The sequence below is a fragment of the uncultured Metabacillus sp. genome, assembly GCF_947503125.1.
Classification (GTDB): Bacteria; Bacillota; Bacilli; order Bacillales; family Bacillaceae; genus Metabacillus.
In genome coordinates this window covers 1-56896 of record NZ_CANNCR010000026.1, presented here as the reverse complement: position 1 = coordinate 56896, position 56896 = coordinate 1, and the positions used below count along the sequence as shown (strand labels likewise).

Annotated in this window: 70 protein-coding genes and 2 other annotated features; all 70 genes read right to left on the bottom strand. The window is 39.0% G+C overall.

Features of this window, described 5'->3' with window-relative positions; genetic code table 11:
- Nucleotides 1-234: 234 nt before the first annotated feature.
- The 70 genes from Q1B07_RS16480 to Q1B07_RS16135 all read right to left on the bottom strand — a co-directional run bounded on the left by Q1B07_RS16480 (nt 235) and on the right by Q1B07_RS16135 (nt 56473).
- On the bottom strand, nt 235-399 hold the full coding sequence (locus tag Q1B07_RS16480) for a hypothetical protein (protein WP_299092065.1): 165 nt from the start codon (nt 397-399) through the stop codon (nt 235-237).
- Nucleotides 392-1603, bottom strand: a complete 1212-nt coding sequence (locus tag Q1B07_RS16475; protein WP_299092067.1) for a DUF4062 domain-containing protein — start codon at nt 1601-1603, stop codon at nt 392-394. The genes Q1B07_RS16480 and Q1B07_RS16475 overlap by 8 nt, the downstream gene beginning before the upstream one ends.
- A 132-nt stretch (nt 1604-1735) precedes the next feature.
- Complete coding sequence (rpsI, locus tag Q1B07_RS16470; RefSeq protein WP_299092069.1) at nt 1736-2128, bottom strand: 30S ribosomal protein S9; 393 nt, start codon at nt 2126-2128, stop codon at nt 1736-1738.
- A 20-nt stretch (nt 2129-2148) separates the two neighbouring features.
- Nucleotides 2149-2586 (bottom strand): 50S ribosomal protein L13, encoded by a 438-nt coding sequence (gene rplM / locus Q1B07_RS16465; protein ID WP_299092071.1) that lies wholly within the window; start codon nt 2584-2586, stop codon nt 2149-2151.
- Between the two features lie 142 nt (nt 2587-2728).
- Nucleotides 2729-3469, bottom strand: coding sequence for a tRNA pseudouridine(38-40) synthase TruA (gene truA / locus Q1B07_RS16460; protein WP_299092073.1), 741 nt, complete (start codon nt 3467-3469; stop codon nt 2729-2731).
- Between the two features lie 9 nt (nt 3470-3478).
- Nucleotides 3479-4273: an energy-coupling factor transporter transmembrane protein EcfT gene (locus Q1B07_RS16455; RefSeq protein ID WP_299092075.1), complete on the bottom strand. Its 795-nt coding sequence runs from the start codon at nt 4271-4273 to the stop codon at nt 3479-3481.
- Nucleotides 4270-5139 carry an energy-coupling factor ABC transporter ATP-binding protein gene (locus tag Q1B07_RS16450; RefSeq protein ID WP_299092076.1) on the bottom strand — a complete coding sequence of 290 codons (870 nt, stop codon included), beginning with the start codon at nt 5137-5139 and terminating at the stop codon, nt 4270-4272. The genes Q1B07_RS16455 and Q1B07_RS16450 overlap by 4 nt, the downstream gene beginning before the upstream one ends.
- On the bottom strand, nt 5115-5954 hold the full coding sequence (locus Q1B07_RS16445) for an energy-coupling factor ABC transporter ATP-binding protein (RefSeq protein ID WP_299092077.1): 840 nt from the start codon (nt 5952-5954) through the stop codon (nt 5115-5117). Before Q1B07_RS16445 ends, Q1B07_RS16450 begins: the two co-directional genes overlap by 25 nt.
- Nucleotides 5955-6080: 126 nt before the next feature.
- A complete protein-coding gene (gene rplQ / locus Q1B07_RS16440) occupies nt 6081-6476 on the bottom strand; it encodes a 50S ribosomal protein L17 (protein ID WP_299092078.1) in 396 nt (131 codons plus the stop codon).
- Nucleotides 6477-6571: 95 nt separating this feature from the next.
- Nucleotides 6572-7516: a DNA-directed RNA polymerase subunit alpha gene (locus Q1B07_RS16435; RefSeq protein WP_299092079.1), complete on the bottom strand. Its 945-nt coding sequence runs from the start codon at nt 7514-7516 to the stop codon at nt 6572-6574.
- A gap of 180 nt (nt 7517-7696) precedes the next feature.
- Nucleotides 7697-8086 (bottom strand): 30S ribosomal protein S11, encoded by a 390-nt coding sequence (gene rpsK, locus Q1B07_RS16430; RefSeq protein ID WP_046586377.1) that lies wholly within the window; start codon nt 8084-8086, stop codon nt 7697-7699.
- A 22-nt stretch (nt 8087-8108) separates the two neighbouring features.
- Nucleotides 8109-8474 (bottom strand): 30S ribosomal protein S13, encoded by a 366-nt coding sequence (gene rpsM / locus Q1B07_RS16425; protein WP_026561242.1) that lies wholly within the window; start codon nt 8472-8474, stop codon nt 8109-8111.
- A gap of 22 nt (nt 8475-8496) precedes the next feature.
- Nucleotides 8497-8610: a 50S ribosomal protein L36 gene (rpmJ, locus tag Q1B07_RS16420; protein WP_003156543.1), complete on the bottom strand. Its 114-nt coding sequence runs from the start codon at nt 8608-8610 to the stop codon at nt 8497-8499.
- 35 nt (nt 8611-8645) lie between these two features.
- Nucleotides 8646-8864, bottom strand: coding sequence for a translation initiation factor IF-1 (gene infA / locus Q1B07_RS16415; protein WP_003348578.1), 219 nt, complete (start codon nt 8862-8864; stop codon nt 8646-8648).
- A 293-nt stretch (nt 8865-9157) separates the two neighbouring features.
- On the bottom strand, nt 9158-9904 hold the full coding sequence (map, locus tag Q1B07_RS16410; RefSeq protein ID WP_299092084.1) for a type I methionyl aminopeptidase: 747 nt from the start codon (nt 9902-9904) through the stop codon (nt 9158-9160).
- On the bottom strand, nt 9891-10553 hold the full coding sequence (locus Q1B07_RS16405) for an adenylate kinase (RefSeq protein WP_299092085.1): 663 nt from the start codon (nt 10551-10553) through the stop codon (nt 9891-9893). The genes map and Q1B07_RS16405 overlap by 14 nt, the downstream gene beginning before the upstream one ends.
- A 57-nt stretch (nt 10554-10610) precedes the next feature.
- Nucleotides 10611-11903 (bottom strand): preprotein translocase subunit SecY, encoded by a 1293-nt coding sequence (gene secY / locus Q1B07_RS16400; RefSeq protein ID WP_299092086.1) that lies wholly within the window; start codon nt 11901-11903, stop codon nt 10611-10613.
- The gene (gene rplO, locus Q1B07_RS16395) at nt 11903-12343 is read right to left on the bottom strand and encodes a 50S ribosomal protein L15 (RefSeq protein ID WP_299092087.1); all 441 of its coding nucleotides are present in this window, start codon (nt 12341-12343) and stop codon (nt 11903-11905) included. Before rplO ends, secY begins: the two co-directional genes overlap by 1 nt.
- A 31-nt stretch (nt 12344-12374) precedes the next feature.
- Nucleotides 12375-12557: a 50S ribosomal protein L30 gene (gene rpmD, locus Q1B07_RS16390; RefSeq protein WP_299092088.1), complete on the bottom strand. Its 183-nt coding sequence runs from the start codon at nt 12555-12557 to the stop codon at nt 12375-12377.
- 13 nt (nt 12558-12570) lie between these two features.
- Nucleotides 12571-13071 carry a 30S ribosomal protein S5 gene (gene rpsE / locus Q1B07_RS16385; protein WP_299092089.1) on the bottom strand — a complete coding sequence of 167 codons (501 nt, stop codon included), beginning with the start codon at nt 13069-13071 and terminating at the stop codon, nt 12571-12573.
- A 23-nt stretch (nt 13072-13094) separates the two neighbouring features.
- Nucleotides 13095-13457, bottom strand: coding sequence for a 50S ribosomal protein L18 (gene rplR, locus Q1B07_RS16380; protein ID WP_299092090.1), 363 nt, complete (start codon nt 13455-13457; stop codon nt 13095-13097).
- A 33-nt stretch (nt 13458-13490) separates the two neighbouring features.
- Nucleotides 13491-14030, bottom strand: a complete 540-nt coding sequence (rplF, locus tag Q1B07_RS16375; RefSeq protein WP_299092092.1) for a 50S ribosomal protein L6 — start codon at nt 14028-14030, stop codon at nt 13491-13493.
- A 29-nt stretch (nt 14031-14059) separates the two neighbouring features.
- The gene (gene rpsH, locus Q1B07_RS16370) at nt 14060-14458 is read right to left on the bottom strand and encodes a 30S ribosomal protein S8 (protein WP_095301368.1); all 399 of its coding nucleotides are present in this window, start codon (nt 14456-14458) and stop codon (nt 14060-14062) included.
- A 30-nt stretch (nt 14459-14488) separates the two neighbouring features.
- Entirely contained in the window at nt 14489-14674 is a 186-nt protein-coding gene (gene rpsN / locus Q1B07_RS16365) for a 30S ribosomal protein S14 (RefSeq protein WP_010285078.1), read from the bottom strand.
- 24 nt (nt 14675-14698) lie between these two features.
- The gene (gene rplE / locus Q1B07_RS16360) at nt 14699-15238 is read right to left on the bottom strand and encodes a 50S ribosomal protein L5 (RefSeq protein WP_299092097.1); all 540 of its coding nucleotides are present in this window, start codon (nt 15236-15238) and stop codon (nt 14699-14701) included.
- 25 nt (nt 15239-15263) lie between these two features.
- On the bottom strand, nt 15264-15575 hold the full coding sequence (gene rplX, locus Q1B07_RS16355; RefSeq protein WP_299092098.1) for a 50S ribosomal protein L24: 312 nt from the start codon (nt 15573-15575) through the stop codon (nt 15264-15266).
- A gap of 36 nt (nt 15576-15611) precedes the next feature.
- Entirely contained in the window at nt 15612-15980 is a 369-nt protein-coding gene (gene rplN, locus Q1B07_RS16350; protein ID WP_299092100.1) for a 50S ribosomal protein L14, read from the bottom strand.
- Nucleotides 15981-16019: 39 nt separating this feature from the next.
- Entirely contained in the window at nt 16020-16283 is a 264-nt protein-coding gene (gene rpsQ, locus Q1B07_RS16345) for a 30S ribosomal protein S17 (protein WP_299092102.1), read from the bottom strand.
- Nucleotides 16284-16303: 20 nt separating this feature from the next.
- Nucleotides 16304-16507 (bottom strand): 50S ribosomal protein L29, encoded by a 204-nt coding sequence (gene rpmC / locus Q1B07_RS16340; protein ID WP_299092104.1) that lies wholly within the window; start codon nt 16505-16507, stop codon nt 16304-16306.
- A complete protein-coding gene (gene rplP / locus Q1B07_RS16335; protein WP_026561227.1) occupies nt 16497-16931 on the bottom strand; it encodes a 50S ribosomal protein L16 in 435 nt (144 codons plus the stop codon). Before rplP ends, rpmC begins: the two co-directional genes overlap by 11 nt.
- Nucleotide 16932: 1 nt before the next feature.
- Entirely contained in the window at nt 16933-17589 is a 657-nt protein-coding gene (gene rpsC, locus Q1B07_RS16330; protein ID WP_299092108.1) for a 30S ribosomal protein S3, read from the bottom strand.
- Between the two features lie 3 nt (nt 17590-17592).
- Nucleotides 17593-17937 (bottom strand): 50S ribosomal protein L22, encoded by a 345-nt coding sequence (gene rplV, locus Q1B07_RS16325; RefSeq protein ID WP_072581456.1) that lies wholly within the window; start codon nt 17935-17937, stop codon nt 17593-17595.
- An 18-nt stretch (nt 17938-17955) separates the two neighbouring features.
- Nucleotides 17956-18234, bottom strand: coding sequence for a 30S ribosomal protein S19 (gene rpsS / locus Q1B07_RS16320; protein WP_299092114.1), 279 nt, complete (start codon nt 18232-18234; stop codon nt 17956-17958).
- Between the two features lie 57 nt (nt 18235-18291).
- Complete coding sequence (rplB, locus tag Q1B07_RS16315) at nt 18292-19122, bottom strand: 50S ribosomal protein L2 (RefSeq protein ID WP_299092116.1); 831 nt, start codon at nt 19120-19122, stop codon at nt 18292-18294.
- A gap of 28 nt (nt 19123-19150) precedes the next feature.
- On the bottom strand, nt 19151-19438 hold the full coding sequence (rplW, locus tag Q1B07_RS16310) for a 50S ribosomal protein L23 (protein ID WP_299092118.1): 288 nt from the start codon (nt 19436-19438) through the stop codon (nt 19151-19153).
- Nucleotides 19438-20061 carry a 50S ribosomal protein L4 gene (gene rplD, locus Q1B07_RS16305; protein ID WP_299092119.1) on the bottom strand — a complete coding sequence of 208 codons (624 nt, stop codon included), beginning with the start codon at nt 20059-20061 and terminating at the stop codon, nt 19438-19440. Before rplD ends, rplW begins: the two co-directional genes overlap by 1 nt.
- A 27-nt stretch (nt 20062-20088) precedes the next feature.
- Nucleotides 20089-20718 carry a 50S ribosomal protein L3 gene (gene rplC / locus Q1B07_RS16300; RefSeq protein ID WP_299092120.1) on the bottom strand — a complete coding sequence of 210 codons (630 nt, stop codon included), beginning with the start codon at nt 20716-20718 and terminating at the stop codon, nt 20089-20091.
- Between the two features lie 40 nt (nt 20719-20758).
- A complete protein-coding gene (gene rpsJ, locus Q1B07_RS16295; RefSeq protein ID WP_066330427.1) occupies nt 20759-21067 on the bottom strand; it encodes a 30S ribosomal protein S10 in 309 nt (102 codons plus the stop codon).
- A gap of 569 nt (nt 21068-21636) precedes the next feature.
- Nucleotides 21637-22827 carry an elongation factor Tu gene (gene tuf, locus Q1B07_RS16290; protein WP_299092123.1) on the bottom strand — a complete coding sequence of 397 codons (1191 nt, stop codon included), beginning with the start codon at nt 22825-22827 and terminating at the stop codon, nt 21637-21639.
- A 114-nt stretch (nt 22828-22941) separates the two neighbouring features.
- Nucleotides 22942-25020, bottom strand: a complete 2079-nt coding sequence (gene fusA / locus Q1B07_RS16285) for an elongation factor G (RefSeq protein WP_299092124.1) — start codon at nt 25018-25020, stop codon at nt 22942-22944.
- Nucleotides 25021-25072: 52 nt separating this feature from the next.
- Nucleotides 25073-25543, bottom strand: coding sequence for a 30S ribosomal protein S7 (gene rpsG, locus Q1B07_RS16280; RefSeq protein ID WP_299092125.1), 471 nt, complete (start codon nt 25541-25543; stop codon nt 25073-25075).
- 47 nt (nt 25544-25590) lie between these two features.
- Nucleotides 25591-26013 (bottom strand): 30S ribosomal protein S12, encoded by a 423-nt coding sequence (rpsL, locus tag Q1B07_RS16275; protein WP_299092127.1) that lies wholly within the window; start codon nt 26011-26013, stop codon nt 25591-25593.
- A gap of 106 nt (nt 26014-26119) precedes the next feature.
- Nucleotides 26120-26368 carry a 50S ribosomal protein L7ae-like protein gene (locus Q1B07_RS16270; protein WP_299092129.1) on the bottom strand — a complete coding sequence of 83 codons (249 nt, stop codon included), beginning with the start codon at nt 26366-26368 and terminating at the stop codon, nt 26120-26122.
- A 190-nt stretch (nt 26369-26558) separates the two neighbouring features.
- Nucleotides 26559-30158, bottom strand: a complete 3600-nt coding sequence (rpoC, locus tag Q1B07_RS16265) for a DNA-directed RNA polymerase subunit beta' (protein WP_299092131.1) — start codon at nt 30156-30158, stop codon at nt 26559-26561.
- Nucleotides 30159-30346: 188 nt separating this feature from the next.
- Nucleotides 30347-33925: a DNA-directed RNA polymerase subunit beta gene (gene rpoB / locus Q1B07_RS16260; protein WP_299092133.1), complete on the bottom strand. Its 3579-nt coding sequence runs from the start codon at nt 33923-33925 to the stop codon at nt 30347-30349.
- 357 nt (nt 33926-34282) lie between these two features.
- Nucleotides 34283-34885: a class I SAM-dependent methyltransferase gene (locus tag Q1B07_RS16255; protein ID WP_299092134.1), complete on the bottom strand. Its 603-nt coding sequence runs from the start codon at nt 34883-34885 to the stop codon at nt 34283-34285.
- 183 nt (nt 34886-35068) lie between these two features.
- On the bottom strand, nt 35069-35431 hold the full coding sequence (gene rplL, locus Q1B07_RS16250; protein ID WP_299092135.1) for a 50S ribosomal protein L7/L12: 363 nt from the start codon (nt 35429-35431) through the stop codon (nt 35069-35071).
- A 64-nt stretch (nt 35432-35495) separates the two neighbouring features.
- Nucleotides 35496-35996 (bottom strand): 50S ribosomal protein L10, encoded by a 501-nt coding sequence (rplJ, locus tag Q1B07_RS16245; protein WP_299092136.1) that lies wholly within the window; start codon nt 35994-35996, stop codon nt 35496-35498.
- A 47-nt stretch (nt 35997-36043) separates the two neighbouring features.
- Nucleotides 36044-36190: a sequence feature (ribosomal protein L10 leader region), on the bottom strand.
- A 48-nt stretch (nt 36191-36238) separates the two neighbouring features.
- On the bottom strand, nt 36239-36937 hold the full coding sequence (gene rplA / locus Q1B07_RS16240) for a 50S ribosomal protein L1 (protein ID WP_299092138.1): 699 nt from the start codon (nt 36935-36937) through the stop codon (nt 36239-36241).
- Nucleotides 36938-37046: 109 nt separating this feature from the next.
- A complete protein-coding gene (rplK, locus tag Q1B07_RS16235) occupies nt 37047-37472 on the bottom strand; it encodes a 50S ribosomal protein L11 (protein ID WP_026561207.1) in 426 nt (141 codons plus the stop codon).
- Nucleotides 37473-37730: 258 nt separating this feature from the next.
- Complete coding sequence (nusG, locus tag Q1B07_RS16230; protein ID WP_299092140.1) at nt 37731-38264, bottom strand: transcription termination/antitermination protein NusG; 534 nt, start codon at nt 38262-38264, stop codon at nt 37731-37733.
- 166 nt (nt 38265-38430) lie between these two features.
- Nucleotides 38431-38613, bottom strand: a complete 183-nt coding sequence (gene secE / locus Q1B07_RS16225) for a preprotein translocase subunit SecE (RefSeq protein ID WP_299092141.1) — start codon at nt 38611-38613, stop codon at nt 38431-38433.
- Nucleotides 38614-38676: 63 nt separating this feature from the next.
- The gene (rpmG, locus tag Q1B07_RS16220) at nt 38677-38826 is read right to left on the bottom strand and encodes a 50S ribosomal protein L33 (RefSeq protein ID WP_299092142.1); all 150 of its coding nucleotides are present in this window, start codon (nt 38824-38826) and stop codon (nt 38677-38679) included.
- A gap of 97 nt (nt 38827-38923) precedes the next feature.
- On the bottom strand, nt 38924-39580 hold the full coding sequence (gene sigH / locus Q1B07_RS16215; RefSeq protein ID WP_299092143.1) for an RNA polymerase sporulation sigma factor SigH: 657 nt from the start codon (nt 39578-39580) through the stop codon (nt 38924-38926).
- Between the two features lie 68 nt (nt 39581-39648).
- Nucleotides 39649-40158 (bottom strand): NYN domain-containing protein, encoded by a 510-nt coding sequence (locus Q1B07_RS16210; protein WP_299092144.1) that lies wholly within the window; start codon nt 40156-40158, stop codon nt 39649-39651.
- A gap of 6 nt (nt 40159-40164) precedes the next feature.
- The gene (gene rlmB, locus Q1B07_RS16205) at nt 40165-40908 is read right to left on the bottom strand and encodes a 23S rRNA (guanosine(2251)-2'-O)-methyltransferase RlmB (RefSeq protein ID WP_299092146.1); all 744 of its coding nucleotides are present in this window, start codon (nt 40906-40908) and stop codon (nt 40165-40167) included.
- Nucleotides 40908-41330: a Mini-ribonuclease 3 gene (locus Q1B07_RS16200; protein ID WP_299092180.1), complete on the bottom strand. Its 423-nt coding sequence runs from the start codon at nt 41328-41330 to the stop codon at nt 40908-40910. Before Q1B07_RS16200 ends, rlmB begins: the two co-directional genes overlap by 1 nt.
- 105 nt (nt 41331-41435) lie before the next feature.
- Entirely contained in the window at nt 41436-42833 is a 1398-nt protein-coding gene (gene cysS / locus Q1B07_RS16195) for a cysteine--tRNA ligase (RefSeq protein WP_299092148.1), read from the bottom strand.
- Complete coding sequence (gene cysE, locus Q1B07_RS16190; protein ID WP_299092150.1) at nt 42784-43497, bottom strand: serine O-acetyltransferase; 714 nt, start codon at nt 43495-43497, stop codon at nt 42784-42786. Before cysE ends, cysS begins: the two co-directional genes overlap by 50 nt.
- 151 nt (nt 43498-43648) lie before the next feature.
- Nucleotides 43649-43899, bottom strand: a binding site (T-box leader).
- A gap of 42 nt (nt 43900-43941) precedes the next feature.
- Nucleotides 43942-45399 carry a glutamate--tRNA ligase gene (gltX, locus tag Q1B07_RS16185; protein ID WP_299092151.1) on the bottom strand — a complete coding sequence of 486 codons (1458 nt, stop codon included), beginning with the start codon at nt 45397-45399 and terminating at the stop codon, nt 43942-43944.
- Nucleotides 45400-45501: 102 nt separating this feature from the next.
- Entirely contained in the window at nt 45502-45978 is a 477-nt protein-coding gene (ispF, locus tag Q1B07_RS16180; protein WP_299092152.1) for a 2-C-methyl-D-erythritol 2,4-cyclodiphosphate synthase, read from the bottom strand.
- Between the two features lie 35 nt (nt 45979-46013).
- Nucleotides 46014-46700: a 2-C-methyl-D-erythritol 4-phosphate cytidylyltransferase gene (gene ispD / locus Q1B07_RS16175; RefSeq protein ID WP_299092154.1), complete on the bottom strand. Its 687-nt coding sequence runs from the start codon at nt 46698-46700 to the stop codon at nt 46014-46016.
- A gap of 321 nt (nt 46701-47021) precedes the next feature.
- Nucleotides 47022-48119, bottom strand: a complete 1098-nt coding sequence (locus tag Q1B07_RS16170) for a PIN/TRAM domain-containing protein (protein ID WP_299092155.1) — start codon at nt 48117-48119, stop codon at nt 47022-47024.
- 253 nt (nt 48120-48372) lie between these two features.
- A complete protein-coding gene (disA, locus tag Q1B07_RS16165) occupies nt 48373-49464 on the bottom strand; it encodes a DNA integrity scanning diadenylate cyclase DisA (RefSeq protein WP_299092156.1) in 1092 nt (363 codons plus the stop codon).
- Between the two features lie 3 nt (nt 49465-49467).
- Nucleotides 49468-50841 (bottom strand): DNA repair protein RadA, encoded by a 1374-nt coding sequence (gene radA, locus Q1B07_RS16160; RefSeq protein ID WP_299092172.1) that lies wholly within the window; start codon nt 50839-50841, stop codon nt 49468-49470.
- 235 nt (nt 50842-51076) lie between these two features.
- Nucleotides 51077-53518 carry an ATP-dependent protease ATP-binding subunit ClpC gene (clpC, locus tag Q1B07_RS16155; RefSeq protein WP_299092174.1) on the bottom strand — a complete coding sequence of 814 codons (2442 nt, stop codon included), beginning with the start codon at nt 53516-53518 and terminating at the stop codon, nt 51077-51079.
- A complete protein-coding gene (locus Q1B07_RS16150; RefSeq protein WP_299092176.1) occupies nt 53515-54612 on the bottom strand; it encodes a protein arginine kinase in 1098 nt (365 codons plus the stop codon). Before Q1B07_RS16150 ends, clpC begins: the two co-directional genes overlap by 4 nt.
- Nucleotides 54613-54614: 2 nt before the next feature.
- A complete protein-coding gene (locus tag Q1B07_RS16145) occupies nt 54615-55166 on the bottom strand; it encodes a UvrB/UvrC motif-containing protein (RefSeq protein ID WP_299092177.1) in 552 nt (183 codons plus the stop codon).
- A 15-nt stretch (nt 55167-55181) separates the two neighbouring features.
- Nucleotides 55182-55643 carry a CtsR family transcriptional regulator gene (locus Q1B07_RS16140; protein ID WP_299092178.1) on the bottom strand — a complete coding sequence of 154 codons (462 nt, stop codon included), beginning with the start codon at nt 55641-55643 and terminating at the stop codon, nt 55182-55184.
- A 125-nt stretch (nt 55644-55768) separates the two neighbouring features.
- Complete coding sequence (locus tag Q1B07_RS16135; RefSeq protein ID WP_299092179.1) at nt 55769-56473, bottom strand: MgtC/SapB family protein; 705 nt, start codon at nt 56471-56473, stop codon at nt 55769-55771.
- Between the last annotated feature and the right edge of the window lie 423 nt (nt 56474-56896).

Genomic DNA, 56896 nt, shown 5'->3' with positions numbered 1-56896 from the left:
TTACGTTCTTTCATGCCCACACAAAATATGGAGAAACTAGATAAGAAATGATTTATTAAAGGCACGAGTTATCGGCTTTTGCCCACTCTATATAAAGTAGAGTAAATTTCATGATATACCTTCGGTGGTCAAATTGTGGTCAAGGCTTTAATGGCACCCAACCATGAGGGCATGACTGCTCTATTTATAGAAGGAAGTAAAAAAGTATAAAATCTCACACTTTTTTCACAGTTACTATTTCACCAGTTTTTTTCCTTGTATATTTGATTTATCATTGTATCCAAGTGATTCAAGTAATCGTCTATTGTTTTCGGAATTTTTCCTCATATTCATTTCTTTAGCTACACGAGTTAGATGCTTTGGAGTGGAACCAATATAAACTGCACTATCCTTACTCATTTAACATCCCTCCTAAAAGATCTATTGCAAAATCAAATGGTTGCCTTTTATCCATTATAGCACTAACGATATCACTTTCATAGCTGTTAACTCGGCGGCTTGACCATGCCTCAGATAATTGGAAGTGACAAGACAAAACTAATTCTCCCACTTTTTTTGTCATATATATCATTTGTTTATCTTCAGAGTAAAAAATATGTTCTTGATGCTCCATATCTTTATTATAAGTTTGAGCAACAAATGAATCTTCATCGCCTTTTTTAAATTCCTGAGTTGGAGTATTACTTCCGTATGAATCTACTAAAGTTAAGACATCATTATTTCGTTTATATAATGTAATTGCTTTACATTCAGATATATTCACAATAGGTTCAGGATGTTCTGCAAAATCACTGTAAGAGTCATAAATAGATTGACTTGGTAAATAACTCGTTAATGTTTTAAAAAATAACGGAAGATTGAGTGTTGAGTTCATAATACACTTCATAAAATTAGATACAGAGTCCTGATACACGGAAAGTTCATCATAAAGCACAAGGTTTTGTGTAATTTCCTTTTCGTGAAGATAAAATTTAGTACTTTTTCTTAACACTTGGCTTAATACTTTTAATAGAAAGTTACAAAGATCAGGAGTGTCTGCTATGTTGTAATTATAAGTCCATCTTGTCAATTTATAACAATCATGGACAAATGCCCAAATAAATTCATCAACAGACATTCCCTCGATTTTTTTATGTAAGACAGAATCTCTATTTTTATGATCTTCCAATAGGGCTTTAACAATTGGAAAAGTGAACCTTGGTTCGTGATCATGTTCTTCTTCAAACTTGTTAATAGCTCTATCTAATTCATCCTTAATATGTTCTTTATAGAAGTTAAGTATTTGTGTTTCCACTATCGGTATAACAATTTTATCATTCTTTAACGCAGTCATAAATTCTGCATATGTAATCGTAATATTAGGATTGCTACGGCTTAGACTACCTGCTTTATTTGATATGAATAAAACAAGTACGTCACTATCTTTTACCTTATCTAAACAATCCTGGTTTGGATCATCAGTATAAAGCCCTATATCTCCATATTCATACATAACTGTTTCATGACCAGCATTCTCTAAAGCAGTTTTTATTCTTTCTCTTAGGGATTGAAGGGTTTGCTGGGAGGAAGAACTGATAAAAATTTTGGTAACATCAATATTCAAATGCACATCCCCCTTTGGATTATATTTCTATTTATAAGAATATTTTACCATATAGTATTAATAATAGTGGAAATAAAATAATAAAAAAGACCCTTTCCACATAAGTGAAAAGAGCCTTCGAAACGTTGATAATTAACGTTTTGAGAACTGAGGTGCACGACGAGCGCCTTTAAGACCGTATTTTTTACGTTCTTTCATACGAGCGTCACGAGTTAATAAGCCTGCACGCTTAAGTGATGGACGGTATTCTGGATCTGCTTCTAATAAAGCACGAGAGATACCGTGACGGATAGCGCCAGCTTGACCTGCATATCCACCACCTGAAACATTTACAAGTACATCGTAGCTTCCTGCAGTTTCAGTTAAGTTTAATGGTTGTTTAATATCTTCGATTAAAGCAGCTGATGGGATGTAATCTTTAATATCACGATTATTTACAACGATACGGCCTTCGCCTGGAACTAGACGTACACGCGCTACAGAGCTTTTACGACGGCCAGTACCGTAATATTGAACCTGTGCCAAAATAATAACCTCCTTTTAAATTATCCGCGAAGTTCGTAAACTTCAGGTTGTTGTGCTTGGTGTGGGTGTTCGCTACCAGCATATACATGTAATTTTTTAGCCATTTGACGACCTAATGAACCTTTTGGAAGCATTCCTTTGATTGCTAATTCAAGCATTTTCTCAGGATAGTTCGTACGCATTTCCAAAGCAGTTCTTGATTTTAAACCGCCAGGGAATTGGCTGTGACGGTAATAAATTTTATCTGTTAATTTTTTACCTGTTAATTCGATTTTCTCAGCGTTGATGATGATTACGTGATCTCCAGTGTCAACGTGTGGAGTGTAAGTTGGTTTATGCTTGCCACGTAGGATAGATGCAACTTCACTTGAAAGGCGACCTAAAGTCTTGCCTGCAGCATCAACTACGTACCATTTGCGTTGGATATTTGCAGCGTTTGCCATAAACGTTGTACGCATGATTTTCCCTCCTGATTGATTAAATAAAATGTCTATTTCATAACACGATAAGTTTCCGGGGCTTATTCGTGGGGGTGAAATACATACCATCAAATATAATATAACTTATAATACCTAATGTCAAGAAAATGTTACACCTGGTTTAGTTGTCATAATAAACTTTCCATAAATAAAGGCCATGACCTGGTACGGTTTTGCCGCTCAAATTCCTGTTTTTTCCTTCTAATATTGCAGGAATTTGATCTGGGGCAGTTTCCCCTTTGCCTACGTCCAATAATGTTCCGACCAGAATTCTGACCATATTGTACAGAAATCCGCTCCCTTTAAAGCAAAAAATAATTTCTGATTCCTCTTCTAGAAGGTCAATAGAATAAATGGTTCTGACTTTATCTTCAACCTCAGTTTTCGCTACACAGAAGCTCGTAAAGTCATGTGTCCCGCATAAATGCTTGCAAGCCTCTCTAATCGCGCTCAGATCAAGCTTATAAGGGTAATGATAGCTATAATTACGCTTAAATACATCGACGATTTTTTGCTGGCTAATGCGATAGCGATATTCCTTCGCTATCGCATGAAACCTTGCGTGAAAATCGGCCTGAACATAGCTGGCTTCCAATAGAACCACATCATCCGGCAGCAGACTATTTAATGCATATGGCCATTTTTCTTCAGAGATGGTTAGATGGGTGTCGAAATGCAGAACTTGTCCAACAGCATGAACCCCTGCATCCGTCCTTCCTGATGCATGAACCTTAATAGCCTGTCCTTTATGAAGCTTCTTCAAAGCCGCTTCGATTTCACCTTGAACTGTTCTTTTATTTGGTTGTACCTGATAACCGCTAAATTGTGATCCATCATAAGAAACAATACATTTTACCCTCATCATTTGCTCCTATGTCCTTAAAAAAATTAAAAGCAGCCCTAAAACAACAAGCAGGGATAAAACGGACGTATCGAGTCCCCTCCACTTTAACTGCCTTAGCTTGGTTCTGCCTTCTCCGCCGCGATACCCTCTTGCCTCCATCGCCGTAGCAAGCTCCTCCGCCCGTTTAAAGGCACTTATAAAGAGGGGGACTAGTAAGGGTACTACCGCCTTAAAACGGTCCTTTACAGGGCCGCTGGCGAAGTCTACGCCCCTTGCCATTTGAGCTTTTAAAATTTTATCAGTTTCTTCCATTAACGTCGGAATAAACCTTAAGGAAATCGACATCATTAAAGCAAGCTCATGGACAGGCAACTTTATCTTCTTAAACGGTCCCAATAGACTTTCCATGCCATCGGTAATTTCGATCGGCGTAGTTGTTAAGGTTAAGATTGTTGTCATTAGGATTAAATAAAGAAAACGCAGTGATAGATAGATTCCTTGCTTCAGACCTACTTCATAAATTCTGAGAAATCCTAAATCTACTAGAACTTCCCCTTCTTTTGTGACCAGAATATGAAGAAGAAACGTAAAGAGAATGATCCATAAAACAGGCTTAAGCCCTTTTAGCAAAAAGTGTACAGGAAGCGTTGTTAATACAACAATGATCAATGTAAATAAACCTAGCATCAGATAGGTAATAAAGTTATTTGCCAAAAATACGATAAAAACAAAGGCAAAAATCATCAGTAATTTTGCACGTGGATCCATTCTATGAATAAGAGATTCACCAGGAACATATTTCCCTATAATCATACTATTCATCCTCTAAGCTCCACCTCACCTACTAGAGCTTTTAGCTGATCAACTGCTTCATCGATCGTTAACGGAATTTCTTCAAAAGATAACCCTTTTTTTACTAATAGCTGCTGTAATTTAACTGTTTCAGGCAAATCCAAGCCTAACGAGGAAAGCTTATCAGCCTGACTAAATATCTCTCTTGGCGTACCATGCATCTCGATTGTTCCTTTATTCATCACAATAATCTCATCAGAATACTTAGCTGCATCCTCCATACTATGGGTAACAAGGATAATCGTCAGCTTTTGTTCTTGATTTAAACGATAGAATAACTCCATCATCGCTTTTCTTCCCCTAGGATCAAGACCTGCAGTTGGCTCATCTAACACAAGAACCTCAGGACCCATAGCCAAGACTCCCGCAATTGCGACTCTTCGCATTTGACCGCCGCTTAAATCAAAGGGGGATTTTTGCAGGATCGATTCTGGCAAGCCGACAAGCTCTAAGCTTTGTCTTGCTTTTCTTAAGGCCTCTTCCTCGCTTGCGCCAAAGTTCATCGGACCAAACGCAATATCCTTCTCAACGGTCTCTTCAAAAAGCTGATGCTCAGGAAATTGAAAAACGATGCCAACTAGGCTTCTGACAACCTTCAGATTCTTTTGCTTCTTACCAGCCTCAATTTTGTGCTCACCGATATGAATAGAGCCCTTAGTAGGCTTTAAAAGCCCATTTAAATGCTGTAGTATAGTCGATTTCCCTGAACCGGTATGCCCTATAATAGAGACATAGGAACCCGATTTCACCGTAAGATTGATGTCATAAAGAGCAAGTCTTTCAAATGGTGTACGGGCCTGATAACGATGCTCTACATTTTTGATTGTAATGTCCATAGCTCATTCACCAGGCCTTCCTCAGTCAAATGATTATGTTGAATGGGTACTCCAGCTTTACGAAGCTTTTTACTTAGTAGAAAAGGAAACGGTAAGTCAAGGCCAATTTCCACCAGTTTATCATCAAGCTTAAACACCTCTTCAGGCGTTCCCTCAGCGAACTTCTTCCCGCCATTCATCACGATAATTCTGTCCGCTTTTGACGCTTCCTCCAGGTCATGCGTGATTGAAATAACCGTTAACAGCCCTTGATTTTTCAGCTCACGAACGGTTTGAATGACTTCGTTTCGCCCTACTGGATCAAGCATTGATGTTGCTTCATCTAAGATGATAATATCTGGTTGAACAGCTATGACACCCGCAATGGCTACACGCTGTTTTTGGCCTCCTGAAAGATGGTGTGGCTCATGAGTGTGAAAGGTATCCATTTTGACCTTTTTCGTTGCCCATTCAATTCTTTTGATCATCTCTTCTCTCTGTATACCATTATTCTCAAGACCAAAGGCAACGTCATCCTTCACCGTTGCACCTACAAATTGATTATCGGGGTTTTGAAAGACCATACCGACATGCTTGCGTATATCCCATATCGAATCTTCTGATAATTCGATCCCGCAGACTTTGACCTTCCCTTTTTCTGGAATGTACAATCCGTTTAAAATTCTTGCTAATGTCGATTTGCCAGATCCGTTATGACCTACAATCGCAAGCCACTCACCTTGTTTAACTTGGATGGAAACATTGTCTAATGCAGGAGCAGCTTCCTGATGATAATGAAACGTTATGTTTTCAACATCTATGATTGTTTGACTCATCACTCGTTTCTCCTCTTAAGAAAAGCGTAAGAACATAAACTATGGCAAAAAAATCTGTTTACCTTATCCTATAAAAAAAGGGCATTGATCCAGTTTTACAACTGTCACGCCCTTGTAGTAAATGTATTAAACTAATTCAATGATAACCATTGGAGCACCGTCACCGCGACGTGGTCCAAGCTTCATGATGCGAGTGTAACCGCCTTGGCGATCTTCGTAACGTGGAGCGATATCACTGAAAAGCTTTTCTAAAGCATATTTCGGCTTATCTTTTTCCTTACCTTCCTCAGTTGTAACTGTTACAACTTCAGCGACTTCGTTACGTACATAAGAAGCAGCTTGACGGCGAGCATGAAGATCTCCGCGCTTTCCTAAAGTAATCATCTTTTCAACAACTGAGCGTAATTCTTTAGCACGTGCTTCAGTAGTTTCAATGCGTTCTGAGATGATTAAATCAGTAGTTAAATCACGTAGCATCGCTTTACGCTGAGCACTTGTACGACCTAATTTTCTGTATGACATCAGATGTCCCCTCCTTCGTTGTATAATGTATGTTTTTGTATATCTAAAAACAAATGTTTTATTGAAACATACGAAAACGCTAGTTAACTTTCTAACTAGTCGTCTTTTCGAAGACCTAAACCTAGTTCTTCTAGCTTAGCCTTAACTTCTTCTAGAGATTTACGACCTAGATTACGAACCTTCATCATATCCTCTTCTGTTTTATGAGCAAGCTCTTGCACTGTGTTGATTCCAGCACGTTTTAAACAGTTGTAAGAACGAACAGATAAATCTAGTTCTTCAATCGTCATCTCTAAAACTTTCTCTTTTTGATCCTCTTCTTTTTCAACCATAATTTCTGCATTTTGAGCTTCATCAGTAAGCCCTACAAAAATATTAAGGTGTTCAGTAAGGATCTTTGAACCTAAAGCAATCGCTTCTTTCGGTCCTGTACTACCATCAGTCCAAACGTCAAGCGTCAGTTTATCATAGTTGGCAACTTGGCCAACGCGTGTTTTCTCTACTTGGTAGGAGACACGTGCAACTGGTGTGTAGATCGAATCAATTGGAATCACTCCAATAGGCTGATCCTCTCTCTTGTTTGAATCAGCTGGCGTGTAGCCACGGCCGCGCTTAGCTGTTAGTCTCATTCTAAAGCTAGCATCTGATGCAAGAGTTGCAATATGAAGATCTGGATTTAGAATTTCGACGTCACTATCATGAGTAATATCAGATGCAGTTACACTGCCTTCGCCTTGAACATCAATCTCAAGCGTCTTTTCCTCATCAGAGTAGATTTTAAGAGCAAGTTTTTTAATGTTTAAGATAATCGAAGTAACATCCTCTACAACACCCTCGATTGTTGAAAACTCATGAAGTACGCCATCTATCTGGATCGATGTTACAGCGGCACCAGGGAGAGAGGATAAAAGAATACGACGTAAGGAGTTACCCAAAGTTGTACCATATCCACGCTCAAGTGGCTCGACGACGAACTTGCCGTATTTGGCATCATCGCTGATTTCAACCGTTTCGATTTTTGGTTTTTCAATTTCTATCATCTATAAACCCTCCTTCAAAACGTCGAAACCCCGGCTAGACTGGAAAATTTATAAAACGTCTAACCGAAATTCCCCATTCAAAAGTTCCCGAATGTGCACAACAACTAAGTGATTCTGCTAGAACTTATATACTGTATCATAACCCATTATAGACAGAGATACAAAATCTATACAGAAAATTTACACACGACGACGTTTTGGTGGACGGCATCCATTATGTGGAACTGGAGTAACGTCTCTAATTGCTGTTACTTCTAACCCTGCAGCTTGAAGTGAGCGAATAGCCGCTTCACGTCCTGCACCAGGTCCTTTTACAGTAACTTCAAGAGTTTTTAGACCATGTTCCATAGATGCTTTTGCTGCTGTTTCAGCAGCCATTTGTGCAGCGAAAGGAGTAGATTTACGAGAACCTCTGAAACCTAACGCACCAGCACTTGACCATGAAAGTGCATTACCATGAGTGTCTGTAATAGTAACAATCGTGTTGTTGAAAGTTGAACGAATGTGAGCAACACCACTCTCAATATTCTTTTTCACACGACGTTTACGAGTGTTCGTTTTACGTGCCATTATTGGTTACCCTCCTTTTATCTTATTTTTTCTTGTTTGCTACAGTACGACGTGGACCTTTACGTGTACGAGCGTTATTTTTTGTGTTTTGTCCGCGAACTGGTAAACCGCGACGGTGACGAATACCGCGGAATGAACCGATCTCGATTAGACGCTTAATGTTTAAAGATACCTCACGGCGAAGGTCACCTTCTACTTTAAGCTTATCGATTACATCACGAATTTTTCCTAACTCTTCTTCAGTTAGGTCACGTACACGAGTATCTTCTGAAACCCCAGCCTCAGCTAGAACTTTCTGAGCAGTTGAGCGTCCGATCCCAAAGATATATGTTAATGAAATGACAACACGTTTGTCACGAGGAATATCAACACCTGCAATACGAGCCATTAAGCTTGCACCTCCTTAAAAATTAACCTTGTTTTTGCTTATGCTTAGGATTCTCACAAATAACCATGACTTTGCCTTTTCTGCGAATGACTTTACATTTTTCACAAATCGGTTTAACAGATGGTCTGACTTTCATGATTTTAATACCTCCTTAGTAGTACGGAGTGCTAATTATTTAAAACGGTACGTAATTCTGCCACGAGTTAAATCATATGGAGATAATTCTACCGTAACTTTGTCTCCAGGTAAAATACGAATGAAATGCATGCGAATTTTTCCAGATACATGCGCTAAAACCGTATGACCGTTCTCAAGTTCTACCTTGAACATTGCATTTGGCAATGTTTCAACGACAGTTCCTTCAACTTCAATTACATCGTCTTTCGCCATCGAACTGTTCTCCCTTCTCAAAATCAGTAACTTGCTCATTGACAAACTTCCATTTGTCACACGACCTGTTTCCACTATACTGTTCTGAACTTCTGGAGATACTCAGGTAAAGAATTCTAGATGATGAACATTCTTTTACTTGGAGATTCAAACTTCGCTTTCTCCATCAGCATTAAAACGAAATGACATCCGAAATTTCCAATCAATATGGCATATCGTACTTGCTCAAGATTAAGCAAGTTGACACATGCCTGGAATCGAATTAGGTTCGTTCAAGCAATGTCACCTTCAGGTTAGGCTTTTGTTAGAATTTCATAGCCTGTTTCAGTGATCGCAATCGTGTGCTCAAAATGGGCACACACTTTACCATCTACTGTAACTACTGTCCATTCATCTGCCAATGTTTTCACATAACGGGTACCCGCATTAACCATTGGTTCAATTGCTAACACCATTCCCGGCTTTAGCCTTGGGCCTTTGTTAGGTGGACCATAATGAGGTATTTGCGGATCTTCATGTAAATCTTGCCCGACACCGTGACCAACATACTCTCTTACAACAGAAAAACCATGTCCTTCAACATACGTTTGAATGGCATGAGAAATGTTTGAAAGTCGATCTCCTGGTTTTGCTTCTTCCAGTCCTTTATATAAGGACTCCTCAGTAACAGTTAAAAGTTTCTGAGTCGCTTCAGAAATTTCACCAACCGGATATGTCCAAGCAGAATCACCATGATATCCGTTATATTTAGCACCGATATCAATGCTAATAATATCTCCCTCACGCAATACGCGATCACCAGGTATTCCGTGAACGAGTTCTTCATTTACAGAAGCACAAATGCTCCCGCGGAAACCATTATACCCTTTAAAAGATGGAATTGCATCATAACCTCGAATAAACTTTTCGGCAATTGCATCCAATTCTTTTGTCGTGATACCAGGTTTGATATATTTTTGCAATTCTTGATGTGTTAAAGCAACAATTCGACCAGCTTCTCGCATAATCTCAAGCTCTCGCTGAGTCTTACAAATGATCATGCACTAGTCCTCCAAGCAGCTGATTAACGTCATCAAAAACTTGATCAATATCCTGTTCCCCATTAATGTTTCTTAAATAGCCTTTATCGCTATAGAAGTTCAGTAATGGTTCAGTCTGCTTAAGGTTAACTTCTAAACGGTTAGCTACCGTTTCTTCGTTATCGTCTGCACGCTGATAGAGCTCTCCACCACATTTATCACATTCGCCTTGTTTAGCAGGCGGATTAAATACTAAGTGATAGGTTGCGCCACAGTTTTTGCAAATACGACGTCCTGTTAAGCGTTCCATTAGAATATCTTTATTTACTTCAATGTTGATTACGTAATCAATCTGTTTGTTTAGATCTGCCAGAATTCCTTCAAGCGCTTCAGCTTGAGCAACAGTTCTAGGAAAACCATCTAAAAGAAAACCTTTTTGGCAATCATTCTTTCCTAAACGTTCACGAACAATACCTATGGTTACTTCATCAGGCACAAGTTCACCTTTATCAATAAAAGACTTTGCTTGCAACCCTAGTTCTGTCTCTTCTTTCATAGCAGCTCTGAACATATCTCCTGTTGAGATATGAGGGATGTCGTACTTTTCGACAATACGTTCAGCCTGAGTGCCTTTACCCGCACCTGGAAGGCCCATCAATACTAAATTCATTTGTATTTCCCCCTCAGTCTCTATTTAGAGGGAATGGGAACATATCCCATATCCTCCCTATTTAATAAAGCCTTTATAATGACGTTTCACTAGCTGACTTTCAAGCTGTTTCATTGTTTCAAGGGCAACCCCGACAACGATTAACAAGCTTGTTCCGCCAATCTGTGCAGATTGCGGTAGATCAGCAAATTGAATGAAGAAAACAGGAAGAACAGCTATAACTGCTAAGAAAAGAGAACCGACAAAAGTTAGACGATATAATACCTTTGTAACATATTCCTGCGTATTCTTACCTGGTCTGATACCAGGTATATAGCCGCCTTGCTTCTTCAAATTTTCTGCCATCTGCTCAGGGTTCACTTGAACAAATGTATAGAAGTATGTGAAAGCAATAATTAATGCGATATAGATGATCATCCCTATAGGCTGAGTGTAATCAAATGTTTTCTGGATCCAATCCGTCACATCATTCGGACCAAAAAAGGCTGCTATCGTCGGTGGAGTAATAATAAATGACACCGCAAAGATAACAGGAATAACGCCAGCAGGGTTCACTTTTAAAGGCAGATGAGTTGTTTGACCTCCGCCCATATTGTTGTTCCCGGAACGCTTAGCGTACTGAATTGGAATCTTACGAAGTGCTTGTTGGATGAAAATAACCCCAACGATAACGGCTAAAATAGCCAATACCAGAATGGCAACTGTTACAATTCGGATGAAAAGCTGATCGCCGGCATCTTGGAATTGTTGTGCATATATTTGGTTAATCGTTGAGGGAATGCCTGCTGCGATCCCTGCAAAGATAATAATGGAAATTCCGTTTCCAACACCTTTGGAGGTGATCTGTTCTCCTAACCACATTAAAAATGCTGTACCAGCTGTTAAGACAATCGCAATTAATAAGTACGTCCATATGCCAGGATTTTCGATTAACAATCCGCCTGACTGGGTATTGAACCCGTAGGACATACCTAACGCCTGGATGAAACCTAATATGATCGTAAAGTATCTTGTAAATTGTGCGAGCTTACGCCGCCCAACTTCACCTTGCTTTGACCATTCAGTGAATTTTGGCACAACGTCCATCTGCAAGAGCTGGACGATGATCGATGCTGTAATATAAGGCATAATCCCCATCGCTAAGATCGAGAAGTTATATAAAGCACCTCCGCCAAATGTGTTTAAGATTCCGAATACATTCAGTTCATCTTGTGCTTGTAACACATCAGCATTGACATTCGGCACAGGAATGAATGTACCAATACGAAATACAATTAACATTAAAAGGGTGAATATGATCTTATTTCGAATATCACCCACGCGCATAAAATTGGAGATTGTTTTAAACATTAGATCACCTCAGCTGTACCGCCAGCAGATTCAATAGCTTCTTTAGCAGAAGCAGAGAATTTGTTAGCTTTTACAGTAAGTTTTTTCTCTAACTGTCCATTACCAAGAATTTTAACACCAGACTTAACATTGCTTACAACGCCTGTTTCAAGCAATAGTTCTGGAGTAACCTCAGTACCTTCTTCGAAACGGTTAAGCTTATCAAGGTTTACAACTGCATAGTCCTTACGGTTAATATTTGTAAAACCGCGTTTAGGCAAGCGTTGGAACAAAGGAGTTTGACCACCTTCGAATCCAGGACGAACTCCACCACCTGAACGAGCGTTTTGTCCTTTGTGACCTTTACCAGCTGTTTTACCGTTGCCAGAACCAATACCACGACCTACACGATTACGTGTTTTACGTGAACCTTCTGCTGGTTTCAACTCATGAAGTTTCATCGGGACACCTCCTTATAGATTTTTATTTCAATTATTGTTCTTTAACTGTAACTAAGTGTGCAACTTTATTAATCATACCGCGAATCGCAGGATTATCTTCTTGAACTACAGTTTGGTGTAACTTTTTAAGTCCAAGTGTTCTTACAGTAATACGTTGGTCTTCAGGACGACCAATTACACTGCGAGTGAGGGTAATTTCTAACTTATTCGCCATTTTAGTTCCCTCCTTATCCTAACAGTTCTTCTACCGTTTTTCCACGTAACTTAGCAACATCTTCAGCACTCTTAAGTTCTTTCAATCCAGAAATTGTAGCACGGATCATGTTAATTGGAGTGTTAGAACCTAAAGATTTAGAAAGAATATCAGCTACACCTGCTAATTCTAATACCGCACGAACAGGTCCTCCAGCGATAACTCCAGTACCTTCAGATGCTGGTTTTAGTAAGATGTTTCCTGCTCCAAATTGACCGATAACTTGGTGAGGAATTGTAGTACCTACCATAGGTACTTCGATTAGGTTTTTCTTTGCATCTTCAATTGCTTTACGAATCGCATCTGGCACCTCTTGTGCTTTACCAGTACCGAAACCTACGTGACCGTTCTTATCACCAACAACTACAAGTGCTGCGAAACGGAAACGACGACCACCTTTAACAACTTTCGCTACGCGGTTAACGGTAACTACGCGTTCTTCAAGCTCTAATTTGTTTGGATCAATACGACGCATTCTTTATGTCCCTCCTTTTGCGATTAAAATTCTAGTCCAGCTTCGCGTGCTGCATCAGCTAGAGCTTTAATACGACCATGATATAAGTATCCGCCGCGATCGAATACGACAGATTTAACACCTTTTTCAATAGCACGTTTTGCAACTAATTCGCCAACTTTTTGAGCAGCTTCAACATTGCTTTTTGAATCAAGATCAAAATCTTTATCTAAAGTAGATGCACTCACTAAAGTAACAGCATTAGTATCATCAATTACTTGTGCATAAATGTGTTGGTTTGAACGATATACGTTTAGACGTGGACGAGCCTGAGTACCAGATAACTTAGCACGAACACGTGCATGTCTTTTTTTACGTACAGCATTTTTATCAGCCTTAGTAATCATTTAGGTCACTCCTTTCTTATCATCTAGGCAATATTACTTCGCAGTTTTACCTTCTTTACGACGTACATGTTCGCCTTCGTAGCGAATACCTTTACCTTTGTAAGGCTCTGGTGGACGAACGTCACGAATGTTAGCTGCAATAGCACCTACACGCTCTTTATCAGTACCTTTAACAAGAACCTTAGTTTGAGATGGAACCTCAATTTCAATACCTTGTTCAGGTGTGATCTCAACAGGGTGAGAGTAACCAACATTAAGAACTAATTTATTACCAGATTTAGAAGCACGGTATCCGACACCGATTAGCTCCAATCCTCTTTCAAATCCTTTTGATACGCCTTCTACCATGTTTCCAAGGAGACTGCGAGTTGTACCGTGAAGGGCACGGTGTTCTTTTGCGTCAGATGGACGACTTACAGTTAAAACGTTGTCTTCAATTGTGATTTTAATATCAGGGTTGAATGTGCGAGTTAACTCACCTTTTGGTCCTTTAACTGTTACAGTGTTATCTTCAGCGACAGTAACTGTAACACCAGCAGGGATTTCAAGTGGTTTCTTACCAATACGAGACATTCATTGCACCTCCATTCATTTTAAGCTTATTACCAAACGTATGCTAATACTTCTCCACCAGTTTGTTTTGCACGAGCTTCTTTGTCAGTTAAAACACCTTGAGAAGTAGAAACAATTGCAATACCTAATCCGTTAAGTACACGTGGTACTTCATCAGCTTTAGCATAAACACGTAAACCAGGTTTGCTGATTCTTTTCAAACCAGTGATTACACGCTCATTGTTTGAACCGTATTTTAAGAAAATACGAATAATGCCTTGTTTGTTATCTTCTACATATTCTACATCACGTACGAAACCTTCACGCTTAAGGATTTCTGCGATTTCCTTTTTGATTTTAGATGCAGGGAACTCAAGCTTTTCGTGACGTACCATGTTCGCATTACGAATGCGAGTAAGCATATCTGCAATAGGATCTGTCATAACCATTACTAAATAACCTCCTTCCGTTTTACGGTATTACCAGCTAGCTTTTTTCACGCCTGGAATTTGACCTTTGTAAGCAAGTTCACGGAAACAAATACGGCAAAGCTTAAATTTGCGTAGTACTGAGTGTGGACGTCCGCAACGTTCGCAGCGTGTGTACTCTTGTACTTTAAATTTTTGCGTGCGCTTTTGCTTAGCAATCATTGATTTTTTAGCCACAATTTCGCCTCCCTTTACTAGCGATTATTTTTGAAACGGCATACCGAACTGTGTTAATAGTTCGCGAGCTTCTTCGTCAGTATTCGCAGTAGTTACGATAACGATATCCATACCACGAACTTTGTTTACTTTATCATAATCAATCTCAGGGAAGATTAATTGCTCTTTCACACCTAAAGTGTAGTTACCGCGACCGTCAAATGATTTTTTTGAAACCCCGCGGAAGTCACGTACACGTGGTAGTGATACAGAGATTAACTTATCTAAGAATTGGTACATACGCTCACCGCGTAGTGTAACTTTTGCACCGATAGGCATACCTTCACGTAAGCGGAAGCCTGCGATTGATTTTTTTGCTTTCGTTACAACTGGTTTTTGACCAGTGATTTGCGCTAATTCATCAACAGCAACATCTAATGCTTTTGAATTTGATACAGCGTCACCAACACCCATGTTGATTACGATTTTTTCAATTTTTGGAGCTTGCATTACTGATTTATATGAAAACTTGCTCATTAATGCAGGTGTAATTTCTTTTTGATATTTTTCTTTAAGGCGGTTCATGAAATATACCTCCCTTCTTTATTTACTATTTATCTAAAGTTTCACCAGATTTTTTTGCAACACGTACCTTTTTACCGTCAACCACTTTATAACCAACACGAGTTGGTTCACCTGATTTAGGATCAAGCGGCATAACATTTGATACATGGATAGGTGCTTCTTGATTGATGATTCCACCTTGTGGATTAGCTTGAGAAGGTTTAGAGTGTTTTTTCACAACATTTACACCTTCAACAAGTACACGATCTTTTTTAGGATAAGAAGCAAGTACTACGCCTTGTTTACCTTTATCCTTACCAGAGATAACCATTACTTTGTCACCTTTTTTAACATGCATGCTAGTTGCACCTCCTTAGTAAGGCAATCAGATTTATTATAGAACTTCCGGAGCTAAAGAAACGATTTTCATGAAGTTGTTTTCACGTAATTCACGTGCAACAGGTCCGAAAATACGTGTTCCGCGTGGGCTTTTGTCATCACGGATGATAACACATGCATTTTCGTCAAACTTGATGTAAGAACCGTCTGAACGACGTGAGCCGCTTTTCGTACGAACGATTACAGCTTTTACAACATCACCTTTTTTGACAACGCCACCTGGTGTTGCTTGTTTTACCGTACAAACAATAACATCACCGATATTAGCAGTTTTACGTCCAGAACCACCTAATACTTTGATTGTTAGTACTTCACGAGCACCAGAGTTGTCAGCAACTTTTAAACGAGATTCTTGTTGGATCACTTATGTTACCTCCCTTCGGAATTAACTATCCGAACAATATTAAATGATAATAGCTTCCTCAACGATTTCAACTAAGCGGAAACGTTTAGTAGCTGATAATGGACGAGTTTCCATTATTCTTACGATGTCACCAGTTTTAGCTTGGTTGTTTTCATCATGTGCTTTGAATTTCTTAGAGTATTTAACTCGTTTGCCGTATAACGGGTGTGTTTTATATGTTTCAACAAGAACAGTAATTGTCTTATCCATTTTGTCAGAAACAACACGGCCAGTATATACTTTGCGTTGGTTGCGTTCACTCATTCAGTAAACCTCCTCTCTTATTAACGGTTTGTAGCAGCGAGCTCTCTTTCACGAATAACAGTTTTCATGCGAGCGATCGATTTACGAACTTCACGGATGCGAGCAGTATTTTCCAATTGTCCTGTCGCTAATTGAAAGCGAAGGTTAAATAACTCTTCTTTAAGAGACTTTACTTTTTGTTCTATTTCAGCAGTGGTAAGGTCACGAATTTCATTAGCTTTCATTAGATTCACCACCAATTTCTTCACGTTTTACGAATTTCGTTTTGATCGGTAATTTGTGAGAAGCTAAACGTAAAGCTTCACGTGCTACCTCTTCAGAAACACCAGAAATTTCGAACATTACTTTTCCAGGTTTAACAACTGCTACCCAACCTTCTGGAGCACCTTTACCAGATCCCATACGTACCTCTAGAGGCTTAGCTGTATAAGGCTTAGAAGGGAAGATTTTGATCCAAACTTTACCGCCACGTTTCATATAACGTGTCATCGCGATACGTGCTGCTTCAATTTGACGGTTAGTGATCCATGAAGCTTCTAGAGCTTGGATACCGAATTCACCGAAATGTACTTCAGTACCGCCTTTCGCACGACCACGCATTTTCCCACGATGTTCTCTGCGGTATTTAACGCGTTTTGGCAATAACATATTATTTTCCTCCTTCCTCAGTTTTCTTCTTAGTAGGAAGAACCTCTCCACGATAGATCCAAACTTTTACGCCTAATTTACCGTAAGTTGTATCAGCTTCAGCTGTTCCATAATCGATATCAGCACGAAGTGTGTGTAGTGGAACTGTCCCTTCACTGTAATGCTCAGCACGTGCGATATCTGCTCCACCTAAACGGCCTGAAACTTGAGTTTTGATACCTTGAGCACCAGCGCGCATAGCACGTTGAATTGTTTGTTTTTGAGCACGACGGAAAGAAATACGGTTTTCTAATTGACGCGCGATATTTTCAGCAACTAATTTAGCATCTAAATCAGCTTTTTTGATTTCTAAAATGTTGATGTGTACACGTTTGCCAGTTAATTGGTTAAGTGCTTTACGCAATGCTTCAACTTCCGTACCACCTTTACCAATAACCATACCTGGTTTAGCAGTGTGGATAGTGATGTTTACACGGTTAGCAGCACGCTCGATCTCAATTTTAGAAACAGATGCATCGTTAAGACGCTTAGTAATGTATTCACGAATTTTAATATCTTCATGTAAAAGAGTTGAGTAGTCTTTACCAGCGAACCATTTTGACTCCCAATCACGAATAACTCCAATACGAAGACCGACTGGATTTACCTTTTGACCCACGGATTATCCCTCCTTCTTTTCTGTTAAAATGATTGTGATGTGGCTTGTGCGTTTGTTAATAGCACTTGCACGACCCATAGCACGTGGACGGAAACGTTTAAGAGTTGGACCTTCATTTGCATAAGCTTCAGAAACAACTAGGCTATTGATGTCCATTTCATAGTTATGTTCAGCGTTTGCCACTGCAGATTTTAAAACTTTCTCGATGATTGGAGAAGCAGCCTTTGGCGTGTGATTTAAAATCGCTACTGCTTCGCCCACTTGCTTACCTCGAATAAGATCTAGAACTAAACGAGCTTTACGAGGAGCAATGCGAACTGTTCTTGCGACAGCTTTAGATTGTTGCATGTAAAATGCCTCCTCTCATTAACGTCTTGTTTTTTTGTCATCACTTGCATGACCTTTGTACGTACGTGTAGGTGCAAACTCACCAAGTTTGTGACCTACCATGTCCTCAGTTACATATACAGGAACATGTTTACGTCCATCATAAACAGCAATAGTGTGACCAATGAATTGCGGGAAAATTGTAGAACGACGTGACCAAGTTTTAATTACTTGCTTCTTGTCAGTTTCATTTAACTTTTCAACCTTGCTCATTAAATGTTCATCCACGAATGGTCCTTTTTTCAAGCTACGGCCCATGATTGTACCTCCCTTCGCGATCGTGCTACGGTTCGATTGAACCGTAGTTCAACCACGTTATTTTTTACGACGACGCACGATAAACTTATCTGATTTGTTTTTCTTCTTACGAGTTTTAGCACCAAGAGTTGGTTTACCCCATGGTGACATTGGTGATTTACGTCCGATAGGAGCGCGACCTTCACCACCACCGTGTGGATGGTCATTAGGGTTCATAACAGATCCACGAACTGTTGGGCGTTTGCCTAACCAGCGAGAACGACCTGCTTTACCGATGTTGATAAGTTCATGTTGCTCATTACCAACTTGACCTACAGTTGCACGGCAAGTTGCAAGAATCATACGAACTTCACCAGAGTTTAAACGTACTAATACATATTTTCCTTCTTTACCTAATACTTGAGCAGATGTTCCTGCTGAACGAACTAATTGTCCGCCTTTACCAGGTTTTAATTCGATGTTGTGTACCACAGTACCAACAGGAATGTTTTGTAATGGCAGAGCATTACCTACTTTAATATCTGCTTCAGGACCAGACATGATTTCTAATCCTACAGTAAGGTTTTTCGGAGCAAGAATATATCTTTTCTCACCATCAACATAGTTGATAAGTGCGATGTTTGCAGAACGATTTGGATCGTACTCGATTGTAGCAACGCGTCCTGGTATACCATCTTTGTCGCGTTTAAAATCGATCACACGATATTGGCGTTTGTGTCCGCCCCCTTGGTGACGAACTGTTAATTTACCTTGGTTATTACGTCCACCCTTCTTATGAAGTGGTGCAAGTAACGACTTTTCCGGTTGATCTGTCGTAATTTCAGCAAAATCAGAAACTGTCATGTTACGACGACCGTTTGTGGTTGGTTTATACTTTTTAATCGCCATATCGATATCCCTCCTTTTCTATTAAAAATTATACTTCGAACAATTCGATTGTGTTGCTATCTTCAGTAAGCTTAATAATCGCTTTACGACGACGGTTTGTGTATCCGCCATAACGGCCAACACGTTTGAATTTACCTTTATAGTTCATGATGTTTACTTTTTCAACTTTTACGTCAAAGATTGCTTCGATTGCATCTTTCACTTCAGTTTTATTAGCCTTAACATCAACTTCAAACGTATATTTTTTCTCAGTCATTAGATCTGTTGAACGTTCAGTGATTACGGGGCGCTTAATAATATCACGAGGATCTTTCATTATGCAAGCACCTCCTCTACTTTTTGCACCGCAGCTTTCGTCATGATTAGCTTTTCATGGTTAAGTACATCAAGTACGTTTACTCCGTCTGCTGTAACAACTGTTACACCAGGGATGTTACGAGCTGATAATGCAACATTTTCATTGCTGTCTGCTGTAACGATCAACGCTTTTTTATCAACAGAAAGACCTTTAAGTACTGCAGTCATTTCTTTTGTTTTTGGAGCGTTTAACGCTAAGTCCTCTAAAACAACGATGTTGTTGTCAACTACTTTAGATGATAAAGCTGATTTGATTGCTAAACGGCGAACTTTTTTAGGTAATTTATATGCATAAGAACGTGGAGTTGGTCCAAATACGATACCACCACCGCGCCATTGTGGCGAACGGATAGATCCTTGACGAGCACGTCCTGTACCCTTTTGACGCCAAGGTTTACGACCTCCGCCTGCTACTTCTGAACGATTTTTTACTTTGTGAGTTCCTTGACGTAAGGAAGCTCTTTGCATGATAACCGCTTCAAATAATACGTGCTGATTAGGTTCGATACCAAATACAGAATCATTTAGTTCGATCTCTCCAACGTTAGATCCAGTTTGGTTTAATAATGCTACTTTCGGCATTATCCAATTCCTCCTTTCCTAAAGAAATTATTTAGATTTAACTGCGCTTTTCACAGTGATAAGTGCTTTTTTAGGTCCTGGAACGTTACCTTTAATTAATAATAGATTGCGTTCTGCATCTACTTTAACAATTTCTAAGTTTTGAACAGTAATACGTTCTCCACCCATACGACCAGGTAAAAGTTTGTTTTTGAATACACGATTTGGCGCTACAGGTCCCATTGAACCAGGGCGACGATGGTAACGAGAACCGTGAGACATAGGTCCGCGAGATTGTCCGTGGCGTTTGATTGAGCCTTGGAAACCTTTCCCTTTAGAAATTCCTGTTACATCTACTGTTTCACCAGCAGCAAAAATATCAACTTTGACTTCTTGACCAACTTCGTATTGCTCTAAGCTAGCTTCACGAAGTTCTTTAACGAAGCGCTTAGGTGCAGTGTTTGCTTTTGCAACGTGACCTTTTTCTGGTTTGTTAGATAACTTCTCACGTTTGTCTTCAAATCCTAATTGAACAGCTGTATAACCGTCTGTTTCAACAGTTTTCTTTTGAAGAACAACGTTTGGAGTAGCTTCGATTACAGTTACCGGAATTAAATCACCGTTTTCTGCAAATACTTGCGTCATACCAATTTTTCTTCCTAAGATTCCTTTGGTCATAAGTCACACCTCCTATTAGATTCAATATTTATTTTAATGATTAAAGTTTGATTTCAATGTCAACACCAGATGGTAAATCTAAACGCATTAATGCATCAACTGTTTGTGGTGTTGGGTTGATGATATCAATTAAACGCTTATGAGTACGCATTTCGAACTGCTCACGAGAATCTTTATACTTATGAACCGCACGAAGGATTGTGTATACTGATCTTTCAGTTGGTAATGGAATCGGACCAGATACATTTGCACCAGAACGTTTTGCAGTTTCTACAATTTTCTCAGCAGATTGATCAAGAATTCTATGATCATAAGCTTTTAAACGAATACGAATCTTTTGTTTTGCCATTATTTTCCCTCCTTTTCGCCTATTTTCAAAATAGACATTTTCTCCGCAAGAATTTTCCCTACACACGCCATGGCAAAGCGGCCGTGTGTATCGGCAACCTCCTGCTTCATCGCAGTCAAAGACCAGCATTGTCTATTATATAAAAAAATCGTGACAGATGCAAGATATATTTAAAAATATCGCTAGTAATCTTGCGCACTTTCACTATTATACATAGATTGAATATGAATATCAAGATTGTCCGCAGTGGTTTAATTTTCTAATCACGTAGTTTCTCTTGAAAAAATAATATCAAACTCATTTTCTTTGTAAAATCATAAGATCTTTGTCTCTTATAGAAAAAAAGCGCAAGCGCCTTGAACAGCCTAGGGCAAATAAGACGCTCAAGAATAGAAGGCGTTCTTTGCCTTCTATTCTTGAGTGGCTAGACCCTAGAGGGGCTAGGCGCTGGAGCTAGACACTAAAACTAAGTACAAAAAGTTATACTTAAACTTTTAAATACTTTATTGTATAGAAAAAGACGAGCAATGAATGCTCGCCTTTTTTATATCTTCTATTATATAGAAAGATTATTCTTGGATAGAAGCAACAACGCCTGCGCCTACAGTACGTCCACCTTCACGGATTGAGAACTTAGTTCCTTCTTCAATCGCGATTGGAGCGATAAGTTCAACAGACATTTCAACGTTATCCCCAGGCATAACCATTTCTACGCCTTCAGGAAGTTGACAGATACCAGTTACGTCAGTTGTACGGAAGTAGAACTGAGGACGGTAGTTAGAGAAGAATGGAGTGTGACGTCCACCCTCTTCTTTTGATAAAACGTAAACTTCTGCTTTAAATTTAGTGTGTGGAGTGATTGTACCTGGTTTAGCAAGTACTTGTCCACGTTGTACTTCATCACGAGAAACCCCACGAAGAAGTGCACCGATATTATCTCCAGCTTCAGCATAATCAAGAAGCTTACGGAACATTTCAACACCTGTTACAGTAGTTGATTTTGGCTCTTCAGTTAAACCGATGATGTCGATTACGTCACCAACTTTAACTTGTCCACGCTCAACACGACCAGTAGCAACTGTTCCACGACCAGTGATTGAGAATACGTCCTCAACAGGCATCATGAATGGTTTGTCAGTGTCACGTTCTGGAGTTGGGATGTACTCATCAACAGCATTCATAAGTTCAACGATTTTTTCTTCCCACTCAGCATCTCCTTCAAGAGCTTTAAGAGCAGAACCTTTGATTACTGGTACATCATCACCAGGGAATTCATATTCAGAAAGAAGGTCACGAACTTCCATTTCAACTAGTTCTAATAACTCTTCGTCATCAACCATGTCACATTTGTTTAAGAATACAACTAGGTATGGAACACCTACTTGACGAGATAAAAGGATGTGCTCACGAGTTTGAGGCATTGGGCCGTCAGCTGCAGATACAACTAGGATACCGCCATCCATTTGAGCAGCACCAGTGATCATGTTTTTAACATAGTCAGCGTGTCCTGGGCAGTCAACGTGTGCATAGTGACGAGTTTCAGTTTCATACTCAACGTGTGCAGTTGAGATTGTGATTCCACGCTCGCGCTCTTCTGGAGCAGCGTCGATTTGATCGTAAGCCATAGCCGCACCTTTACCACTGCGTTTAGCAAGAACAGTAGTGATAGCAGCTGTTAATGTAGTTTTACCATGGTCAACGTGACCAATTGTACCGATATTAGCATGCGTTTTGGAACGGTCGAATTTTTCTTTAGCCATTCTAAAAATCCTCCTTAGAGTTTTATTATTTTAGGATATATGTAACAGAAAGTGATAACATCACTCTCTGTTCTCACATAAGTAGTTATACTTCATTAAAGGGGTAAAAATCAATTACTCACCTTTATTTTTTTTGATAATTTCTTCAGATACTGATTTTGGCACTTCTTCATAATGGTCAAAGTGCATTGTAAACACACCGCGACCTTGAGTACTTGAACGTAATGCAGTAGCATAACCGAACATTTCAGAAAGTGGAATCATTGCACGAACAACTTGTGCATTACCACGAGCTTCCATACCTTCAACACGTCCACGACGAGCTGTTACTTGGCCCATGATATCACCCATGTATTCTTCTGGAACAACAACTTCAACTTTCATGACAGGTTCTAGAATAACTGGATTACATTTTGATACCGCATTTTTAAGAGCTAATGAAGCAGCTACTTTAAATGCCATTTCACTTGAGTCAACATCGTGGTAAGAACCATCTACTAATGCAGCTTTTACATCAACTAATGGATATCCAGCTAGTACACCGTTTTGCATTGCATCTTCAAGACCAGCTTGAACTGCAGGTACATATTCACGAGGTACTACCCCACCAACGATTTTATTTTCAAACTCAAAGCCTTTACCTTCTTCATTTGGTTCGAACTCGATCCAAACGTGTCCGAATTGTCCGCGACCACCTGATTGACGTGCAAATTTACCTTCAACTTTTGCACCTGAACGGAATGTTTCACGGTAAGCAACTTGAGGAGCACCAACATTTGCTTCAACTTTGAATTCACGTTTCATACGATCTACAAGAATATCTAAGTGAAGCTCACCCATACCTGCAATAATTGTTTGACCAGTTTCTGGATCAGTATGAGCTCTGAATGTAGGATCTTCTTCTTGAAGCTTTTGTAAAGCAGTTGTCATTTTATCTTGGTCTGCTTTTGATTTTGGTTCAACTGAAAGCTGGATAACTGGCTCTGGGAATTCCATAGACTCAAGGATTACAAGGTTTTTGTCATCACATAGAGTATCACCAGTTGTCGTATCTTTCAAACCTACAGCAGCTGCGATATCTCCAGCATAAACTTGTGAAATTTCTTCACGGCTGTTTGCGTGCATTTGCAGGATACGACCAACACGCTCACGTTTACCTTTTGTTGAGTTTTGAACGTATGATCCAGAACTCAATGTACCAGAGTAAACACGGAAGAATGTTAATTTACCAACGTAAGGATCAGTCATTACTTTAAATGCTAAAGCAGCGAATGGGCCCTCATCGCTAGATTCGCGAGTTACTTCTTCATCTGTATCAGGAACAGTACCTTTGATTGCAGGTACATCCAATGGAGATGGAAGATAATCAATAACAGCATCTAGCATTTTTTGAACACCTTTGTTTTTGAAGGCAGATCCACAAATAACTGGATAGAATTCAACGTTTACTGTACCTTTACGAATAGCTGCTCTTAGCTCTTCGTTTGTGATTTCTTCACCGCCAAGGTACTTTTCCATTAATTCTTCATCAAGTTCAGCTACTGCTTCTACTAAACTTTCACGGTATTCATTTGCTTGATCTTGGTATTCCTCAGGAATTTCTTTCACTTGGATATCAGTTCCTAAGTCATTACCGTAGAATGTTGCATTCATTTCTACTAAGTCAATAATTCCTTCAAATTGATCCTCAGCACCAATTGGTAATTGAATTGGGTGAGCATTCGCTTGAAGACGGTCGTGAAGAGTTTTAACAGAATATAAGAAGTCCGCGCCGATTTTGTCCATTTTGTTTACGAACACAACACGTGGTACTCCATAAGTTGTAGCTTGACGCCAAACTGTTTCTGTTTGTGGCTCAACACCTGATTGCGCATCAAGAACTGCAACAGCACCATCAAGTACACGTAAAGAACGTTCAACTTCAACAGTGAAGTCTACGTGTCCTGGTGTATCAATGATGTTTACACGATGACCTTTCCATTGTGCAGTTGTTGCAGCAGATGTAATCGTAATACCGCGCTCTTGCTCTTGCTCCATCCAGTCCATCTGTGATGCACCTTCGTGAGTTTCACCAATCTTATGAATACGACCAGTGTAATAAAGAACACGCTCAGTTGTCGTAGTTTTACCGGCATCAATGTGTGCCATGATACCGATATTACGAGTGTTTTCTAAGGAGAACTCTCTTGCCATTTAGTAATTTCTCCTTCCTCATGGGAATTTTAGTATAATTAAATTGTATTGATTACCAACGATAGTGTGCAAATGCTTTATTTGCTTCAGCCATTTTGTGAGTATCTTCACGTTTCTTAACAGCTGCACCAGTGTTGTTAGCAGCGTCAAGAATTTCGTTAGCTAAACGCTCTTCCATCGTTTTTTCTCCACGAAGACGTGCGTAGTTTACTAACCAACGAAGACCTAAAGTAGTACGACGATCAGGACGTACTTCTACAGGTACTTGGTAGTTAGCACCACCAACACGGCGAGCTTTAACTTCAAGTACTGGCATGATGTTTTTAAGTGCTTGTTCAAACACTTCCATCGGATCGTTGCCAGTACGTTCTTTGATTAGATCAAACGCATTGTAAAGTACAGATTGTGCTTTACCTCTTTTTCCGTCGATCATAATTCTGTTTACTAAACGTGTAACAAGCTTTGAATTGTAAAGTGGATCTGGTAATACATCTCTTTTTGCTACAGGACCTTTACGTGGCATGTTATGTCCTCCCTTCATTTGTTGATTTTATTTTAATTGTTTTTTGATTATTTTTTTGGAGCTTTTGGACGTTTTGTACCGTATTTAGAACGACCTTGCATACGGCCATCAACACCAGCTGTATCAAGTGCTCCACGCACGATGTGGTAACGTACCCCCGGTAAGTCTTTAACACGTCCTCCACGGATTAGAACAACACTGTGCTCTTGTAGATTGTGACCGATACCAGGAATATAAGCTGTTACTTCAATTCCGTTTGTTAAACGAACACGAGCATATTTACGAAGCGCTGAGTTTGGTTTCTTCGGCGTCATCGTACCTACACGAGTACAAACACCGCGTTTTTGTGGTGATGATACATTCGTTTGCTCTTTTTTGAAGCTATTGTAGCCTTTGTTTAAAGCAGGTGATTTTGATTTCTCAATCTTGCTCACACGGCCTTTACGAACTAATTGGTTAATAGTAGGCATTATCGTTTTCCTCCCCTCACTGTTTAATACCACACATCCAGGTGGTTCATATTTGGGCAAAAACAAAGTTTCTGCAAAATGACTTATCATATCGCAAAAACAGTTTTTACTGGATTATAGCTACAGCAGCAGCTCCAACCTCTATTCCACAAGCTTTACCCAGCTTTTTCATAGATGGCACTTTTGTTAAAGGAACTTTCTGTTGCTCTGCTGCCTGAATAATCTTTTGGATAATTCGAGGATCAGCATCATCAGCAATGACGATCTCTTTAACTTCATGATTTTGTAGAGCTTTAACTGATTGCTTCGTACCAACAATTATTTTTTGTGCCTGTGATACTTTTTCATAAGACATATCCGAATATCCTCCAAAGTAACAGGTTTTAACCCGCGCACCTTGAATATATTATCACTGGAAAGGATGGATGTCAATATCCATTACAAAAAACTTTATACATCTATCTCTAACCAATATTTGTAACGAAGTAATTCTTGATAACAAATAAATAACCAGAGGGGAGAATCCCCCCTGATTGAACTTATTATTAGTCGATTGTAACTACTTCTTCTGTTTGGTTAACCTTTGAAATTGGTTCTGCCTGACGATATCTTGGCATACCAGTACCAGCAGGTACTAACTTACCAATAATAACATTTTCTTTCAGACCCAATAATTCATCTCGTTTACCTTTAATTGCTGCATCAGTTAGAACACGAGTTGTTTCTTGGAATGATGCTGCAGATAAGAAGGAATCTGTTTCAAGTGATGCTTTTGTAATTCCGAGTAATACCGGTCTTCCTGTTGCAGGGCGTTTACCCTCAAGTAACACTTGTTTGTTTGCATCAGTAAATTGATGAATATCAAGCAGTGTTCCTGGTAAAACATCGGTATCGCCAGCATCCATTACTCTTACCTTGCGAAGCATTTGACGAACCATAACCTCTACGTGCTTATCACCAATTTCTACCCCTTGCATACGGTATACTTTTTGAACTTCGCGTAATAAGTATTGTTGTACAGCTTGAAGGTCCTTCACTTTTAACAATTCTTTCGGATCAATAGAACCTTCTGTTAATACTTGGCCGCTCTCGATTTTATCACCTTGAGTCACTTTTAAACGTGCATTATATGGAGCCGTATAGGATCTTGTTTCAACTTCACCTTGAATCACAATTTCCTGCTGTTTATCACGAACTTCGTTAATTTCAGCTACAACACCATCGATTTCTGAGATAAGTGCCTGACCTTTAGGATTTCTCGCTTCAAATAGCTCTTGAATACGAGGCAAACCTTGAGTGATATCATCTCCGGCAACCCCTCCTGTATGGAAGGTACGCATTGTTAACTGGGTACCAGGCTCACCGATTGATTGAGCAGCGATAATTCCGACTGCTTCACCCACTTCAACTTCGCTTCCAGTTGCAAGATTTCGTCCATAACATTTTTTACATACACCATGTCTAGTGTTACATGTAAACGCGGAACGAATCCAAACTGCCTCAATACCAGCTTCAATAATCTCAACGGCAATATCTTCAGTAATTAATTCATTTTCATCTACGATCACTTTGCCTGTTTCAGGATGCTTAACTGCTTTGCGGCAATAGCGGCCGATTAAACGTTCATCTAATTTTTCAATGACTTCTGTACCTTCTTTGATTGCCTCAGCACGGATGCCTCGATCTGTTCCACAGTCATCATCACGAATGATAACATCCTGTGCCACATCAACAAGTCGGCGTGTTAAATAACCAGAGTCAGCTGTTTTTAAGGCCGTATCAGCAAGACCTTTACGAGCACCATGTGTTGAAATGAAGTACTCTAATACTGTTAAACCTTCACGGAAACTTGATTTAATTGGTAATTCGATAATACGTCCAGCCGGGTTGGCCATTAGTCCACGCATACCAGCAAGCTGCGTAAAGTTAGATGCGTTACCACGGGCACCAGAGTCACTCATCATAAAGATTGGGTTGCGTTTATCAAGGGATGCCATTAATTTTCCTTGAATTGTATCCTTTGCCGCACTCCAAATCGAAATAACGCGCTCATAGCGCTCGTCTTCGGTAATTAAACCTCTTCTGAATTGTTTTAAAACATTATCAACTTTAGTTTGTGCTTCGCCGATAATCTCTTGTTTTTCTTTTAATACGATAATGTCAGATACACCTACAGTAATACCTGCTTTTGTTGAGTATCTAAAGCCAAGATTTTTAAGGCGATCGAGCATTTTTGATGTTTCAGTAATATGGAATTTCTTGAAAATCTCCGCAATGATCTTTCCAAGAATACCTTTTTTGAATGGTGCTATTTCTTCTTGTGCAGCAATATGCTCTTTCACATTGACATTTGTATCAACAAAATACTTTTCAGGTGTTCTTTCCTCAATGTTTGTTTTTGTCGGTTCATTCATGTATGGGAATGATTCCGGCAAAATTTCATTGAAGATCAACTTACCAACAGTCGTGATAAGGAGCTTTTTGTTTTCTTCCTCAGTGAAAGTTTGATTGTTTAACGCTCTTGCATTTACAGCTATACGTGTATGTAGATGTACATAACCATTTTGATATGCAAGAAGCGCTTCGTTTGTATCTTTAAAGATCATACCTTCACCGATTGCTCCCGCACGTTCCAATGTTAAATAATAGTTTCCTAAAACCATGTCTTGGGATGGAGTAACAACTGGTTTACCATCCTTAGGGTTAAGGATATTTTGAGCTGCAAGCATTAAAATACGTGCTTCCGCTTGTGCTTCCGCTGATAACGGTACGTGTACCGCCATTTGGTCACCGTCAAAGTCTGCATTATACGCTGTACATACTAGCGGGTGCAAACGGATGGCGCGACCTTCCACTAGAGTAGGTTCAAAAGCTTGAATTCCTAGTCTATGAAGAGTTGGGGCACGGTTAAGCAATACTGGGTGTTCTTTAATAACCGATTCTAGAACATCCCATACTTCAGGCTGAACGCGTTCGATTTTACGCTTTGCACTTTTAATGTTATGAGCTAACCCTTTTTCAACAAGCTCTTTCATAACAAAAGGCTTAAATAATTCTAAGGCCATTTCCTTTGGTAGACCGCATTGATACATTTTCAGGTTTGGACCTACTACGATAACAGAACGGCCTGAGTAGTCAACACGTTTACCTAATAGGTTTTGACGGAAACGTCCTTGCTTCCCTTTTAACATATGGGAAAGGGATTTTAATGGGCGGTTACCCGGTCCAGTTACTGGTCGTCCGCGGCGTCCATTATCGATCAACGCATCAACAGCTTCTTGAAGCATACGTTTTTCGTTTTGAACAATGATGCTAGGTGCACCTAAATCTAATAAACGTTTTAGACGGTTGTTACGGTTAATTACACGTCTATACAAGTCGTTTAGGTCAGATGTTGCAAAACGTCCACCGTCAAGCTGTACCATTGGACGAAGCTCAGGCGGTATAACAGGCAGTACGTCAAGAATCATCCATGATGGATCATTTCCAGAGTTACGGAATGCTTCAAGAACTTCTAAACGTTTAATAGCACGTGTTCTGCGTTGTCCTTGAGCTGTTTTTAATTCTTCTTTTAAAGCGTCAACCTCTTTATCTAAATCAATATCTGATAAGAGCTTTTTAATCGCTTCAGCACCCATGGATGCTTGGAACGTATTTCCGTATTTTTCGCGATATGCACGATATTCCTTTTCAGATAAAAGCTGTTTCTTTTCTAATGGGGTATCTCCTGTATCTGTTGTTACATAAGAAGCAAAATAGATCACCTCTTCTAACGCACGAGGAGACATATCTAAAACTAAGCCCATACGGCTAGGGATTCCTTTGAAATACCAAATGTGTGAGACAGGTGCAGCTAATTCGATATGCCCCATTCTCTCACGACGTACTTTTGCGCGAGTGACTTCTACGCCACAACGATCACAAACGACACCTTTATAACGCACTCTTTTGTATTTACCACAATGACATTCCCAGTCCTTGGTCGGACCAAAAATACGTTCACAGAACAGGCCGTCTTTTTCAGGTTTTAATGTACGATAGTTAATTGTTTCAGGCTTCTTAACCTCACCAAAAGACCATGAGCGGATTTTGTCTGGTGAAGCTAAACCGATGCTCATATATTCAAAATTATTTACATCTAACAAGGGGCCTACCTCCCTTTTCGTCTTCAGGTTCTACCCTTTTTTAAAAACAAGAAAGAATATGTTTATCTGAGTAAATGCGCCTTTCAGCCCCAGACCGCAAAGTGCGTACAGTCGAGTTCAGTATTTTAACGATCTTAACCACACTCGTCTAGTCTGAGGCTTTAGCACTGTCACTTGTGTTTTCCTTACTACTCTTTTGCCACTGTGTCTTTTTCTAACTCAACAGCTTCAACTTCTGTATCTATTTGATCATTAATGGAAAGACCTTCTGCTTGTTGTGTATCATCTTCATCATCAAGGTCTCTCATTTCGATCTCTTGCTCATCACTTGAAAGCATTTTGACATCCATACCTAAACTTTGAAGCTCTTTAATTAAAACTTTAAATGATTCTGGAACACCTGGTTCTGGAACATTTTCACCTTTAACGATCGCTTCGTATGTTTTCACACGGCCGACAACATCATCTGATTTAACAGTCAGGATTTCTTGAAGCGTATAGGCAGCACCGTATGCTTCAAGTGCCCAAACCTCCATCTCTCCAAAACGCTGACCGCCAAATTGCGCTTTACCGCCAAGCGGCTGTTGTGTAACAAGTGAGTATGGACCAGTAGAACGTGCATGCAGCTTATCATCAACCATGTGAGCAAGCTTGATCATGTACATGATCCCAACTGATACACGGTTATCGAATGGTTCACCTGTACGGCCATCGTATAAGACGGTTTTAGCGTCACGAGCCATACCTGCTTCTTCTAGTGTATTCCATACATCTTCTTCCCTCGCACCGTCAAATACAGGTGAAGCAACATGGATTCCTAGTTTTCTTGCAGCCATTCCTAAGTGAAGCTCCAATACCTGACCGATATTCATACGTGAAGGTACACCAAGCGGGTTTAACATGATGTCCACTGGTGTGCCATCAGGTAAGTATGGCATATCTTCCTCTGGAAGAATACGTGAGATAACACCCTTGTTACCATGTCGTCCAGCCATTTTATCTCCTTCAGAGATTTTACGTTTCTGAACGATATAAACACGCACTAATTGGTTAACACCTGGTGGTAATTCATCGCCATCTTCACGATTAAATACTTTTACATCAAGGATAATTCCTTCTCCACCATGTGGTACACGTAATGATGTATCACGAACTTCACGCGCTTTTTCTCCAAAGATTGCGTGTAAGAGACGTTCTTCTGCAGTTAGTTCTGTTACCCCTTTAGGCGTTACTTTACCTACAAGAAGGTCTCCGTCTTTTACTTCCGCACCAATTCGGATAATACCGCGTTCATCTAAGTTTCTTAACGCATCTTCACCGACGTTCGGGATGTCGCGTGTAATTTCTTCAGGTCCAAGTTTCGTATCACGAGATTCAGACTCATATTCTTCAATATGAATAGACGTATAAACATCATCTTTTACAAGTCTTTCACTCATGATAATCGCATCTTCATAGTTGTAACCATCCCATGTCATGAAGGCAACCATTACGTTTCTACCTAACGCAAGTTCACCTTTTTCCATTGATGGACCATCCGCTAAAATTTCGCCTTTAACAACTTCATCACCTTCGCGTACAATCGGGCGTTGGTTGTAGCAAGTTCCTTGGTTTGAACGGATGAATTTTAATAAGCTGTATTTATCTAAATTACCTTTTACCTTTTGACCATTAACTTCCTCGTAGCGGCGAACCCAAACATTCTTCGCTTCTACACGCTCAACGATACCAGGATATTTACAGATAACTGCGGCACCTGAGTCTTTACCAGACACATACTCCATTCCTGTACCTACGATTGGAGCTTCTGGATTCATTAATGGTACTGCTTGACGCTGCATGTTCGCACCCATTAAGGCACGGTTAGAGTCATCGTTTTCCAAGAAAGGTATACACGCTGTTGCAGCAGATACAACCTGCTTAGGAGATACATCCATATAATCAATACGGTCTCTGTTTACAACCGTGTTTTCACCACGGAAACGAGCAACGATGTCCGCATCGATAAATGAACCATCATCAGCAAGTCTTGCATTCGCTTGAGCGACAACGTAATTATCTTCCTCGTCAGCAGTCAGATAATCAATACGCGATGTAACCTTACCAGTTTCTGGATCAACCCGGCGATATGGTGTTTCAATAAAGCCGAATCTATTTACCTTCGCATAAGAAGATAATGAGTTAATCAAACCGATGTTCGGACCCTCTGGAGTTTCAATCGGACACATACGGCCATAGTGTGAATAGTGAACGTCACGTACCTCAAAGCCTGCACGTTCACGAGTTAAACCACCAGGTCCAAGTGCTGATAAACGGCGTTTATGAGTTAACTCAGCAAGCGGATTCGTTTGATCCATGAACTGAGATAATTGTGAACTTCCAAAGAACTCTTTAATAGAAGCGATAACAGGACGAATATTGATTAATTGTTGCGGAGTGATCGTATTCGTATCCTGAATAGACATTCTCTCGCGAACAACACGTTCCATTCTTGATAAACCAATTCTAAATTGGTTCTGTAATAACTCACCAACAGAACGCAATCTACGGTTTCCTAGATGATCGATATCGTCTGTGTCTCCTACACCATGTAACAGATTAAAGAAATAGCTGATTGAAGATAAAATATCAGCAACTGTAATATTTTTTACAGCTTCTTCTACATAAGCATTTCCTATTACATTAATAACCTTTTCGCCTTCAGGATCATTTGGTGCATAGATTTTTATCGATTGAAGTGTTACTTCCTCTTCAATGACTCCGCCAGAAGGGCGTTCTGTTTTAAAACCAACACCACTTTCAAGATTCGGAAGAATGCGGTCTAATGTTCTTCTATCAATCATTACACCTTTTTCAGCAATGATCTCGCCTGTTTCAGGATCTACTAATGTTTCTGCTAGTCGTTGGTTGAAAAGACGATTCTTAATATGAAGCTTCTTATTAATCTTGTAACGACCAACACTTGCCAAATCATAGCGTTTAGGATCAAAAAATCTAGAGTCTAATAAACTCTTTGCATTTTCAACTGTTGGCGGTTCACCCGGGCGAAGACGCTCATAGATTTCGAGCAAGGCTTTTTCAGTACTTTCCGTATTATCTTTATCAAGAGTATTACGCAGGTACTCATTTTCACCCAATAAGTCGATGATTTCTTGATCAGAGCCAAACCCAAGAGCACGTAATAAAACCGTTACTGGTAATTTACGCGTACGATCAATACGTACATAAACAACATCTTTCGCATCTGTTTCGTACTCTAACCAAGCTCCACGGTTTGGGATAACTGTTGCTGTAAAGCCTTTTTTACCATTTTTATCGACTTTACCGCTGTAATATACACTTGGTGAACGGACTAACTGAGACACGATAACGCGCTCTGCTCCGTTAATGACAAATGTACCTGTCTCTGTCATGAGAGGGAAATCTCCCATAAAGACATCCTGATCCTTTACTTCACCAGTTTCCTTGTTAATCAACCGCACCTTCACTCGTAATGGCGCAGAATAGGTAACATCGCGCTCCTTTGATTCCTCAACGGAGTACTTAGGGTCTCCTAAGCTATAATCAATAAATTCTAGCGAGAGGTTACCAGTGAAATCCTCAATAGGAGAAATATCTTGGAACATTTCTCTCAAGCCCTCATCAAGAAACCACTGATAGGAAGAGGTTTGAATTTCAATAAGATTTGGTAATTCTAACACTTCACTAATGCGTGCATAACTTCTGCGTTGGCGGTGTCGTCCATACTGAACTAGTTGACCTGTCAACTCATTCACCCCTCAAATCTAGCGTAATAGATCTTGCGTTGTACTGTTATGTATACCTTAAATTTTTTAGACAGACGAATAAGAGAACTCACATAAGATCATTCTCTTAAAAATCAATATCTTAATATACAACCTATAAAATCTGAAAAAACAAAGGAAATTTTTAAGTACAAAACGCAAGGAAAAAACAAAAAATAAAAAGGGTTTCTTCTTAGAAAAACCACAATTTGAATCGTACTATTGATTTTATAAGTATCCCCAAAAATCTAACTTTTATACATTTATTTACTAAAAATTAGACAGTTATGGAAATTATATATTGGCATTTTATAATGTTAACACAACAGAAAATTTGAGTCAACATTTTTTCGCTTTAATGATATAATAGCCTTTTTTCTTTTCAACAACTTCCACCTCAGAAAACAACTCATTCAGTTTATCAATCGCTGAAGGCGCTCCTTGCTTTTTTTGAATGACAATCCATAACTCACCGCCATCTACCAGGTGCCGGGAGCTTTCTTCAAAAATAGAATGAACAACTTTTTTCCCTGCTCTTATTGGAGGATTCGTTAAAATAGCAATATATTTGCGATCTTTATCTATTTTTTCAAACAGATCACTTTGGAATATATTCACGTTTGTTATAGAATTTCGCGCAGCATTATCAATAGCTAGTTCGATCGCTCGTTCATTTACATCAATCATATCTACATGTCGATCATAATGTTTTGCAATCGAAAGTCCGACAGGCCCATAACCGCAGCCTACATCCAAAACATCACCCTCTAAATCAGGACAAGCAAAGGTTTCAATCAGTAAGCGCGAACCAAAATCTACTTCATTTTTAGAAAACACCCCGCGGTCACTTTCAAACGTAAAGAGATGTCCTTTTAACGTGTATTCCCATTTTTTTCGATCGCTTTCCACGTTAGGCTTTTGTGAATAATAATGTTCACTCATATAAGCTTCCCCTCTTTCAGAAGATTAGGGTTTGTATTTTACAATGCTTTTATACATACAGCATAAAAAGTCAACGTTTTTTCCTTCTTAGCTAAAACCGAGGTTCATTATAATTTATACACTATCTTTACGTATATAAAAAGCCCGCCATCACTAGCGAGCTTTTTTTACGTTCAAGTATAATTACTTAACTTCTACAGAAGCGCCAACTTCTTCAAGTTTAGCTTTTAATTCTTCAGCTTCTTCTTTAGAAACGCCTTCTTTAAGCGCTTTTGGAGCGTTATCTACTAATTCTTTAGCTTCTTTTAAGCCAAGGCCAGTAGCTTCACGTACAACTTTGATAACTTTGATTTTTTGTCCGCCAGCACTTGCAAGTACTACGTCAAATTCAGTTTGCTCAGCAGCAGCTTCGCCACCAGCAGCACCAGCAACAGCTACAGGAGCTGCAGCAGTTACACCAAACTCTTCTTCGATTGCTTTAACTAAGTCGTTTAATTCTAAAACAGTCATATTTTTAACTGCTTCAATGATTTGTTCTTGAGTCATTCTAATTTCCTCCTTGTTTTTCCTTTTAAAGTTTAATTAATTTATAAATACTAGGTAACTCGAATTACGCACCTTGTTCTTCTTTTTGGTCAGCAACAGCTTTTGCAGCAAGTGCAAAGTTGCGGATTGGAGCTTGAAGAACGCTAAGCAACATAGAAAGTAAACCTTCGCGTGATGGAAGTTCAGCAAGAGCTTTAACCTCTTCAACAGAAGCGATGTTCCCTTCAATTACACCAGCTTTGATTTCAAGCGCTTCATGCTTCTTAGCAAAGTCATTTAAAATTTTTGCTGGAGCTACAACATCATCATTACTGAAAGCAATCGCATTTGGACCAGTTAACGCATCGTTAAGGCCAGTTAGCTCAGCTTGTTCTACTGCACGGCGAGTCATCGTGTTTTTGTAAACTTTAAAGTCAATGCCCGCTTCACGTAATTGCTTACGTAGTTCAGTCACTTCACTTACAGTTAATCCACGATAATCTACAACGATAGTAGATTTGCTTTCACGGAATTTTGTAGCAATTTCTTCTACGATTTGTTTCTTTTGTTCGATAATTGCGCTCATTGTTACACCTCCTGTAGTTCTTTGTGTGACACTAGTACCGTTCGGTGATGGTCGTAAAAAAACCTCCACGATAGACATGGAGGTTTGTATATACAACAAGAAGCAAACAAATGCTTTATTCGTAAATACACCTCGGTAGGAAGATTAAGCTTTCAAAAAGCACCTACTGTCTACGGTATAGCGATATTTATTTAAACAACATTGATAATTATATATAAACTAATTTACGAAGTCAATAGTTATTATTTTACAGCAAAACTAGAAGAATCAACTTTTACGCCAGGTCCCATTGTAGAAGTCGCATTTACGCTCTTCATGTAAGTACCTTTTGCTGCAGCTGGTTTCGCTTTTAATAACGTTTCGTAAACAGTTGTGAAGTTTTCAACTAGTTTAGAATCTTCGAAAGAAACTTTTCCGATTGGAACATGGATGATACCAGCTTTATCAAGACGGTATTCAACCTTACCAGCTTTGATTTCGTTAATCGCTTTTGTTACATCAAATGTAACTGTTCCAGTTTTAGGGTTTGGCATTAAACCTTTAGGTCCTAAGACACGACCTAATTTACCAACTTCACCCATCATGTCTGGAGTCGCAACGATTACGTCAAATTCAAACCAACCTTGTTGGATTTTGTTGATGTAATCTGAATCTCCAACATAATCAGCACCTGCAGCTTCAGCTTCTTTCGCTTTTTCACCTTTAGCAAATACTAATACACGTTGAGTTTTACCAGTACCGTTTGGAAGTACTACTGCTCCACGGATTTGTTGGTCAGCTTTCTTAGGGTCAACTCCTAAACGGAAAGCAACCTCTACAGTTGCATCAAATTTAACGATGCTCGTTTTTTTCACTAGTTCAATTGCTTCTTGAACCGGATAAAACTTAGTACGATCTACAAGCTTTGCAGCTTCTACTAGCTTTTTACCTTTTTTAGCCATTTTTATTTCCTCCTTAGTGGTTTTAGCGGAATAACCTCCCACGAATAAAGGTTGCGAACTTGTTTTTAAGCAAACTCGCAACCCCCAAAAACATCCTTGACTAATAAGATTAGTCTTCGATAACGATACCCATGCTGCGTGCAGTACCTTCAACCATACGCATCGCTGATTCAACGCTTGCTGCGTTTAAATCAGGCATTTTTGTTTCAGCGATTTCACGTACCTTGTCACGCTTAACAGTCGCTACTTTATTACGGTTTGGTTCACCAGAACCAGACTCAATACCAGCCGCTTTTTTAAGAAGAACAGCAGCAGGAGGAGTTTTCGTAATAAATGTAAATGAACGGTCCTCGAATACCGTGATTTCTACTGGAATAATTAAACCAGCTTGATCAGCTGTACGAGCGTTAAACTCTTTACAGAATCCCATGATATTAACACCAGCTTGACCTAATGCAGGACCAACTGGTGGTGCTGGATTAGCTTTCGCTGCAGGAATTTGCAATTTTACAATTTTAATTACTTTTTTAGCCACGAGACACACCTCCTTAAGTCCGTGATGTGGTAAATGGGTTAAACCCTCCCACTCATCTAAACCATCCGTTGTACGAATGGTTAAAATTAGGGCGAACAAGATAAATCAAGTATATGACCTGAGCTTATTACCCTTATCGAGTCAGAAATAATGGAATTTCTGATCAGTGTAAAAACATAATTCTGCCTCAGATCTCCGAGACATACTGACCTATGAAATATTACCACTTTTCATAAGTGATTTCAAGTTTTTTTACAATTATAATTTGCTTACTTGAGCAAAATCCAATTCTACAGGGGTTTCACGGCCGAACATATTAACAAGAACTTTGAGCTTGTTTTTATCCTGGTCAATTTCTTCGATTGTTCCAGTAAAGTTTGCAAACGGTCCCTCTGTTACCTTTACTGTTTCATTCAATTCAAAGTCAATTTCAACCTTGCGCTCATCCATTCCCATTCGTTTTAAAATAAAATTAACTTCATCAGGTAATAAAGGCGTTGGTTTAGAACCATGTCCAGCAGATCCGACAAACCCTGTTACTCCTGGGGTATTCCGTACGACATACCAGGAATCGTCAGTCATGACAATCTCAACTAGAACATATCCTGGAAACACTTTTTTCTTTACAACCTTCTTTTTGCCATCCTTAAAATCCGTTTCTTCCTCTTCAGGTACAACCACACGGAAGATTTTATCCTCCATGCCCATAGATTCAACGCGTTTTTCTAGATTTGCTTTTACTTTATTTTCATAACCTGAATATGTGTGTACAACATACCAATTCTTTTCCATAGCTTCAGGACAAGTTGTCCTTCCCTCCCCACAATAGGTTTTATTTGAATGAATCTCTATATTTTTCTGCCTAAATATAATACTTTTTTAAACAATGAAAAAACCCGTTTAACGGGTTTTGCAGACAAAGATTAATATTCTCTATTATAGCACGATTTACCATCTGTTATTCAAAAATCAAACGAATTAATGAAGAAATACCTAAATCGATGACCGCAAAGAAAACACTAAAAAACACAACAGTCGTAACAACGGTAATTGTATACTTTGTCAGTTCTTTACCTTTTGGCCAACTAACCTTCTTCATTTCACGAGATACATCTCGAAAGAAATTAACTAAACGCTGCATGAATGCTACCTCCAGGATAATAGGGAAACTTCGCAAGAAAAATAGAAAGTAAAAAAATGAAGACTATTTTGTTTCACGGTGGTTCGTATGCGAATTACAGACTTTACAAAACTTTTTAACTTCTAACCGGTCATTCATAGCTGTTATATTTTTCATTGTCGTATAATTCCGACTTCCACAAGATGTACACTCCAACGTTATTTTTTTTCGCATTTCCTCACCTGCCGTTACACAATGATTCCTTAAAACTTTATCATAGTGAGGTTTTCACGTCAATAAACGATGAAATTCGAGCTGACGCTAGTGTCCTTTACAAACTAATTTCTCTCAGTTCTAAGTATCTTTCTAGTTTTCTCTTTACTCTCTGTAATGCATTATCGATCGACTTAACATGTCTATTTAATTCAGCTGAAATTTCATGATATGAACGTCCGTCTAAATATAACACAAGCACTTTGCGCTCTAAATCGCTTAATAATTCTCCCATTTTCACTTCAATATCATCAAATTCCTCTTGATTAATGATAAGTTCCTCAGGGTCCATAACCTTCGCACCTGAAATAACATCCATCAACGTTCGATCTGATTCTTCATCATATATCGGCTTGTCCAATGATACATAAGAATTCAATGGAATATGTTTTTGACGGGTTGCTGTTTTGATTGCGGTAATAATTTGCCTGGTAATACATAATTCAGCAAATGCTTTAAATGAAGTAAGCTTGTCCTCTTTAAAGTCACGGATCGCCTTATATAAACCTATCATTCCTTCTTGAATGATATCCTCCCGATCAGCACCAATTAAGAAATAAGATCTAGCCTTTGCACGAACAAAATTCCGATATTTCGTAATTAAGTAGTCAAGTGCTTCACTTTCTCCGCTATGCACAAGTTCAACCACTTGTTCATCTTCCAATAATCCAAACTCTTCCTTGTTGACCTTACCCTTGTTGAATGGTGAATTCAAGCCCGATCCCCCCGACCGCACACAAGATAACAATATTATACAGTATCAATTTTGTAAGCGTCAACCAACTATAATTTTCCCCTGCGCCACTTTTCAAGCTTTTCCATCACATCATCAGGGAATAAAATCTTAGAGGATGGTTGCTTTTCCTCAATCTTTTTTACCCTTTGTTTAATTCTGCCCTCGATTGAATTCATTTCATTCAACAACTCTCTTGCTGATTTGCGAAGTGCACCTTGTCCAAATATCGCCCATTGTTCTGTAAAATCTGATGTAGCCACATGTACCTGTGTTTTAATGTTATTTAAGGACTTTGCCAACTTTTCAATTCGTTCATCTGCTGTTTCATTTTCCCGTGTAAAAATAACCTCAACACGATAATTTTTTAATGTTTTCTCAATTCCTTTTACAAGATGGGCGTCAAATACAATAATGACTCGATAACCCGTATAGGCCTGATATTCGGCCATCTTTTCGATTAATCGATCCCTTGCTTCAGATAAATTGGTCATCTTAAGCTTTTGAAGCTCAGGCCATGCACCGATAATGTTATATCCATCAACTAATAGGATATCCATTCTACACTACTCCCCTAAAGGGTATCTCTTTCGGTAAACCTCATACATCAAAAGACTAGCCGCAACAGATGCATTAAGAGATGTAACATGTCCCACCATTGGCATTTTAATTAAAAAGTCACACTTTTCCTTTATTAGTCGTCCAATTCCCTTGCCTTCACTCCCTATTATGAGAGCTAACGGCATGTTTCCGTCTAAATTTCGGTAATCATCTGCACCTTTTGCATCTGTTCCTACAACCCAGACTCCTCGTTCTTTTAACTCTTCAATTGTTCTGGCCAAGTTTGTCACACGTGTAACAGGGATATGTTCAATTGCACCTGTTGACGCTTTAGCAACTGTAGCCGTTAAGCCTACCGCTCTTCTTTTCGGGATAATAATGCCATGGGCTCCTACTGCATCAGCTGTTCTCATAATCGATCCTAAATTATGGGGATCTTCAATTTCATCGAGTATCAAAAGGAAAGGCATTTCTCCCCTTTTTTCAGCAAGTTGAAGAATGTCATCAAGATGAACATATTCATAGGCAGCTACCTGAGCAACAACTCCCTGATGGTTTCCTTCTACCATTTGGTCAATTTTCTTTTTCGGAACAAAATTGATGGTAATACCCTTTTCTTTTGCAAGCTTTGTTATTTGTTGAGCTTGTCCCTTTAACGAATTTTCCGCAACCCATATTTTATTAATCTCCCGCGAAGACTTTAATACTTCAATAACGGGATTCCGACCAATAATATAATCCTGATCCATTAGCTTTTCCTCCCTTCCTCAGATTTAATAAACCGGAACGCCTCCTGTATGAGTTCGTCTAAACGGTCTTTTCTTTTTTCTAGATAAAGATAGCCGATCAACGCTTCAAATGCTGTACTATACCGGTATGTTTGGACATCGGTATTTTTCGGGATCGTTCCTGATTTCGCATTTCTGCCGCGCCTAATAACCGACTCTTCCTCTTCTGAAAAGCATTCCATAGACATGAAATAGTGCAAAATTCTAGCCTGGGCCTTTGCAGACACATAACTTTTCGCCTGATTATGAAGTTGATTTGGCCGAATCGTCCCTTCAGCTAATAGATGATGCCTCACATACATTTCATACACAGCATCACCAATATAAGCCAATGCTAAGCTATTCAACTGCTTTGCATCTTTAACCGTTTCAAAATCTAACAACATGATGTTCCTCTTCTCTATATGAAAAGGAGGCTATAGAACTCTTTGGTGCCCCCTTCAATATTGATCTTCCTTACCTTTATTCCCTCTTTAAAGGTTGTATAATCAACCACGCTTCCATCTAGTTCCTTGCGGGGTATCCTCTAAAATAATATTTAAATCTTTTAATTTATCTCTGATTTCATCTGCTAATGCAAAATTACGGTCTTTTCTTGCTTGAATCCGCTGATTTATCATTTCTTCGATCTCTTCATCTAAGAGTTCAGTAGAAGCAAACTTGACCCCTAACACTTCGCCTAGTTGATCAAACTCATCAAGAAACGCCTGGATCACTTCTTCAGATGTATTTTGCTCTTGTAAGTAATAATTTGCTTGCTTCGATAAGTCAAAAAGGACAGAAATGGCATTTGCAGTGTTGAAGTCATCATCCATTTCTTTCTTGAATTGCTGACGATAATCATAAATTTTGCTTAGCCATTCATCGTTATTATCAGTTAAATTCGTGCTGCTGTTTTTACGGTGCTGCAGATTCGTATAAGATGTCGTTAACCGTTCAAACGCATTCGCCGTGCTTTCCAGCAATTCCTGTGAAAAGTTAATTGGGTTCCGGTAATGAACAGATAGCATAAAGAAACGGACAACCTGTGGGTCAATTTCTTTAATGATATCGTGTACGAGAACAAAATTTCCTAATGATTTAGACATCTTTTCGTTATTGATATTAATATAACCATTATGCATCCAATATCTTGCAAATGGCTTGTCATTTAATGCCTCTGATTGAGCGATCTCATTCTCATGATGTGGGAAGGTTAAATCCTGTCCACCTGCATGAATGTCGATTGTATCGCCAAGGTATTTCTTCGCCATGGCAGAGCATTCAATATGCCAGCCCGGGCGCCCATGTCCCCAAGGGCTTTCCCAAAAAATTTCTCCTTCTTTAGCTGCTTTCCATAGAACAAAATCGAGAGCATCATGTTTTTTCTCTCCTACCTCAATTCTGTTGCCTAATCGCAGCTCGTCGATTGATTGATGGGAAAGCTTTCCGTACTCTGCAAACTCTCTCGTCTTATAATAAACATCTCCGCCTGCTTCATAGGCATAGCCTTTATCAATTAATGCTTGAATGAAATCAATGATAATGTCAATGTTTTCTGTCACACGCGGGTGAATGGTCGCTCGCTTGCATCCTAGTGCAGAAACATCTTCATAATAAGCATCGATAAAACGTTCAGCAATGGTTGGAACATCCTCACCGAGTTCATTTGCCGCTTTAATTAATTTATCATCAACATCTGTAAAGTTAGATACAAAGTTTACTTCATAACCGCTATATTCAAGATATTTTCTAACTGTATCGTAAACGATTGCCGGTCTTGCATTCCCGATATGAATATAGTTATATACGGTTGGACCGCAAACATACATTTTTACTTTTCCTGCTTCAAGAGGTTCAAACGTTTCTTTTTGCCTCGTTAGCGTATTGTACAACTTTATTGTCATGTTCACTCGTTCCTTTCTTTAACTGTTGTACTTCATATCTCAAGCTTGAAAGCTCAGCCTCAAGCTCTTTAAATCGATCTGCAACCGGGTCAGGCAAATTACAGTGGTCTAAATCCTTCCCAACCCGCTGGCCATTTTGAATAACCACTTTACCAGGAATTCCAACAACTGTTGAATGATCTGGAACATCCTTTAGCACAACAGAGCCTGCTCCTATTTTAGAGTATGCACCAACAGTAATCGATCCTAACACTTTTGCTCCTGTCGCAATCAATGCATTATCTTTTATTGTTGGATGTCTTTTCCCTTTTTCTTTACCAGTTCCCCCAAGTGTTACCCCTTGGAACACGGTAACATTATCGCCGATTTCACATGTCTCCCCAATAACAACTCCCATTCCGTGATCTATAAAGAACCTGCGGCCGATTTTTGCAGCTGGGTGGATTTCCACTCCTGTAAAAAATCTGCTAATTTGCGAAACAGCCCTTGCAAGAAAGAAAAGCTTCTTTTTGTATAAAGCATGTGCGATCCGATGGCCCCAAATCGCATGTAAACCTGAATACGTCAAGATAACCTCAAGATAGTTCCTCGCAGCTGGATCTTGTTCAAATACGACCTCCACATCTTCTTTCATCATTTTAAACACGGATATCCCTCCATTCATCACTTTCGATAAACCTTTATTATTTAGTAAAGAAAGGATCTTACCAGTCTCCCTACTCCCTTTGCTGTCTGCCCAAAAACTCTATTTCTTTTTTCTTGCTAGCCATTCCCTTTATCTTTTTGGTCCATACAAAAAAGCGCCTCTGCCATAATACAGAGACGCTTTGCACGCGGTTCCACTCTGTTTAGGTATGAGCATCTCGAAATAATCGTTCGCCTCATAACCTCAACTTTAGCTCTATAACGTAGAGCGACACGCTTTTACTTACTAATCCAATACTAGACGTTTAGTAAAAGACTCAAAGGTGCATTTCAAGAATTACTTCACATAAACCCCTTTCAGCCGATGGAGGTTTTCTCTGAAAAGGAAGCAATGCTTTACTCTCCTTATCAACGCTTTCTAACTATTGGTTTAACCATACTATATTACATTTTTTTAAAAAAGTTAACTAATAATATTTTCTAATCGGGAAAGGACCGTGTTTTTCCCTAAAACAGCAATTGACTTCGGTAAATCAGGACCATGGGTTTGGCCGGTAATTGCAACACGAATCGGCATAAATAGGTTTTTCCCTTTTTGGCCAGTTGCCTTTTGTACCCCTTTAATGGCAGTTTTTACATTTTCTGCTGAAAAGTCTTCTAATCCTTCCAGCTCACTTACAAATGCTTTTAATACCTCTGGCACCTGCTCACCTTCAAGAACAGCCTTTGCTTCGTCATTATAGGTAATATCATCCTTAAAGAATAATTCAGTTAAAGTAACAATTTCCGCACCATAGCTCATTTGCTCTTGATAAAGAGCAATCAGCCCATAAATTCGCTCTTTTTCTTCCCCGCTCATCGCTTCAGATACTTTTCCTGCCTTAACTAAATGCGGAAGTGCAAGCGGGACAAGCTGATCGACCTCTAATTGTTTTATATATTGATTATTCATCCATGCCAGTTTTTGTGTATCAAAAACAGCAGGGGATTTTGATAGACGTGCAGCATCAAATATTTCAATTAACTGCTCTTTGCTATAGATCTCCTCTTCTCCAACAGGTGACCAGCCAAGCAAGGCAATAAAGTTAAACAATGCATCTGAGAGATAACCAAGCTCCTCATATTGCTCAATAAATTGAATGATCGATTCATCACGTTTACTTAATTTTTTACGCTGCTCATTGACAATTAACGTCATATGACCAAACGTCGGGATATCCCATCCAAATGCTTCATAAATCATGATTTGCTTTGGTGTATTCGAAATATGGTCCTCGCCGCGTAAAACATGGGAAATTTTCATTAAGTGATCATCAACAGCTACTGCAAAATTATAGGTTGGTGTCCCATCCTTTTTGACAATAACAAAATCACCCATACCCTCTGATTCAAATGAAATATCACCTTTCACCATATCAGTGAAGCGAAACTCTCGATTTGCCGGAACCCTGAACCGAATGCTTGGCTTTAAGCCTTGATCTTCATAGACTTTTTGCTCCTCAGCTGTTAAATTCGCATGTTTTCCAGAATAATGAGGCGTCTCACCGCGGGCAATTTGTTCCTCACGTTCTTTTTCTAACTCTTCTTCCGTACAATAGCATTTATAAGCAAGCCCTCTTTCCAATAGCTCTTCATAATATTTCTTATAAATGTCATTACGTTCTGATTGGCGGTAAGGACCATATTCTCCGCCGACATCTACGCTTTCGTCCCAGTCAATCCCAAGCCACTTTAAATACTTTAATTGGCTTTCCTCTCCGCCTTCAATGTTTCGCTTTTTGTCAGTATCTTCAATACGGACAATAAACTTTCCGCCTTGATTTTTTGCAAATAAATAGTTAAATAATGCTGTTCTAGCATTTCCTATATGTAAATGACCGGTTGGGCTTGGGGCATATCGCACCCTTACTTCGTTTGTCATACTTTAACCTCCACAGCTTTATATATAAATACAGTTCTATTTCATTTAGTCAGACCTAATTTTATCACCAATATGGTCAAGATACAAAAAAATAATAAGTTCTTATCGTTTCTTAATTAATACAGTTGCCTGTGCCGCAATCCCCTCTTGTCTACCTGTAAAGCCAAGCTTTTCTGTTGTCGTAGCTTTGACATTTACTTGTGTAAGGTCTGCCTCAAGCAATTCTGCAATTTTCTCTCTCATCTTTTCAATATGAGGTGCCATTTTTGGCTTTTGCGCAATGATTGTGCAATCTATGTTTCCTAGTTCATACCCTTTGCCCTTCACAAGCTTCCATACATGTATAAGGAGCTTAGCAGAATCTGCATCCTTAAACTCAGGGTCAGTATCTGGAAAGTGTTTGCCAATATCTCCTTCTGCAATGGCACCTAAGCAAGCATCGGCCACTGTATGCAGTAAAACATCTGCATCAGAGTGTCCTAATAACCCTTTTTCATAAGGTATTTCAATGCCGCCAATTATTAATGGACGTCCTTCAACTAATTGATGGACATCAAAGCCTTGTCCAATTCTAATCAATTCTTTTCCCTCTCTTCATTGTTCCTTTTATTGGATCAGATATGTTTTTGCCCGCTCAAAATTGCATTCGCGATGATCAAGTCCTCTGGGGTTGTTAATTTTATATTTGTATAATCGCCCAATACGATAGAAACCGGCCGGCCTGCTCGTTCAATAAGGCTGGCATCATCTGTCCCAAGATAATTTTCCTTGTTCGCTTGGTGATGAGCATCAAGAATAATCGGCAAAATAAAGGCCTGCGGGGTTTGGATTGACACTAAGGTTGATCGCTCCACCGTTTCAACAACCACTCCGTTCTGCACCCGCTTGATTGTATCCTTTACCGGCACTCCTAAAGTAGCGGCTCCCGTTTCCTTTGCTTTATGTACTAAATCTTCTATCTTTTCATGCGATATAAAAGGTCGCGCTCCATCATGTACAAGGACAAGCTCGCCTTCATCAACAGCCTGTAAACCATTATATACACTGTATTGCCTTTCACTTCCACCTGATACAAGCGATTTCACTTTTTTAATATGATAGTGTTTAAGTAAACGAAGAAAATCATCTCTCTCCTGTTCATTTATAACCAGGATAATTCCTGAGCATAATGGATGACTGTCAAATACTCTTAACGTATGAATGATAATGGGGGCATGATTAAGCTTAATAAACTGCTTATTTTTACCAGCATTCATCCGTTTGCCTTGTCCAGCAGCTGGTATAACGACTTGATAGTTCATTATGTTTACTCCTTCAAAAAAACAATATACCACCATCATAAAAGATTAATCTATATATGTAAAACAGCCCATGGAACATTAATCAATTAATGTTTCACGGGCTTTATAATAAAAGCGCAAGGCGCTTAGCATTCGGCGACAAGCATAAGGCGAATAGGAATAGAAGGTGTTCTTTACCTTTAATTCCTATTTGACTAGACCCTAGAGGCAGTCAAAAACTAGGGCGTCCTCATCTCTTGACTGCACTTGCACGTCCAATGCTTCGGAGCTAGGCAAAAAAACTAAGTAGAAAAAGGTTAAATATGTTCTACTTATTATCATTTACAATGCCTTTTCTAACAATTTGGGCTTTGCAAAAATCATTCTACCGGCAGACGTTTGAAGAACACTTGTAACAAGAACATCAATATGTTTTCCAATGTAGTTCCGACCATCTTCAACAACAATCATTGTACCGTCATCTAAATAAGCAATACCTTGATTATGTTCTTTTCCATCCTTGATGACTTGAACATTCATTTCTTCCCCCGGCAGTACAACAGGCTTAACGGCATTTGCTAAATCATTAATATTGAGAACATGTACTTTTTGCAGTTCACAAACTTTATTTAAGTTAAAATCGTTTGTAACAACGACACCTGAAGTTAATTTTGCAAGCTTAACCAGCTTGCTATCAACCTCTTGAATATCCTCAAAGTCACCTTCATAAATCTCAACATTAATCGCAAGCTCTTTTTGAATTCGGTTAAGAATATCAAGTCCTCTGCGACCTCTGTTGCGTTTTAAGACATCTGATGAGTCAGCAATATGCTGAAGCTCCTCCAAAACAAATTGGGGAATCACAATCGTTCCTTCTAAAAAGCCTGTTTGACATATGTCTGCGATTCTTCCATCAATTATGACACTTGTATCGAGAATCTTTAGCTTTTTATCTTCTGTTTCACCTTCTTCTTCCGTTGTTCCTTTTTTCTTTCCTATTCGATTCGGTACGGAAAAGAGATTAATTAGTTCATCTCTTTTCTTGAAACCTACTTGGAATCCTAAATAACCAAGCAACAGCGTAAGAAAGATTGGTATGATTGTATTAAACACTTGGTATTGGATATCTTTTAAAGGAATAACAATAAGAAAAGCAACTATAAGACCAAAGATTAATCCTAAACTACCAAATAAAACATCTGTAACAGGAGCTTTCACAACAGCCTCTTCTAAAACTTTAATCCAATTTACAACGTAATCTACTAACCAAAATGTTGCCACAAAAAAGACGATTGCACCTAATACGGCTAAAGTATAAGGCGTATTAATAAAAGGTATGTCCTGCATATTTAATAACTCGAGTAGTTCTGGCATGAAGAAGATCCCTAACATACCACCTATACTCAAGAATAACAGTTGAATTATGCGTTTTATTAACATACCTTCACCTCCTTTTTACGATATAACTACTTTATCTTACTTCTAGAACTTGTGAAATAAAAAATTAAAAATGTAAATAGATTGATACAAGCCTGTTTTTCAAACAATATGGGAAAAAACGTATCAAAAGTATGAATAATTTGATGAAGTTTGGCCGTTTGCTTTGTCCTTATTTGCTCATACAAAGACACGTAAAAATCAATTTTAATATACCCTAAATTCAAGAAATTAAAACCATAAATTTGGAAATTCATTAAATATTCTTATATGTGTGCCTATCAATTAACAACTGATCCTGGAGTCTTTTTAACCCTTCTATAATTTTTTTTGCCCTCACCTCCCCGATTCCATCTACCTCATCTAATTGTTCTACGTTTGCCCGCAAAATAAGTTTCAAGTTTTTATAGGTTGTCACTAAATTTTCAATAATGATCCCTGGAAGCCTAGGAATTTTATTTAATAATCGATACCCTCTCGGCATAACCGGACTGTCTATATTCGTAAATGAGGTGTACCCAAGCAATTTCAAAAGATCTGAATCCTCCAAAAGCTCAAAGCTGGAAAGATCCTGAAGCTGCTTAATAATTTTAAATGGATCGACGGCTTTGTCATTGGCATAATCTTTTATTAAAAGTGCCGCTTCTTCCTCTGATCCCGAAAGGAGCTCTGCAAGCTGCAGCCTGATAAGATGCCCTTCAGCTCCAAGCTCATTTACATAGTCGTTAATTTCATCTTTTATCCGCAAAACCATTTCAAATCGATGCAGCACCTGTAAAACCTCTTTAAAGGTGACAAGCTCTTCAAGCTCTAATGCCCCTAATGTAGCAATTGATTGGTCAAGAACCAGTTTATACTTTTCCAGCGTTTGAATTGCCTGATTCGCCTTCGTTAAAATCACACCAATTTCTCTAAGCGCATACCTAAGTTCACCATGGTAGAGAGTAATGACATTTCTTCTTTGAGAAATTGCGATCACCAAATTGCCTGTTTGTTTTGCCACTCTTTCTGCGGTTCGATGACGCATTCCCGTTTCCGAAGAATAAATCGACGGATCGGGAACAAGCTGAGCATTTGCAAACAAAATTTTATTACCAGTATCACTTAAGACAATGGCCCCGTCCATTTTAGCCAGTTCATACAAGTGTGCTGAGGAGAATGGACATTGGATGAAAAATCCACCATCAATGATTTCCTTGACCTTCTCATTGTGACCAACAACAATTAATCCGCCCGTCTTCGCACGTAAAACATTTTCAATCCCTTCTCTAATTGGTGTACCTGGTGCAACAAATTGTAAGATTTCATTTAGTGTTTTTTCACCTGATAAATTCCCTACCTCTGTCATCCTCTATCCTCCTAACGTTTTATGGAGAGCCTCTGCTACATTTTTAACCCCAATAATCTCAATCTCATCAGGAGGGCTCCATCCACTTATATTTGCCTCTGGGATGATTGCTCTTTTAAACCCCAGCTTAGCAGCTTCCATGACTCTTTGTTCGATCCTGGAAACTCTGCGTACTTCCCCTGTCAATCCAACTTCTCCGATAATAACATCGGTTGGTTTTGGCGGGATATCCTTAAAGCTGGATGCAATGCTTACAGCAACTGCTAAATCTATTGCAGGTTCATCAAGCTTCACACCTCCTGCAACCTTTAAATAAGCATCTTGATTTTGCAGGAGCAAACCAACACGTTTCTCTAAAACTGCCATTAATAATGGCACCCGGTTATGGTCGATTCCTGTAGCCATTCTTCTTGGATTCCCAAAGCTGGTAGGTGAGATTAATGCTTGAATCTCAACTAAGACAGGTCTTGTACCTTCCATTGAGGCAACAACTGTTGAACCAGCCGCACCTTTAGACCGCTCTTCTAAAAAGATTTCTGAAGGATTTTGTACCTCTTCTAAACCTGATTCTTTCATCTCAAATATTCCCATTTCATTCGTTGAACCAAAACGGTTTTTTACAGCACGCAATATGCGGTATGTATGATGTCTTTCCCCCTCAAAATAAAGAACCGTATCCACCATATGCTCTAATAATCTTGGTCCTGCAATCGATCCTTCCTTTGTTACATGACCAACAATAAAAATCGCAATTCCTTTTGTTTTTGCAATTCTCATCAGCTCTGCTGTCGATTCTCTGACTTGAGAAACACTGCCAGGAGCAGAGGTTATTTCACTATGGTATACCGTTTGGATCGAATCAACGACAACAAACGATGGGTTCGTTTCTTCTATCGCTCTTGAAATAAAACTTAAATCTGTTTCAGATAATACTAAAAGCTTATTAGATTTTACTCCTAATCGGTCAGCTCTCAGTTTTGTTTGTTTAACTGATTCTTCGCCAGAAATATATAAGACATCATTTCCACTTTCAGTTAATTGTGAGGACACTTGCAGCAAAAGTGTCGATTTACCAATCCCGGGGTCGCCGCCGATTAATACAAGTGATCCTCTGACAATACCGCTTCCTAATACACGGTTAAATTCTTTTAAATTTGTATAAATCCTTGGTTCTTGGGTTGTTTCAATATTTGTAATTGGGGAGGGTTTTTGTACAGTTTGATTGGAATGAGCAAAAACTGCCTTGCGAGGTGAGGCAGACTTTAAAACTTCCTCTGTCATTGTATTCCATTCACCACAGCCTGGGCACTTGCCCATCCATTTAGGTGATTCGTACCCACATGATTGACAAATAAACTTTACCTTTGTTTTAGCCATAAAACGATCCTCTCTTATTAGATTACCAAGTAGTCGAGCTAATTATGAGTCATATCCCTAATTATAGAACGGAAAGAGGATTTCGAGGAGCATTTTGTTAGGTATGAAGCGTTAGCTTTTATTTACATTTTTTTACACAAAATGCAAATTAGAGCAGATTTCTGTCGAATTCTTGATGAATAAAGAAAGTGAGGCACACGTATCGCGGTATGCCTCAGCTTCCAATCAACCCATATTATATAACTTCTTCCTTTTCGGCTGTTTTGACAACAAATTCGCCATTCTCGACATCTAAGATAATTTTTTGACCTTTATCAATCGTGCCCTTTAATAATTCTTCTGATAGGCGATCTTCTACATTTTTCTGAATAGCACGGCGCAACGGTCTTGCACCATATTCAAGATCAATACCTTCTTCTGCAATTTTCTCCTTCGCAGACTCCGTTAATTCTAATGAAAGATCTTGTTCCTTCAAGCGTTTTGTTAGTTGATCAGACATAAGTGAAACAATTTCTTTTAAGTGCTTCTTCTCTAGTGAGTGGAAGACAATAATTTCGTCAATACGATTAATGAACTCTGGACGGAATGCGCGTTTTAACTCATTCATTACCTTGTCTTTCATATCTTTGTAATTTTGAGTTTCATCTTGAACATTAAAGCCCACATATTTATTACGCTTCAGTTCACTTGCCCCAACATTGGATGTCATAATTAAAATTGTATTTCTAAAATCAACCGTGCGGCCTTTCGAATCTGTTAGTCTTCCATCCTCTAGCACTTGAAGCAAGATATTAAATACATCAGGGTGAGCCTTCTCGATTTCATCTAACAGAACGACAGAATAAGGCTTTCTTCTCACTTTTTCCGTTAATTGTCCGCCTTCCTCATAACCTACATATCCTGGAGGTGAACCAACTAAACGTGAAGTGGAATGCTTTTCCATGTACTCTGACATATCAATGCGAATCATCGCATCTTCATCACCAAAAATTGATTCAGCCAACGCCCTTGCAAGCTCCGTTTTCCCCACACCTGTTGGCCCTAAGAAAATAAATGAACCAATTGGACGTTTCGGATCCTTTAACCCTGCTCTTGCACGGCGAACCGCTTTTGCCACGGCTACCACTGCTTCCTCTTGTCCGATAACTCTTGAATGTAAAATGTTTTCCATATTTAATAATTTATCGGTCTCTGTTTGCGCTAATCTTGACACTGGAACACCAGTCCAGCTTGATACAACCATGGCAATATCTTCAACAGTGACTTCTGTATTTTCCTGTCCTTGTTTTTCCTTCCACGTTTTTTTAGTTTCTTCCAGTTGTTCACGCAATTTTTGCTCGGTATCGCGTAAAGATGCTGCTTTTTCAAACTCTTGGCTTTGAACAGAAGCATCTTTTTCTTTTCGGATTTCATCAAGCTTTTGCTCAAGCTCTTTTAAGTTCGGCGGTGTTGTAAATGAACGCAGTCTGACTTTAGAACCTGCTTCATCAATTAAATCAATGGCTTTATCAGGCAAGAAACGGTCTGAAATGTAGCGATCAGATAATTTAACTGCTGCATCAATCGCTTCATCAGTGATAGAAACTCTATGATGTGCTTCATAACGGTCACGCAAACCTTTAAGAATTTGAATACTTTCATCCACTGTCGGCTCATCCACTTGAATTGGTTGGAATCGTCGTTCTAAGGCAGCATCTTTTTCGATGTATTTTCGATATTCATCAAGTGTTGTTGCCCCAATACACTGTAATTCTCCTCTTGCCAATGATGGCTTTAAGATATTTGATGCATCGATTGCACCCTCAGCTCCACCGGCACCAATTAGTGTATGCAGCTCATCTATAAATAGAATGATATTTCCAGCCTGACGAATTTCATCCATCACTTTTTTAAGACGATCTTCGAATTCACCGCGGTATTTTGTACCGGCTACTACTGTACCCATATCGAGTGTCATAACACGCTTATCACGTAAAATTTCCGGAACTTCATTTTGAACGATTTGTTGTGCTAAGCCTTCAGCAATTGCAGTTTTACCGACTCCAGGCTCACCAATTAAAACAGGATTATTTTTTGTGCGGCGGCTTAATACTTCAATAACACGCTGAATTTCCTTGCTTCTTCCAATAACAGGATCCAAACTGCCTTCTCTGGCAATGGCTGTTAAATCTCTTGCAAGACTATCCAATGTTGGAGTATTTGCATTTGCCATACTTCCGCCTTGGTGGTTTGAAGACGTTTCATTGCTGCCTAATAACTGAAGAACCTGTTGTCTTGCTTTATTCAAGCTTACTCCTACGTTATTAAGCACACGTGCTGCTACTCCTTCACCTTCACGGATAAGGCCTAATAGAATGTGCTCTGTACCTACATAGGAATGGCCTAACTTTCTCGCCTCATCCATCGATAGCTCAATGACTTTTTTAGCCCTAGGCGTGTAGTGAATGGTTTGAGAAGCATCTTGGCCTCTGCCAATTAACCCTTCAACCTCTTTCTGGATCTTATCTGGTCCAAGTCCTAATGCCAATAGAGCCTTCGCCGCAATTCCTTCCCCTTCGCTTACAAGTCCGAGAAGAATGTGTTCTGTTCCGATATTGTTATGACCTAAACGAACTGCTTCCTCTTGTGCTAAAGCAAGTACCTTTTGAGCGCGTTCTGTAAATCTTCCAAACATCATGATTCATCATCCTCCATCCGTTTATTACTTGCCATTTCTAGATTCAGCCTCTCTCTAATCAATGCAGCTCGGCGAATATCCCTTTCATTTGGTCGTAATGGCCCGCCAAAGTATTGTTGCAAAAATCCAGGCTGGGTTAAAATCATCAGTTCATTGAGAATAGTGCGGGATAAGTCTTTTATAATTCCTAAATCAATTCCCAATCTAACATCAGATAAACACTTGGCTGTCTCATTGGATTCAATAATTCGACTGTATACCAATGTTCCTAATGATCGGTAAACCCTGTCTTCCAGCTGATGTTGTGAGGAGTTGTATAAATCCTCTCTGGTAGACCTTTCTTGTGTAATTAATTGCTGAACAACACTTATCAAGTCCTCGACAATGTCTTTTTCAGTTTTGCCTAATGTGATTTGGTTGGAAATCTGAAAAATGTTGCCTACAGCTTCACTGCCCTCACCATATATTCCTCTTACAACCAACCCAAGCTGATTAATGGCCGGAATAATTCGATTAATTTTCTGAGTAAGAACTAAAGCCGGTAGATGCATCATAACCGATGCTCTTAAACCAGTTCCTACATTTGTCGGGCAGCTTGTTAAATAACCTCTATTTTCATCAAAAGCATAATCAACTTCTTGTTCAATCAAATCATCTAACATGTTGGCCATATCCAATGCTTCTTTAAGCTGAAATCCCGGGAATAAACATTGTATGCGAATATGATCCTCTTCGTTTAGCATGATGCTAACTTCTTCGTTTTCAGATAATAAGCATCCTCCGTAAATAGAGTTTTCTGCTAGGTTAGGGCTTATCAAATGCTTTTCCACTAAGACTCTTTTTTGGATGGGCTGCATATCATTCATCTTCAACAGCTCTAAATGACCGATTTTTTGAAAGGTTTTATTTGCATATGTTTTCTCGAAGAAATTTAGAACACTTTGTGCTTCTTCATTTGTAGAAAGTGTCGGAAACTTATACTGCTCCATATTACGAGCTAATCGTATACGGCTGCTTAACACAATATCTGAATCCGGCCCCTCTTGGCTCATCCAAGCACTCATTGCTTTATTCATGAAGTTTTGGAGTGACATAATCATGATCCCTCCTCATAAAGGCCGCTTAATTGTTTTTCAAGGGTTCTAATTTGATCTCTAACCATAGCAGCTTGCTCAAACTCTTCCTGGACAATTAAGTGGTGAATTTTATTTTTTAAATCCTCTATTTGCTTTCGTATATGAATGTCTCCACCGATGCGTTTCGGGATTTTACCAGAGTGGGCTGTATTCCCGCCATGAACACGTCGAAGGATAGGTGTTATATAGTTTTTAAACGTATGATAGCAATTTGAACAGCCTAATCTGCCAACCTTTTTAAATTGCTGAAAGTTCATTTTGCATCGGCTGCACTGAGGAACATCATTTGATGCAAATACATTCTTTTCCTCTGACTTTATGTTTCCAGATTCCATATTTAGCAAACCAGTTAATAAATTATTTAAAGAAAATCCAGGATTAACATTGAACATAAAGAATTCACTATTTTCTTTTGCACAATGCTCACATATATGGACTTCCGTTTTTTCACCATTAATCACTTTTGTAAAGTGAAACGTTGCCGGTCTTTCATTACACTCCTGGCAAATCATCCGTCTCCCCTACTTTCACTTATATTTCAACGAAGTTAACATGGCCTTAACCATTCTTGCCCTAAGCTCATCCCTGTGAGGGAGGTCAATATATAACACTGAACGGTCAATGACACTTAACATTAATTTCGCTTCACGTGCAGAAATTACCTCTTCACTAACAAGTCGACCTATAATGTCTTCAGCAGCGGCCTGTGAAAGGCGATGATCAATTAAGTGTAAGATTTGGTCGAGCAGCTGTGCGTGATTATTTGTTCGAACTTTAATGATTCGAATATAACCGCCTCCGCCACGTTTACTTTCTACAATATAGCCTCTTTCAATCGTAAATCGTGTATTGATAACGTAGTTAATCTGCGAAGGTACACATTGAAATCTATCAGCAATTTCACTTCGTTTAATCTCAACTATTTCTTTCCCACTACTATCCAGTACCTTTTTTAAGTACTGTTCAATAATGTCTGAAATATTCCTCACTCAACCTCCCCCTCACTGACTTTGACTATATTTGACTTTAATTCAACTATAAAACGAACAGAAAAATTTTTCAACTTTTCTGTTTCATTTTAAATATTGCCAAATTAAGTGAATGTAAAACCTATTTAAAAGATTTTTTCAATCTCAGGATAGTCCAGTAATAGCTTTTCTAAATCAGTATGAAGAACCGATGAGATATCAATTTCTAATTGATAATAAAATACGACATTTCCCTCCTTATCCCTTCTACAATTTGTCATAATAATTTTATTTGTTGAGATCTCATATGATGATAGTTTTTCAGTTAATTGTTCAATTGTAATGCTGCTCTTACCTGAATGGAGGGCTACTTTCATTTTGTTCCTTGCTTTATTGACATTCATATATTTTTCTATTCGATTCAAAAATATTAAGCACATTAAAACAATAATTGTAGTAAATAATGCTAAAACATACATACCTGCACCAATCACAAGTCCTAAACCAGCAACAATCCAAATGGAAGCAGCCGTTGTTAATCCTCTTACAGTTGCTCCTTTAACCAAGATTGTACCGCCACCTAAGAAACCTATACCGCTAATAACATAGGAGGGAATTCTTGCTGGATCAAAACGAATATTTTGATTGTTATCTATATAATCTTTGAAACCATAAAGTGAAAGAATCATCATTAAACAAGAGCCTATACCCACTAATAAATGGGTACGAAATCCTGCTGGATGATTATTAAATTCACGCTCCAACCCAATTACCCCACAAAAAACAGCTGCAATAAAGATACGTGCAAACATTATATATGTATCGTGACCTAAGAAATCGAGCATCCCCATTTTTTCTCCTTTTGATTTAGCTAATTATGTGATCTTACTATATGTATACTCAAATGATTGTCTTCAACCACAATTATTGAAAAATATTAAAGGAATATTGTAAAAAGAGAGCATAAAGGCGGATAATAAGTTTATATGACTATTACTGGAGATTTTTTAACAACAAAAAAGACCAGTATCTCTACTGATCTTTTTATCCTCTTACCTGGCAACGTCCTACTCTCACAGGGGGAGACTCCCAACTACCATCGGCGCGAGAGCTTAACTTCCGTGTTCGGATTTCGGCTTGCGATTAGCGGCGAATCTCTTCGTCAGCTTGTTCGTTCAGATCCTCATGTGCCCGAAAAACGCACATTCCGGTCTTCTCTCTCTGCGCTTCCTCGACCTTCTTGCTTCTCCCAAGCCTCGGGCTAGCAGGGTTAC

Excerpts from the sequence above, each read along its gene's own strand:
- rpsL (WP_299092127.1), bottom strand. The coding sequence starts at position 26,013 with ATGCCTACTATTAACCAATTAGTTCGTAAAGGCCGTGTGAGCAAGATT.
- gltX (WP_299092151.1), bottom strand. The coding sequence starts at position 45,399 with ATGACAAACGAAGTAAGGGTGCGATATGCCCCAAGCCCAACCGGTCAT.
- Q1B07_RS16150 (WP_299092176.1), bottom strand. The coding sequence starts at position 54,612 with ATGTCACTCCAAAACTTCATGAATAAAGCAATGAGTGCTTGGATGAGC.
- rpsJ (WP_066330427.1), bottom strand. The coding sequence starts at position 21,067 with ATGGCAAAACAAAAGATTCGTATTCGTTTAAAAGCTTATGATCATAGA.
- ispD (WP_299092154.1), bottom strand. The coding sequence starts at position 46,700 with ATGAACTATCAAGTCGTTATACCAGCTGCTGGACAAGGCAAACGGATG.
- rpsK (WP_046586377.1), bottom strand. The coding sequence starts at position 8,086 with ATGGCACGTAAAACGAACACTCGTAAACGTCGTGTGAAAAAGAATATT.
- tuf (WP_299092123.1), bottom strand. The coding sequence starts at position 22,827 with ATGGCTAAAGAAAAATTCGACCGTTCCAAAACGCATGCTAATATCGGT.
- secE (WP_299092141.1), bottom strand. The coding sequence starts at position 38,613 with ATGCAGCGTTTAGTTAATTTCTTTCGAGATGTATCTCGTGAAATGAAG.
- rplJ (WP_299092136.1), bottom strand. The coding sequence starts at position 35,996 with ATGAGCGCAATTATCGAACAAAAGAAACAAATCGTAGAAGAAATTGCT.
- rpsQ (WP_299092102.1), bottom strand. The coding sequence starts at position 16,283 with ATGAGTGAACGCAACCAACGCAAAGTATATACTGGCCGTGTTGTTTCT.
- radA (WP_299092172.1), bottom strand. The coding sequence starts at position 50,841 with ATGGCTAAAACAAAGGTAAAGTTTATTTGTCAATCATGTGGGTACGAA.
- rplV (WP_072581456.1), bottom strand. The coding sequence starts at position 17,937 with ATGCAACAATCTAAAGCTGTCGCAAGAACAGTTCGCATTGCTCCTCGT.
- rlmB (WP_299092146.1), bottom strand. The coding sequence starts at position 40,908 with ATGGATCAGGATTATATTATTGGTCGGAATCCCGTTATTGAAGTATTA.
- rpsM (WP_026561242.1), bottom strand. The coding sequence starts at position 8,474 with ATGGCTCGTATTGCAGGTGTTGATATTCCTCGTGACAAACGTGTTGTC.
- rpmD (WP_299092088.1), bottom strand. The coding sequence starts at position 12,557 with ATGGCGAATAAGTTAGAAATTACCCTCACTCGCAGTGTAATTGGTCGT.
- rplL (WP_299092135.1), bottom strand. The coding sequence starts at position 35,431 with ATGACTCAAGAACAAATCATTGAAGCAGTTAAAAATATGACTGTTTTA.
- rplR (WP_299092090.1), bottom strand. The coding sequence starts at position 13,457 with ATGATTACTAAGGCTGATAAAAATGCTGTACGTAAAAAAAGACATGCA.
- Q1B07_RS16145 (WP_299092177.1), bottom strand. The coding sequence starts at position 55,166 with ATGATTTGCCAGGAGTGTAATGAAAGACCGGCAACGTTTCACTTTACA.
- rpsS (WP_299092114.1), bottom strand. The coding sequence starts at position 18,234 with ATGGGCCGTAGCTTGAAAAAAGGACCATTCGTGGATGAACATTTAATG.
- Q1B07_RS16135 (WP_299092179.1), bottom strand. The coding sequence starts at position 56,473 with ATGGGGATGCTCGATTTCTTAGGTCACGATACATATATAATGTTTGCA.
- rplC (WP_299092120.1), bottom strand. The coding sequence starts at position 20,718 with ATGACCAAAGGAATCTTAGGAAGAAAAATTGGTATGACGCAAGTATTT.
- map (WP_299092084.1), bottom strand. The coding sequence starts at position 9,904 with ATGATCATTTGTAAGACTCAGCGAGAGCTTGAGATTATGCGAGAAGCT.
- rplM (WP_299092071.1), bottom strand. The coding sequence starts at position 2,586 with ATGCGTACAACGTTTATGGCAAACGCTGCAAATATCCAACGCAAATGG.
- rpmJ (WP_003156543.1), bottom strand. The coding sequence starts at position 8,610 with ATGAAAGTCAGACCATCTGTTAAACCGATTTGTGAAAAATGTAAAGTC.
- Q1B07_RS16435 (WP_299092079.1), bottom strand. The coding sequence starts at position 7,516 with ATGATAGAAATTGAAAAACCAAAAATCGAAACGGTTGAAATCAGCGAT.
- rplW (WP_299092118.1), bottom strand. The coding sequence starts at position 19,438 with ATGAAAGATCCTCGTGATATTATTAAGCGCCCCGTAATCACTGAACGT.
- Q1B07_RS16270 (WP_299092129.1), bottom strand. The coding sequence starts at position 26,368 with ATGTCTTATGAAAAAGTATCACAGGCACAAAAAATAATTGTTGGTACG.
- rplP (WP_026561227.1), bottom strand. The coding sequence starts at position 16,931 with ATGTTATTGCCAAAACGCGTTAAATACCGCAGAGAACATCGTGGGAAA.
- rplB (WP_299092116.1), bottom strand. The coding sequence starts at position 19,122 with ATGGCGATTAAAAAGTATAAACCAACCACAAACGGTCGTCGTAACATG.
- Q1B07_RS16405 (WP_299092085.1), bottom strand. The coding sequence starts at position 10,553 with ATGAATTTAGTATTGATGGGCCTTCCAGGTGCGGGTAAAGGCACTCAG.
- rplA (WP_299092138.1), bottom strand. The coding sequence starts at position 36,937 with ATGGCTAAAAAAGGTAAAAAGCTAGTAGAAGCTGCAAAGCTTGTAGAT.
- rpsG (WP_299092125.1), bottom strand. The coding sequence starts at position 25,543 with ATGCCACGTAAAGGTCCTGTAGCAAAAAGAGATGTATTACCAGATCCA.
- rpmG (WP_299092142.1), bottom strand. The coding sequence starts at position 38,826 with ATGCGAAAAAAAATAACGTTGGAGTGTACATCTTGTGGAAGTCGGAAT.
- rplQ (WP_299092078.1), bottom strand. The coding sequence starts at position 6,476 with ATGTCATACAGAAAATTAGGTCGTACAAGTGCTCAGCGTAAAGCGATG.
- rplE (WP_299092097.1), bottom strand. The coding sequence starts at position 15,238 with ATGAACCGCCTTAAAGAAAAATATCAAAAAGAAATTACACCTGCATTA.
- rplD (WP_299092119.1), bottom strand. The coding sequence starts at position 20,061 with ATGCCGAAAGTAGCATTATTAAACCAAACTGGATCTAACGTTGGAGAG.
- disA (WP_299092156.1), bottom strand. The coding sequence starts at position 49,464 with ATGACAGAGGTAGGGAATTTATCAGGTGAAAAAACACTAAATGAAATC.
- rpsE (WP_299092089.1), bottom strand. The coding sequence starts at position 13,071 with ATGCGTCGTATTGATCCAAACAAATTAGAGCTTGAAGAACGCGTAGTT.
- Q1B07_RS16255 (WP_299092134.1), bottom strand. The coding sequence starts at position 34,885 with ATGAGTGAACATTATTATTCACAAAAGCCTAACGTGGAAAGCGATCGA.
- rpmC (WP_299092104.1), bottom strand. The coding sequence starts at position 16,507 with ATGAAAGCTAATGAAATTCGTGACCTTACCACTGCTGAAATAGAACAA.
- fusA (WP_299092124.1), bottom strand. The coding sequence starts at position 25,020 with ATGGCAAGAGAGTTCTCCTTAGAAAACACTCGTAATATCGGTATCATG.
- Q1B07_RS16455 (WP_299092075.1), bottom strand. The coding sequence starts at position 4,273 with ATGAATAGTATGATTATAGGGAAATATGTTCCTGGTGAATCTCTTATT.
- nusG (WP_299092140.1), bottom strand. The coding sequence starts at position 38,264 with ATGGAAAAGAATTGGTATGTTGTACACACATATTCAGGTTATGAAAAT.
- truA (WP_299092073.1), bottom strand. The coding sequence starts at position 3,469 with ATGAGGGTAAAATGTATTGTTTCTTATGATGGATCACAATTTAGCGGT.
- Q1B07_RS16445 (WP_299092077.1), bottom strand. The coding sequence starts at position 5,954 with ATGAGTCAAACAATCATAGATGTTGAAAACATAACGTTTCATTATCAT.
- secY (WP_299092086.1), bottom strand. The coding sequence starts at position 11,903 with ATGTTTAAAACAATCTCCAATTTTATGCGCGTGGGTGATATTCGAAAT.
- infA (WP_003348578.1), bottom strand. The coding sequence starts at position 8,864 with ATGGCGAAAGACGATGTAATTGAAGTTGAAGGAACTGTCGTTGAAACA.
- clpC (WP_299092174.1), bottom strand. The coding sequence starts at position 53,518 with ATGATGTTTGGAAGATTTACAGAACGCGCTCAAAAGGTACTTGCTTTA.
- cysS (WP_299092148.1), bottom strand. The coding sequence starts at position 42,833 with ATGACAATAAAGTTGTACAATACGCTAACGAGGCAAAAAGAAACGTTT.
- cysE (WP_299092150.1), bottom strand. The coding sequence starts at position 43,497 with ATGAATGGAGGGATATCCGTGTTTAAAATGATGAAAGAAGATGTGGAG.
- rplF (WP_299092092.1), bottom strand. The coding sequence starts at position 14,030 with ATGTCTCGTATTGGTAAGAAACCACTTGAAATCCCTGCTGGTGTTACA.
- rplX (WP_299092098.1), bottom strand. The coding sequence starts at position 15,575 with ATGCATGTTAAAAAAGGTGACAAAGTAATGGTTATCTCTGGTAAGGAT.
- Q1B07_RS16210 (WP_299092144.1), bottom strand. The coding sequence starts at position 40,158 with ATGGATATCCTATTAGTTGATGGATATAACATTATCGGTGCATGGCCT.
- Q1B07_RS16170 (WP_299092155.1), bottom strand. The coding sequence starts at position 48,119 with ATGTTAATAAAACGCATAATTCAACTGTTATTCTTGAGTATAGGTGGT.
- rpsH (WP_095301368.1), bottom strand. The coding sequence starts at position 14,458 with ATGGTTATGACAGATCCTATTGCAGATATGCTTACTCGCATTCGTAAT.
- rplO (WP_299092087.1), bottom strand. The coding sequence starts at position 12,343 with ATGAAACTTCATGAGTTGAAACCAGCAGAAGGTTCACGTAAAACACGT.
- Q1B07_RS16450 (WP_299092076.1), bottom strand. The coding sequence starts at position 5,139 with ATGGACATTACAATCAAAAATGTAGAGCATCGTTATCAGGCCCGTACA.
- Q1B07_RS16480 (WP_299092065.1), bottom strand. The coding sequence starts at position 399 with ATGAGTAAGGATAGTGCAGTTTATATTGGTTCCACTCCAAAGCATCTA.